The organism is Pontibacter sp. E15-1, assembly GCF_022601975.1.
GTDB lineage: Bacteria > Bacteroidota > Bacteroidia > Cytophagales > Hymenobacteraceae > Pontibacter.
Genome location: NZ_JAKVIR010000017.1, coordinates 1 through 54,403, shown reverse-complemented (window position 1 = coordinate 54,403; position 54,403 = coordinate 1). Strand labels below are relative to the sequence as shown.

At 55.9% G+C, this 54,403-nt stretch carries 43 protein-coding genes and 1 tRNA gene (1 of these 44 cut by a window edge); 18 read left to right on the top strand and 26 right to left on the bottom strand.

The genetic code is table 11. The features are described 5' to 3' along the window. The 5 genes from MKJ04_RS13125 to MKJ04_RS13105 all read left to right on the top strand — a co-directional run. Window positions 1-52 (top strand) — tRNA-Ala (locus tag MKJ04_RS13125); it begins 122 nt to the left of the window's first position. Between the two features lie 37 nt (window positions 53-89). Beyond that, window positions 90-341 (top strand): GIY-YIG nuclease family protein, encoded by a 252-nt coding sequence (locus tag MKJ04_RS13120; RefSeq protein ID WP_241642105.1) that lies wholly within the window; start codon window positions 90-92, stop codon window positions 339-341. An 89-nt stretch (window positions 342-430) separates the two neighbouring features. Further along, window positions 431-682, top strand: a complete 252-nt coding sequence (locus MKJ04_RS13115) for a GIY-YIG nuclease family protein (RefSeq protein ID WP_241642104.1) — start codon at window positions 431-433, stop codon at window positions 680-682. 186 nt (window positions 683-868) lie between these two features. Then, window positions 869-1,870, top strand: coding sequence for a type IV toxin-antitoxin system AbiEi family antitoxin (locus MKJ04_RS13110; protein WP_241642103.1), 1,002 nt, complete (start codon window positions 869-871; stop codon window positions 1,868-1,870). Next, window positions 1,845-2,708 carry a hypothetical protein gene (locus tag MKJ04_RS13105; protein ID WP_241642102.1) on the top strand — a complete coding sequence of 288 codons (864 nt, stop codon included), beginning with the start codon at window positions 1,845-1,847 and terminating at the stop codon, window positions 2,706-2,708. Before MKJ04_RS13110 ends, MKJ04_RS13105 begins: the two co-directional genes overlap by 26 nt. 101 nt (window positions 2,709-2,809) lie before the next feature. Here MKJ04_RS13105 and MKJ04_RS13100 read toward each other — a convergent pair whose 3' ends face one another. From MKJ04_RS13100 to MKJ04_RS13045, 12 genes are all read right to left on the bottom strand, one after another. Further along, window positions 2,810-4,207 (bottom strand): sugar porter family MFS transporter, encoded by a 1,398-nt coding sequence (locus tag MKJ04_RS13100; protein WP_262918083.1) that lies wholly within the window; start codon window positions 4,205-4,207, stop codon window positions 2,810-2,812. 57 nt (window positions 4,208-4,264) lie between these two features. Beyond that, window positions 4,265-5,164 carry an ROK family protein gene (locus MKJ04_RS13095; RefSeq protein ID WP_241642100.1) on the bottom strand — a complete coding sequence of 300 codons (900 nt, stop codon included), beginning with the start codon at window positions 5,162-5,164 and terminating at the stop codon, window positions 4,265-4,267. A 94-nt stretch (window positions 5,165-5,258) separates the two neighbouring features. Further along, the gene (locus tag MKJ04_RS13090) at window positions 5,259-6,422 is read right to left on the bottom strand and encodes a glycoside hydrolase family 130 protein (protein ID WP_241642099.1); all 1,164 of its coding nucleotides are present in this window, start codon (window positions 6,420-6,422) and stop codon (window positions 5,259-5,261) included. Between the two features lie 284 nt (window positions 6,423-6,706). Next, on the bottom strand, window positions 6,707-8,191 hold the full coding sequence (locus tag MKJ04_RS13085) for a RagB/SusD family nutrient uptake outer membrane protein (protein ID WP_241642098.1): 1,485 nt from the start codon (window positions 8,189-8,191) through the stop codon (window positions 6,707-6,709). Between the two features lie 32 nt (window positions 8,192-8,223). Next, window positions 8,224-11,331 carry a SusC/RagA family TonB-linked outer membrane protein gene (locus MKJ04_RS13080; RefSeq protein ID WP_241642097.1) on the bottom strand — a complete coding sequence of 1,036 codons (3,108 nt, stop codon included), beginning with the start codon at window positions 11,329-11,331 and terminating at the stop codon, window positions 8,224-8,226. A gap of 454 nt (window positions 11,332-11,785) precedes the next feature. Further along, on the bottom strand, window positions 11,786-12,817 hold the full coding sequence (locus MKJ04_RS13075) for a LacI family DNA-binding transcriptional regulator (RefSeq protein WP_241642096.1): 1,032 nt from the start codon (window positions 12,815-12,817) through the stop codon (window positions 11,786-11,788). Between the two features lie 285 nt (window positions 12,818-13,102). Further along, entirely contained in the window at window positions 13,103-14,020 is a 918-nt protein-coding gene (gene cysK, locus MKJ04_RS13070) for a cysteine synthase A (protein ID WP_241642095.1), read from the bottom strand. A 152-nt stretch (window positions 14,021-14,172) separates the two neighbouring features. Beyond that, window positions 14,173-15,006 carry a serine O-acetyltransferase EpsC gene (gene epsC, locus MKJ04_RS13065; protein WP_241642094.1) on the bottom strand — a complete coding sequence of 278 codons (834 nt, stop codon included), beginning with the start codon at window positions 15,004-15,006 and terminating at the stop codon, window positions 14,173-14,175. A 166-nt stretch (window positions 15,007-15,172) separates the two neighbouring features. After that, a complete protein-coding gene (locus MKJ04_RS13060; RefSeq protein WP_241642093.1) occupies window positions 15,173-16,351 on the bottom strand; it encodes an MFS transporter in 1,179 nt (392 codons plus the stop codon). A 181-nt stretch (window positions 16,352-16,532) separates the two neighbouring features. Then, complete coding sequence (locus MKJ04_RS13055) at window positions 16,533-16,871, bottom strand: hypothetical protein (RefSeq protein WP_241642092.1); 339 nt, start codon at window positions 16,869-16,871, stop codon at window positions 16,533-16,535. Between the two features lie 319 nt (window positions 16,872-17,190). Next, window positions 17,191-17,682: a hypothetical protein gene (locus MKJ04_RS13050; protein ID WP_241642091.1), complete on the bottom strand. Its 492-nt coding sequence runs from the start codon at window positions 17,680-17,682 to the stop codon at window positions 17,191-17,193. A 15-nt stretch (window positions 17,683-17,697) separates the two neighbouring features. After that, on the bottom strand, window positions 17,698-18,186 hold the full coding sequence (locus MKJ04_RS13045) for a hypothetical protein (protein ID WP_241642090.1): 489 nt from the start codon (window positions 18,184-18,186) through the stop codon (window positions 17,698-17,700). A gap of 116 nt (window positions 18,187-18,302) precedes the next feature. Between MKJ04_RS13045 and MKJ04_RS13040 the strand changes: the two genes are divergently transcribed. Beyond that, a complete protein-coding gene (locus MKJ04_RS13040; RefSeq protein WP_241642089.1) occupies window positions 18,303-20,339 on the top strand; it encodes a peptidylprolyl isomerase in 2,037 nt (678 codons plus the stop codon). A gap of 533 nt (window positions 20,340-20,872) precedes the next feature. On the opposite strand, the gene MKJ04_RS13035 is transcribed toward MKJ04_RS13040, so the two are convergent. After that, window positions 20,873-21,535, bottom strand: coding sequence for a thioredoxin family protein (locus MKJ04_RS13035; RefSeq protein WP_241642088.1), 663 nt, complete (start codon window positions 21,533-21,535; stop codon window positions 20,873-20,875). Between the two features lie 224 nt (window positions 21,536-21,759). Between MKJ04_RS13035 and MKJ04_RS13030 the strand changes: the two genes are divergently transcribed. From MKJ04_RS13030 to MKJ04_RS13020, 3 genes are all read left to right on the top strand, one after another. Next, a complete protein-coding gene (locus MKJ04_RS13030) occupies window positions 21,760-22,713 on the top strand; it encodes an NAD-dependent epimerase/dehydratase family protein (RefSeq protein WP_241642087.1) in 954 nt (317 codons plus the stop codon). A gap of 248 nt (window positions 22,714-22,961) precedes the next feature. Then, on the top strand, window positions 22,962-23,345 hold the full coding sequence (locus tag MKJ04_RS13025; RefSeq protein WP_241642086.1) for a DUF6334 family protein: 384 nt from the start codon (window positions 22,962-22,964) through the stop codon (window positions 23,343-23,345). A gap of 39 nt (window positions 23,346-23,384) precedes the next feature. Beyond that, window positions 23,385-24,797 (top strand): alpha/beta hydrolase family protein, encoded by a 1,413-nt coding sequence (locus tag MKJ04_RS13020; RefSeq protein ID WP_241642085.1) that lies wholly within the window; start codon window positions 23,385-23,387, stop codon window positions 24,795-24,797. A 2-nt stretch (window positions 24,798-24,799) separates the two neighbouring features. On the opposite strand, the gene yidD is transcribed toward MKJ04_RS13020, so the two are convergent. Further along, the gene (yidD, locus tag MKJ04_RS13015) at window positions 24,800-25,021 is read right to left on the bottom strand and encodes a membrane protein insertion efficiency factor YidD (RefSeq protein WP_241642084.1); all 222 of its coding nucleotides are present in this window, start codon (window positions 25,019-25,021) and stop codon (window positions 24,800-24,802) included. A gap of 97 nt (window positions 25,022-25,118) precedes the next feature. Between yidD and MKJ04_RS13010 the strand changes: the two genes are divergently transcribed. Then, complete coding sequence (locus tag MKJ04_RS13010) at window positions 25,119-27,443, top strand: S46 family peptidase (RefSeq protein WP_241642083.1); 2,325 nt, start codon at window positions 25,119-25,121, stop codon at window positions 27,441-27,443. Between the two features lie 73 nt (window positions 27,444-27,516). Here the strand turns inward: MKJ04_RS13010 and MKJ04_RS13005 are convergent, their stop codons facing one another. Both MKJ04_RS13005 and MKJ04_RS13000 read right to left on the bottom strand, forming a co-directional pair. Then, window positions 27,517-28,881, bottom strand: a complete 1,365-nt coding sequence (locus MKJ04_RS13005; protein ID WP_241642082.1) for a SusD/RagB family nutrient-binding outer membrane lipoprotein — start codon at window positions 28,879-28,881, stop codon at window positions 27,517-27,519. 22 nt (window positions 28,882-28,903) lie between these two features. Next, window positions 28,904-32,092 carry a SusC/RagA family TonB-linked outer membrane protein gene (locus MKJ04_RS13000; RefSeq protein ID WP_241642081.1) on the bottom strand — a complete coding sequence of 1,063 codons (3,189 nt, stop codon included), beginning with the start codon at window positions 32,090-32,092 and terminating at the stop codon, window positions 28,904-28,906. A gap of 458 nt (window positions 32,093-32,550) precedes the next feature. Here MKJ04_RS13000 and MKJ04_RS12995 point away from each other — a divergent pair, with 458 nt between their 5' ends. Beyond that, a complete protein-coding gene (locus MKJ04_RS12995; protein ID WP_241642080.1) occupies window positions 32,551-33,387 on the top strand; it encodes a hypothetical protein in 837 nt (278 codons plus the stop codon). A gap of 2 nt (window positions 33,388-33,389) precedes the next feature. On the opposite strand, the gene MKJ04_RS12990 is transcribed toward MKJ04_RS12995, so the two are convergent. Next, window positions 33,390-34,640 carry a cation:proton antiporter gene (locus MKJ04_RS12990; RefSeq protein ID WP_241642079.1) on the bottom strand — a complete coding sequence of 417 codons (1,251 nt, stop codon included), beginning with the start codon at window positions 34,638-34,640 and terminating at the stop codon, window positions 33,390-33,392. 286 nt (window positions 34,641-34,926) lie between these two features. Between MKJ04_RS12990 and MKJ04_RS12985 the strand changes: the two genes are divergently transcribed. Continuing rightward, the gene (locus tag MKJ04_RS12985; protein WP_241642078.1) at window positions 34,927-37,017 is read left to right on the top strand and encodes a ComEA family DNA-binding protein; all 2,091 of its coding nucleotides are present in this window, start codon (window positions 34,927-34,929) and stop codon (window positions 37,015-37,017) included. A 208-nt stretch (window positions 37,018-37,225) separates the two neighbouring features. Here MKJ04_RS12985 and MKJ04_RS12980 read toward each other — a convergent pair whose 3' ends face one another. The 6 genes from MKJ04_RS12980 to MKJ04_RS12955 all read right to left on the bottom strand — a co-directional run bounded on the left by MKJ04_RS12980 (window position 37,226) and on the right by MKJ04_RS12955 (window position 44,841). After that, window positions 37,226-39,127, bottom strand: coding sequence for a DUF3857 domain-containing protein (locus tag MKJ04_RS12980; RefSeq protein ID WP_241642077.1), 1,902 nt, complete (start codon window positions 39,125-39,127; stop codon window positions 37,226-37,228). Between the two features lie 131 nt (window positions 39,128-39,258). Next, the gene (locus tag MKJ04_RS12975; protein WP_241642076.1) at window positions 39,259-41,226 is read right to left on the bottom strand and encodes a DUF3857 domain-containing protein; all 1,968 of its coding nucleotides are present in this window, start codon (window positions 41,224-41,226) and stop codon (window positions 39,259-39,261) included. 694 nt (window positions 41,227-41,920) lie between these two features. Continuing rightward, window positions 41,921-42,232, bottom strand: coding sequence for a hypothetical protein (locus MKJ04_RS12970; protein ID WP_241642075.1), 312 nt, complete (start codon window positions 42,230-42,232; stop codon window positions 41,921-41,923). 242 nt (window positions 42,233-42,474) lie between these two features. Next, window positions 42,475-43,251, bottom strand: a complete 777-nt coding sequence (locus tag MKJ04_RS12965) for a TIGR03915 family putative DNA repair protein (protein ID WP_241642074.1) — start codon at window positions 43,249-43,251, stop codon at window positions 42,475-42,477. 17 nt (window positions 43,252-43,268) lie between these two features. Then, the gene (locus tag MKJ04_RS12960; RefSeq protein ID WP_241642073.1) at window positions 43,269-43,409 is read right to left on the bottom strand and encodes a hypothetical protein; all 141 of its coding nucleotides are present in this window, start codon (window positions 43,407-43,409) and stop codon (window positions 43,269-43,271) included. A gap of 166 nt (window positions 43,410-43,575) precedes the next feature. After that, entirely contained in the window at window positions 43,576-44,841 is a 1,266-nt protein-coding gene (locus tag MKJ04_RS12955; protein ID WP_241642185.1) for a putative DNA modification/repair radical SAM protein, read from the bottom strand. Window positions 44,842-45,109: 268 nt separating this feature from the next. Here MKJ04_RS12955 and MKJ04_RS12950 point away from each other — a divergent pair, with 268 nt between their 5' ends. Together MKJ04_RS12950 and MKJ04_RS12945 are read left to right on the top strand one after the other, a co-directional pair. Beyond that, window positions 45,110-46,996: a hypothetical protein gene (locus MKJ04_RS12950; RefSeq protein WP_241642072.1), complete on the top strand. Its 1,887-nt coding sequence runs from the start codon at window positions 45,110-45,112 to the stop codon at window positions 46,994-46,996. A 71-nt stretch (window positions 46,997-47,067) separates the two neighbouring features. Further along, window positions 47,068-47,688 (top strand): Dps family protein, encoded by a 621-nt coding sequence (locus MKJ04_RS12945; RefSeq protein ID WP_241642071.1) that lies wholly within the window; start codon window positions 47,068-47,070, stop codon window positions 47,686-47,688. Window positions 47,689-48,100: 412 nt separating this feature from the next. On the opposite strand, the gene MKJ04_RS12940 is transcribed toward MKJ04_RS12945, so the two are convergent. Beyond that, the gene (locus MKJ04_RS12940; RefSeq protein WP_241642070.1) at window positions 48,101-49,042 is read right to left on the bottom strand and encodes a YeiH family protein; all 942 of its coding nucleotides are present in this window, start codon (window positions 49,040-49,042) and stop codon (window positions 48,101-48,103) included. A 70-nt stretch (window positions 49,043-49,112) separates the two neighbouring features. Next, window positions 49,113-50,012 (bottom strand): LysR family transcriptional regulator, encoded by a 900-nt coding sequence (locus tag MKJ04_RS12935; RefSeq protein WP_241642069.1) that lies wholly within the window; start codon window positions 50,010-50,012, stop codon window positions 49,113-49,115. Between the two features lie 258 nt (window positions 50,013-50,270). Between MKJ04_RS12935 and MKJ04_RS12930 the strand changes: the two genes are divergently transcribed. The 4 genes from MKJ04_RS12930 (at window position 50,271) to MKJ04_RS12915 (ending at window position 53,737) form a co-directional block, all read left to right on the top strand. Then, window positions 50,271-51,107 carry a S1 RNA-binding domain-containing protein gene (locus MKJ04_RS12930; protein WP_241642068.1) on the top strand — a complete coding sequence of 279 codons (837 nt, stop codon included), beginning with the start codon at window positions 50,271-50,273 and terminating at the stop codon, window positions 51,105-51,107. Window positions 51,108-51,327: 220 nt separating this feature from the next. Then, on the top strand, window positions 51,328-51,999 hold the full coding sequence (locus MKJ04_RS12925; protein WP_241642067.1) for an NAD-dependent epimerase/dehydratase family protein: 672 nt from the start codon (window positions 51,328-51,330) through the stop codon (window positions 51,997-51,999). A 230-nt stretch (window positions 52,000-52,229) separates the two neighbouring features. After that, on the top strand, window positions 52,230-53,018 hold the full coding sequence (locus MKJ04_RS12920) for an SAM-dependent methyltransferase (protein WP_241642066.1): 789 nt from the start codon (window positions 52,230-52,232) through the stop codon (window positions 53,016-53,018). Window positions 53,019-53,245: 227 nt separating this feature from the next. Continuing rightward, complete coding sequence (locus MKJ04_RS12915; protein WP_241642065.1) at window positions 53,246-53,737, top strand: hypothetical protein; 492 nt, start codon at window positions 53,246-53,248, stop codon at window positions 53,735-53,737. Window positions 53,738-53,884: 147 nt separating this feature from the next. On the opposite strand, the gene MKJ04_RS12910 is transcribed toward MKJ04_RS12915, so the two are convergent. Next, a complete protein-coding gene (locus MKJ04_RS12910) occupies window positions 53,885-54,301 on the bottom strand; it encodes a hypothetical protein (RefSeq protein WP_241642064.1) in 417 nt (138 codons plus the stop codon). Between the last annotated feature and the right edge of the window lie 102 nt (window positions 54,302-54,403).

Here is a 54,403-nt window from a genome sequence, read left to right as displayed (position 1 = left end):
GAGCGCTTGCATGGCATGCAAGAGGTCATCGGTTCGACTCCGATATTCTCCACGAAAGGCAAAGCATTTAGCTTTGCCTTTTTTGTTTTATGCCATTCTATACCTATATCCTCTTCTCGGAAAAGCTCAACCGCTATTATATCGGAAGTTGTCAGGATATGACGGTGCGGTTGGAGCAGCATAACACCGGTAGAAACAAATCCACCAAAGGCGGCTCTCCCTGGGCAATTAAACTGACCGAGACTTTTGACACCCGCTCTGCCGCCCAGACCCGCGAAATGGAGATAAAGAAAAAGAAGAGCAGAAAATACATCGAATGGCTGATTCGCTCAGCCAGCTAGGGCGTCCCGAAGGCTTTCGGGAAGGTCATCGGTTCGACTCCGATATTCTCCACGAAAGGCAAAGCATTTAGCTTTGCCTTTTTTGTTTTATGTCGTTCTATACCTACATCCTCTTCTCAGAAAAACTCAACCGCTATTATGTTGGAAGTTGCCAGGATATAGCGGTTCGGCTGGAACAGCATAACACCGGCAGGAATACATCCACCAAAGGCGGCTCTCCCTGGGCAATTAAACTGACCGAGACTTTTGACACCCGCTCTGCCGCCCAGACCCGCGAAATGGAGATAAAGAAAAAGAAGAGCAGAAAATACATCGAATTGCTGGTTCGCTCAGCCAGCTAGCGCGTCCCGTAGGCTTTCAGGAAAGTCATCGGTTCGACTCCGATATGCTTTATTTGATTGACGTAGCCCTTACGGTATAAAAACTGTAAGGGCCACGTCATTTTATACCTTCCTAAAATTGATTACTAATAACATGTTCACTATTTTTGAGTGTTCACTTAAAATGAACAAGATAACATAGTGAACATGGATGAAAACGAAACAGTTGATCTGGCAATAGAGAACCTGGAGAAGAACACGCCTTTTCAAGGTACCTGGACGCAGGATAAAGTTGGCAATGATCTCGATGGGGAGATCACGCTAAAATTTAACACTGCGATTTTGCACCTGCCTGTTACGGTTAAGAAAGTGGTGCGGGCCCCTCACCTACATCATATAGAACGCCTTGCAAAAAAGCATAACGATTTACTGCTTATTGCTTATGTTATAGATGAAAAAGCCAAGGCGCAGCTACGGGCGCTTGACATTGCGTACCTGGAAGGAAATGGAAATTTATACCTGCGCAAAGACAAGCTTTTCTTTTGGCTGGATAACAACAAACCCCTGAAGCCTGAAAAGGAGAAAACGAACAGGGCCTTTACCAGAACAGGTTTGAAGGTGGTCTTCCATTTTCTGCAGTCTGAAGAAGCCCTAAACCTACCCTACCGCATAATAGCTGCGTTAACGGACACTGCCCTGGGAAATGTACCCAATGTACTGAACGGGTTGAAAGCACAAGGCTTCTTGCTGCACCTCAACGACAGGGAACTAAAGCTCCAGAATAAACGCGAACTGCTGGAAAGGTGGATGACAGCCTACCAGCAGGATCTGAAACCAAGTCTGGAAATAGGCACTTTTCGGTTTCTGAAGCAGGAAGACTTCGACAACTGGCAAACCCTGGCTTTAAAGCCTGCCAAAACGTGGTGGGGGAGCGAACCAGCGGCCGACCTCTATACAAACTACCTGAAGCCAGAGATCTTAACCCTTTATACCGTAGAGAGCAGAAGCCAACTGATCAAAAATTACCGCCTCATACCAGACCCAAAAGGCAATGTACGGGTATACCAACGGTTCTGGAAACAGGATGGGGTAAACGGAAAAACAGTACCACCTCTTTTGATATACGCTGACTTAATGAACACCGGAGACAGAAGGTGCATAGCGGCGGCAGAAAAACTGTACAATGAGTTTTTACAAGATAAGCTATAAACAGATACGCCAAAGCCCCGAGCTGGCTGATATGCTTGCGGCTTTGGAGAGAGGCTTCGAGCAGTTCGGCATCGATTTCTATCTGATCGGGGCAGTAGCCAGAGACGTATGGATGCGAGGCATACACGATACACCTCCCAAAAGAACCACAGGAGACATTGACTTTGCTGTGCTGATAAATAAAAAAGGCGAATATGAAGCCTTAAGAGACTATTTAATAGATACAGAGGGGTTTCACCCAAGCAAAGAAAACGCCTTTGTGCTGATTTGGAAAAACGGACAGGAAGTAGATCTGATGCCATTCGGGAGAATTGAGCAAGGGGGCCGGATCAAAGTGCAGGGCACGGGCCTTACGACACTGCATGTATCCGGCTTTACCGAAGTGTATCAAGCCGGTTTGCCAGAGGTAGAGTTAGGAAGCAGGTATAAATTTAAGTTTTGCACCATACCCGGCCTTGTGCTCCTTAAACTTATTGCCTGGAACGACCGGCCAGAAAACCGCAGAAGTGACATACAAGACATCAGCGAAATACTGGTGCACTACTTTGGGATGTTTACCGAGCACATCTTCGAGCATCATAATGATTTGTTCGGCGACGAGGACGAAGACTTAATCAGTATAGCAGCGCAGGCGATAGGCCGGGAAATAGGGCACATAGCAAACCGCGACAATGCGCTCAAAGCCTTGCTGCTACAGATAGTACAGGAAAATACTGCAAGTGCCGCAACAAGCCGGATAGCAGCCATCATGGCAAGTACTTTACAAAATACAGTCGAGGCGAACATCATCCTGCTGCAAAAGATGCTGAAAGGTATAGAAGAAACAACAACAGCATAGCCCAAGCTGGGAAATGCTATACCCCATAAACCAAGCGGGCTTGCCATGATCATCCTCCGATCACAGCAAGCCCGCTTTTTAGACTTTTAAGTTCGCCGTGTCTAGCGGCTCACTTTCTCCAACGGCTTTCTTTTATACCCTCTGGCCATAACGGCTTCCAGTTCTTCGAGTGTTTTGCCCTTGGTTTCGGGCAGGTACTTCCAGACGAAGATGAGGTGCAGCACCATGGCCCCGCCGAAAAAGGAGAAGGCCAGCACACCGCCGTAACTCAACTCTGCTACCACCGGAAAGGTCCAGGTCATGATGGCAGCCCATACCCAGTGCGTGAGGCTGCCCAGCGACTGCCCTTTGCCGCGCACCGAGTTCGGGAATATCTCCGCCAGGAACACCCAGATAACAGCGCCCTGCGAGAAGGCAAAGCTGGCGATAAAGCCGATCAGGTAGATCAGGACGGTGTAGCCGTTGAAGTCCTGTTGGTAGAAGGCCATAGCCGTCAGTCCCAGCGACACGATCATACCCACCGAACCGATCAGCAGCAGGGTCTTTCTTCCGAATTTGTCAATTAACGTCATGGCGAGTACCGTGAAGAGCATGTTGGTGACGCCAATCGCGACAGACTGCAGCAAGGCGGTGTCGGTGCCGAGGCCGGTCATCTCGAAAATGCGCGGGGCATAGTACATGATGGCGTTGATGCCCGAGAACTGGTTGAAAGTAGCCAGCATGATCGCGAGGAAAATCGGGAACGAGAACTTACGGGAGAACAGCGGCTCGTTTGCTCCGCCCCGCTCCTGCGCCAGCGAGGCAATGATCTCGCTGCTTTCCTGCTCCGGGTTTTTGCTGCCCATCGTCCGCAACACTTGTAACCCCTCTGCCTCGCGCTTCATCTTGATCAGCCAACGCGGGCTTTCCGGTATCAGGAAGAGCAAGCCGAAGAACGCCACGGCAGGTATGGCCTCCACGCCCAGCATCCAGCGCCACGCGTCTACCGCGATGAGTTGGTTGATGAGGTAGTTGGACAGGAACGAAAGCAGGATACCAAACACGATGTTAAACTGGAAGATGGCCACCAGACGCCCGCGCAGGTTGGCCGGCGCGATCTCGGAGATATACGACGGCCCGATAACGGAAGAGGCACCGATACCCAGGCCACCGAGGAAGCGGTAGAACAGGAAGCCATACCAGGAATCGGTGAAGGCGCAGCCTAGCGCGGAAACCGCAAAGAAAATCGCCACGAGAATCAGGATATTCCGGCGGCCATACCTGTCTCCGGCGTTACCGGCGATCAAGGCCCCGAAAATTGTCCCGATCAGGGCAATGGCGTTGGTGAACCCGTGCCAGAAACCGTCCAGCCCGAACATGGCTTTAATGGATTGCTCTGCGCCAGAAATTACCGCCGTGTCGAATCCGAAAAGCAGGCCGCCCAAGGCAGACACCACTACGGCCGTTATTAATTTTCCATTCATGCTGTTTGTGTGGTTTGGTTTGGATGGGCACGGCAGTGTCCTGAGGCTTATACCAGGTATAAACCGCGCACACCATACCTTATCATGTAAATTTTATTTTGGGAGATACTCGGGCTGCGGTCGCCAGCAGCCAGTGGCCCCGATCAGCGCGGCCGCTTCTCCGAGGGTGGCTGTTACGAGCTCCGATTTGATTGAATTGCTGTGCAGGATGGCCTTTACATCCGGCAGAAACAGCTTGTGGGCCTTGCTGATGTTGCCGCCGATCACCACCACGTCCGGGTTTTCCTTGCTGATAAAATCCAGCAGGAAAGCCGCCAGGTTCTGCACAAACTCCTGCATCACCAGGTTGGCGTTCGGGTCGGTGTCGATCAGTTTGGCCAGTTCCTTCACGTTCTTCACCTGCGATCTGGATCGTTCGGCATAGGCTTTCAGGAACCAGCGCGTGGAAAGGTAGTCTTCGGCAATGCCCCCCTTAAAAGGCGACGAACCCAGGTTCACGTCGCGCGTGACGCCCTTTTCGCATACCGCCGAGCCCAGACCTGTGCCGAGGGTTATCCCCAGCACTTTTTTATACCCCCTGCCAGCGCCGCTCAACGCCTCGCCGGCAAGGTATGACTCCGCATCGTTCCGGAAGCTGATCGCAGTGCCGCTGATGTTGAGCTTCTCCGCCAAAGCCTCCCGGATGTTCAGCCCATATATGGATTCATACTTGTTCATGTTCCGGATGCGCGAGATGCCGTTTTCGTAGTCAAACGGGCCGGGCATCGCGATGCCCACCTTCACCGGACCTGCCGGCAGGCTGCTGCGCACCTCCCCTATCACCTCCAACCAGCCCTGCAGGATTTCCTCTGCCGAACCAGACGAATTGATGTGCTTTCGGGCCATCGAGCCGGGAACTATGGTTCCGGCCGCCACATCCACGGCCGCAGCCGTAATGTGCGACCCTCCTATATCGACCCCGATCACAGTCCGGTCCATCGCTTCTTGTTTCATCTGATTGTTTTCCGTAAGTTTTCGCAGTTCGCCCATACCTGTCCTTCCCTAGCAGAAGGACAGGCGAGCAAACGAAGTCAAGATCAGGTTGAGCCTATTTCTTCGTGTTGGCGGCAGTTTTGTTGGGATCCCAAACGGTTACGGCCACTCTGGAGTCGGCGGTGCCGTAGTACAGGTACCACTTGCCTTTGAAGTAAGTCAGGCCTTCCATAAAGGTGGTGCCGTCCACATACTGGCCTGTTTTCTCGTAAGGCATTTCCGGCTTGATAAACGGCTCATCAGAGCGCGACAAAAGCTTCATGGGGTTTTTGAGGTCGAACAAGGCCTGCCCACCGGTATAAATCCGGTCGGCCAGGGTAGTGTCGCCCAGGGCTTTGCTGTTTCCGGCGTTGTACAGCACCACAATGCCTTTGTCCGTTACCAGCGCAGGAGGCCCCGCCTCCACCAGCCACGCATCGAAATAACCCACTCTTGGGCTAAGCACTTTCACGATCTCACCGCGGTCATCCAACACCGGATCCCAGTTCACCAGGTCATCCGACGTGGCCATCCAGATATGGGGCACACCGAAATACATCCAGTACTTGCCGTTGATCTTGGTCGGAATCAGTTTGTCGCCCTCCTTGCGCGTCAGGATCGCTCCAGACTTCGAGTCGAGGTCACGGAACTTGCCGTCATGCGCTTTCGCGAAGGCCGGGCCGTGCTTTTCCCAGGTTTTCAGGTCTTTGGAGGTCGCCACAGCCAAGCGCGGGATGTCCTTGTTCCACTGGGTATAGGTCAGCACGTAGGAGCCGTCCTCCTTCTCCACGAGGCGCGGGTCTTCCACGCCGCCGGGCCACTCATACTGCTTCTGGCTGTCGTTGTCGGGGTATAGCACCGGACTGTCGCCGCGCTTGTAGGTTTTGCCGTCCTCAGATGTCGCCATGCCCAGGCGGGAGGTATGGCCACCGATCATCATGTCGCCCAGCTTGTCCTCGGCGCGGTACAGCACATGGATTTTCCCGTCGCGCACCACCGAGGCGGGGTTAAAGGTCGCCATCGCTTCCCAGTTCACCTTTTTGCCGCTCATCGGGTCCTTAAAAGTAGACTTCTCTTTGGGCGTGATAATCGGGTTGATCTCATTCGGCCTTTCAAAAGGGCCCAGCATCCATTCCTTGTACTTGGAGGGCGCTTCCTTCTGAGGTGTCTGCTGCGCCGCCGCCGTTCCGGCTAAGCCCAGTAGCGCGAGGCCTAGTATAATTTTATTGGTTCTGATCATGGTCGGTATCCTATTTTAATAGTTACGGATGGTAAATTTGTCCCCCTTTGAAGGGGGCAGGGGGATGATTACGTTATTGAGAGCGATCGTTTGAAACATTATACTTTAAAGCTATTTTTAGTAGCTAAAGGCGTCTAGCACTTCTAACTGATTTTCATCCCCCTACCCCCTTCAAAGGGGGACTTTTCTGCCTATCTTAATCCTTCTAAGTTAAAGAAGTTTAGCTGAAGTGTGCTGCTGCTTCACTACTATAGGAAGGCAGCAGCACACTAGCTCTTAGTTCTTTAATAACCTGCGTTTTGCATAATCTGGCCACCCGATTTGTCGATCTCGCCCTGCGGGATCGGGTACAGATAGTTGTTAGCCTGGAAGTTCTTGCCCATACCGGTCAGCACCTCGTCGGCCACGTTCCATCTTCTCAGGTCGTTGAAGCGCTGCGACTCAAAGCCAAGCTCTACCCTTCTTTCGTGCATGATCCACTGCTTCACCTGCTCCTTATCTGCTGTGGTGGCGCGGTCAGGCAACGTGCCGGCCGGGGCCATACTGCCGTCGGCGGTGGCGCTGGTTCTGGCGCGCGCTCTCACGCTGTTGATAATCTCGACTGCAGCCTGCTGCTGGCCCAGCTCGTTCAGGGCTTCGGCTTTCCAGAGCAGCACGTCTGCCCAACGAATAAACACCTTGTTGCCAGCCGAGTCGTCGTTGCCTTTGTTGCCAGTGTCTGTTGCGCCGAGCAGTTTATACACCGCTTGGTCAGCCACGTTCACGGTTAGGCCAAGGCGCGGATCGTTTGGCTCAAACTCATTCACAAAATCCTGAGTAGGGGCCACAAATCCCCAGCCCATCAGGGCGGCCAATCCGTTGCCCGTGCGCGGGGTCTGGCCTTCCTCGTGGTTGAAGGCAAAGATAACCTCCTGCTCGTTAAACTCCTTTGCCGTGCTGAAGCTGTCGAAATAGTTTTGATTGAGGGAGTAGTAGCCCAGCCCTTCCATTTCCGTCACGGTGTCCACTACTTTCTGCCAGTTCTGGCTATACAGGGCAACTTTGGCCTGCATGGCAAGCGCCGCACCCTTCGAGGCTCTCCACGGCTCCGAGGCGCTGGCATACCTGCTGTCAGGCAACAGGGTTTTGGCTTTGTCCAGGTCCGCTCTGATCTGCTCCCATACCTTCTCTTTCTCCACGCGGGTGGCTACGCTGTAGGCCTCGCCAAAGCTCTCCAGCGGCTTCAGCAGCAGCGGCACGTCGCCGAAGTTCACCACCAGGTCGAAGTAGTAGAACGAGCGCAGAAAGTACGCCTCGCCCAGCAGCCTGTTCTTCAGTTGGGTGTCGATGTTGATTTTCTGGATCACCGCCTCGTCCTCAAGGTAGCTGATGGCATAGTTGGCGCGGGAGATTCCCTCGTAGTCGTAGCTCCAGATACCGTTGAAGGCACCGTTGGCGGCCGTGAAGTTGAAGTTGCCCACCTGGTCCATCCAGGCCTGGTCACCGTCCGGGTTCCACTTCTTTTGCATGTCGCCCGAGGCGATGTCCTGCAGGATAAAGTCGTTGCGCAGCACCTTGCCGCCGTTCCAGTCCCAATTCCCCAGGATGTTCAGGGTGCTGGAAAGGGGCTGGTACGAAGAGTTTACCGACGAAATCACGCTTGCGAGCGTCGGGTCGGTATTTACCTGCTCCGGCGTCAGCAATCCGATCGGGGCCTGGTCGAGGTGGTCCTCGCAGCCGGTGAGCGACACAACGGCCGCCACTGCCAGCATTTTATATATTCGGTTCATATAGGTACAGTTTAATTAGGATGCTTTCTCAGTTAAAACTTGGCGTTGATGCCCATCAGTAACGACCGAGACTGCGGGTAAGTGCCAAAGTCGATCAGGTCAACGGATTCAGGGTCCAGGCCGGTATAGTCCGTGATCGTGAACAGGTTCTGCGCCGATACATAAAAACGCAGGCTCTCCATCCCGATGTTGAACTTGTTCTTGAGGGTATAGCCCAGCTCCAGGTTCTTGAAGCGCAGGTATGAGGCGTCTTCCACGTAGATGCTCGACACGCGGCTGCTGCCGTTGTCGGAGAAACTCACACGCGGAATGGTGTTGCTCGAGCCCTCCCCGTTCCAGCTGTCCAGCACGCGGGTGGTATAGTTAAACGGCCGCGTATCGTAATCGACGATCTTCTTGCTGTCGTTGTAGCGGTCTACGCCTTCAACGCCCTGGAAGAATACCGACAGGTCAAACCCTTTGTACTCGCCGTGCAGGTTCAGGCCGTAGCTCAGCTTCGGGTTCGGGTTGCCGATGAAGTCTCTGTCCTTGTCGTTGATGATGCCGTTGCCGTCGAGGTCCGCGAAGCGGATATCGCCCGGCAGGGCCGAAGGGTTGGTGGTGCCGTACAGGTGCGTCAGGATCTCCTCGTTGTTCTGGTAGATGCCGTCCATCACGTAGCCGTAGTAGGCGTTCAGGGGCTGGCCTACCTGCGTCTTCGTCACCGATCCGGCGATGTTGGGCAGGTTCGGGTGCAGCTTCTGCACTTCGTTTACCACGGTGGCCATGTTGGCGTTCACGCTGTACTTAAAGGCGTGGTCGCTGTCGCGGAAGTTTATACCCAGCTCAAAGCCTTTGTTGCTTACCTCACCCGCGTTCACAATCGTCGGGGACACCTCACCCACCAAAGCAGGCAGCGAGATCGGCAGCAGGATGTCAGAAGTCAGCTTATCGAAGTAGTCAGCGGATACATAGAGCTTGTTGTTGAACAAGCCCAGGTCTATACCCACGTTGGCCTGCGTGGTGGTTTCCCACTTCAGGTCCGGGTTGCCGTAGCGCGACACCAGGTAGCGGTCGGCATCACGGCGCAGCAAGGTCAGGTAGGCATAGTTGTCGATCTCCTGGTTACCCAACTGGCCCCAGCTGGCGCGCAGCTTCAGGTCCGACAACCAATCCACGCCATCCATAAAGCTTTCCTCGGATACCATCCAGCCGGCAGAAACCGACGGGAAGTAACCCCACTGGTTGTTTTCCGCGAAGCGGGATGAGGCATCGGCACGCAGGTTGGTGGTCACCATGTAGCGGTCGTTGTATACGTAGGTTGCGGAGCCGAAGAGCGAGAACAAGCCCCACTCCGAGCCCGAGCCCCCGTTCCAGAGGTTCTGCGCCGTGCTACCGAAATCAATGTAACGGAAGGCGTCGCTCGTGAAATCATACCGGCTTCTGGACGCGTTGATCGTCGAGCCGTGGTTTTTGATATACTCGCTACCCACCAGCGCGTTGATGGAATGCCTACCGATTTCCTTGGTATAGTTCAGGGTGTTGTTCCAGGTCAGGGTCAGCACCTCGCCACGGCTCTCGGCCAGTGAGTTCGGCCGGTTGTTTCGGCCCTGGCCTTTGTCTATGTCCGAGCCGCCGCCGTTGTCATCCCCGAAGTTCTCGCCGAAGGCTTTGTTGTGGAAGAAATTCAGGTCCACGCCCAGATTCGTCCGGAACTTCAGCGCCTTGTCTTGCAGCAGGGCATACTCCCCGAACATGTTGCCGAAGGTCTTGAACTGCTTCCGCTTGTCGTCGGTATAGAACGCCAGGGCAATCGGGTTGGAGGTATACTCGTACTTGTTGGCCTGATGGTCGTCCGGGCTGTTGTAGAACGGCAGGTCCGTGAAGGGGTTCCGCGGTGTATACGTCGGATCACTCGGGTCTTTAAACACCGACAGGATCGGCGGGCGCAGCATGGCGTGCCGGATGATTCCCGGCGCGTCGCCCTTCGACGAAAGCTTGTCCTGGGAGGTATACGACAGCTGGATGTTCGTTCCCACTTTCAGTCGGTTGGTCAGGTCCGCGGTCACGTTTGCCCGCACGTTGTAGCGCTGAAACTTGTCGTTGCCATATACCACGATACCGTCCTGGGAGTAGTAGTTAGACGACAGGAAATACTGAATCTTGTCGGTTCCGCCGTTTGCGGACAGCTGTATGTTCTGCGTGCGGCCTACCTCAAACAACTCGTCCAGCCAGTCGGTATCGGCGAAGTCGGCGCGGCCTTTGTCGGCTGTGTAAGGATTGGTGCCCGAATAGCCGGCGTTGTTCCAGGCCTCCTCCACTTTGTTCATATACTGGGTGGCGTTCAGCATGTCGGGCAGGTTGGTTGCCATCTGCACCCCGTTAAAGTAATTTACATCGATGCTGGATTTGCCTTTGATGCCGCTTTTGGTCGTGATCACGACCACGCCGCCCGCTGCCCGTGAGCCATACATAGAGGCTGCCGCGGCATCCTTCAGCACTGTCATCGAGGCGATGTCGTTGGGGTTCAGGAAAGACAGCTCGCGCGAAGGCACGCCGTCAATCACAAAAAGCGGGTCGTTGTTCCCGATCGTGCCCGTACCCCGGATGCGGATGTTGATCTCGTCGCCCGGCGCACCGGTGCTTTGCGTCACCTGCACACCTGCCACCTGCCCCTGCAGCGCCTGCGAAACCGAGGGCACGCGGCGGGTTTCCACGTCTTTCATGTTTACCGGGGCCACTGCGCCGGTGATGGTGGCCTCTTTCTGGGCCGAGTACCCGACCACTACCAGTTCCTGCAATGCCCTGGCGTCTTCCAGCAGCGTTACGTTATATGCTCCCGGGCCGCTATAGGGCACCTGCTGGTTGGCATACCCGATATAGGAGAACACCAGCGTGCCCGGCGTTTCAGCCACGCTCAACGAGAAGGAGCCGTCGGCGGCGGTGGCCGTACCGTTGGCGGTGCCTTTCTCCAGCACCGTTACCCCTGGCAGGGGTTCCCCGTTCTTCGCAACCACCTTTCCGGACACCGTCCAGGCAACGGGTTTTATGAAAGCGTTTTTCTCCGCTGGAAGCGCCGCACTGTAGCCGCTTCCGCTCATAGCCATCAGCAAGGCAAGAAGACAGCCCTTTTGCCGCCACGTATGTTTAGAGTTTTTCATATAACAGGTATTATAGTGTATAGATTACTTTCAAAATTTCGCTCTTCCCTTTTTCGTCCGTTCCGGCACGTTGCTTTTGGCGCGGCGCGAACAAGCGCATTTACAACTGTGTGATTAATCACTTTATACAACAGCGACGGTTATACCCCTGGGTGACTCTTTTAAACGGATGCTGCACACAAACTACCCATTACACAGCATAATGTCCGAAGACATAAGAAAAACCGGTTTAGCATAAGGTTAAATAAACATCCGCGCTACCTTCCTGATCCAGAGAAATGCTTTCGAATAACAAATCTCAAATGGCCAAGAAAACCGGTTTAGCAACCGTTTAAATAAAGTTTTCAGCTGAATGCTTCTCGTACTCCACCTAAAACCATGCTGTTGATTGCCTAAAAGTATTGCTAAAAAACCGGTTTAGCAAACTTTATACTACCTTTTTTAACCGCCATACCTAAGTACTCACTTTCCGGGTCGACTCGCGAATGGTAAGCCGGGAAGGTATGATCACCTTTTTCCCTTTGCTGCCCAGCCGCACGGCCTGTAGCTGCTGGAGTAGGATGTTAATCAGGGTGTTGCTGATCTCTTCCATGGGCTGCGCCACAGAGGTGATGGGGGGCGAGTAGAGTTGGAATAGCTCGATGTCGTCGAAAGCCACCACGGCAATGTCTCCGGGGATCTTAAGCCCTAGCCGCTGCATGGCCTGCAGCCCCCGCACCGCGAGGTAGTTGGTGGCAAAGCAAACCGCGTCTATGCCTGGGTGTGCCTCCAGAAACGCCCCGATGCGCTCAATGGCGGAGGTATCGCGCAACTGGTAGGGAATTTCGAGCAGGTAGCTTTCCAGGCCGTGCGCCGCGATAAGTCCCTGGTAGCCCGCCAAACGCTCCTGCATCTGGCTCTGCGCGGAGACCAGGGTCACAAACGCGATGTGCCGGAACCCCTGCCCGTACAGAAAATCGCAGGCCGCATACGTGCTTTCCTGGTTGTCGGTGCCCACATAGTCTGCCGCTACGTTGGGCAGGTGGCGGTCAAACAGCACAACGGGCGTGCCCTCCTCAATCAAAGCCCGTATCTCCTCTTCCACCCCAATCGGCGGACAGATGATATACCCGTCTACCTGCCGCTCCCGGAACATCCTGAGCAGAGACTTGGTCTTGGCCACATCGTCGTTGGTGCTGCTGTAGATAATCTCATACCCGCTGTTGTAGGCCTTCTCCTCGATCAGCGAGGCGATGTTGGAAAAAAAGGAGTCTGAGATGTTCTCCACAATCAGCCCGATGCTGTTGGTTTTTCCAGTGGCCAGGCTCTGCGCCAGATGGTTGGGTTTATACCCCATCTCCTTCACCACCTGCAGCACCTTCTCGGTCAGTTCCTCGCTGATGCGGCGTTCCCTGGCTTTGCCGTTCACGATGAAAGAAACGGTGGACTTAGAGATGTTGAGCTTTTTGGCAATATCCAGAATGGAGACCTTTTTCTTTTTTACCATGATCGTCTCGCCCAAAGGCGAAAAAAGTTTATCAGGGGCAGTGCTGCGGGGAGAGACTCCCCCGGCCCCTGCCGTGTTTAGTGAGAACGCAATGTGCGGTATAAGCGCAAGCAGCCGCAAGGAGACTGTTTGGCGCTACCATATTAGCCATAATTGCGGGAACGGGCAACAATGTTTTCGGCTGTGCCGCGGCAGCACGTTCCCATACCTATCCGGGAGACACTAAAAAACCGCCCCCTGCCATACAGCAAGGGGCGGTTTTCAAGAGAGTGTCTTGCTCTTTGCTTACACAAACAAGCCCTCTACCGACAGGTAGCGCTCGCCGGTATCGTAGCAGAAGGTCAGCACCCTGGCCCCTTCCGGAATCCCTTCCTCGATCTTTTTGGCGACTGCGGCCAGCGAGGCCCCGGAGGAAATGCCGATAAACAGCCCCTCCTCGCGCGCGGCGCGGCGGGTATAGTCAAAGGCCTCGTCGGCGTCTACCTGCACCACACCGTCCAGCAGCGAGGTGTCCATGATGCTGGGGATAAACCCGGCGCCCACGCCCTGTATCGGGTGCGGACCAGCGTGGCCGCCGCTCAGCACCGGCGAGGCGGACGGCTCCACGGCAAGTACCTTCAGGTTCGGGAAGCGGCCTTTCAGCACCTTGGCGATGGCCGTGATGTGCCCGCCGGTGCCCACGCCCGTGATCACGTAGTCCAGCCCGTCGGGGAAGTCTTCCAGTATCTCCTCCACTGTGGTGTTCACGTGCACGGCCACGTTGGCCTCGTTGTCGAACTGCATCGGCATCCAGGCTTTGTGGTTTTCCGTCACCATTTCGCGGGCGCGCTCAATGGCACCTTTCATACCCTTCTCGCGCGGGGTCAGCTCCAGCTTGGCGCCGTAGGCGGCCATCAGGCGGCGGCGCTCAATCGACATCGACTCCGGCATCACCAGCACCACCTGGTAGCCTTTCACGGCCCCCACCATGGCCAGGCCCACGCCAGTGTTGCCAGATGTCGGCTCCACAATCACGCTGTCTTCCTTGAGCAGGCCTCTCTGCTCTGCGTCTTCGATCATCGCCAGCGCGATACGGTCTTTGATGCTGCCGCCGGGGTTGCTGCGCTCCAACTTCATCCATACTTCCACATCTTTGTTAAACAGCCTGTTGATACGCACGTGCGGGGTGTTTCCGATTATTTCAAGTACTGATTTGGCTTTCATGTTTTATCTTGATTAGAGGTTTACGGTTTAAGACAAACTTAAAGGTGCTGGTCGCCCTGGGGCGCGCAGAAGCACCGGTAGTGGTCGTGTGGTAGTGGGTAGAAAAAGCGCGTGGCAGGGTATGGCCTGCTGTTATGTCCGTTTTACTGGGCTCAGATAGAAAAGTTCACGACGTCGGCCGGGTCGGCGGAGCGGCGCACGTCGATCTGCGGCCGATGGTATACCCTGGAATAGGGAGGTACGCTCTCGGTGAGCCACACGTTGCCGCCGATGGTACTGTAGGCCCCCACCGCGGTGTTGCCGCCCAGTATGGTGGCTCCGGCGTAAATCACGACGTGGTGCTCGATGGTGGGGTGACGCTTGATGTTGGCCATACCCTTGTCCACGCTCAGGGCTCCCAGCGTCACGCCTTGGTATACCTTCACGTAGTTCCCGATCACGCTGGTCTCCCCGATCACGATGCCCGTACCGTGGTCGATGCAGAAGTGCGTGCCGATCTGTGCGCCCGGGTGGATGTCGATGCCTGTGCGGGCGTGCGCGTACTCCGACAGCACGCGCGGCAGCAGCGGCACCTGCAGCCGGTAAAGCTCATGGGCCAGCCGGTATACGGCCACGGCCTTGAAGCCGGGGTACGTCCGGATGACCTCCTCGATGCTCTGTGCGGCCGGGTCTCCGGAGGCGATGGCCTCGGCGTCGAGCAGCAGGAGCTGGTGTATCTGGGGCAGGTGCTGCATCATCTGCTGGGCTACCTCCCCGGCGGGCATGGGCAGCTGCTCCTCCATACCCGAGAGCACGCGCATCAGGTTTTGCTGCAGGCTGGCCGCATACGTCTCCAGTTCCCGCACCGTCTCGAAGCGCTCATCGGCCAGCGCCGGGAAAAGCAGTTGGAGCACGCCCTCCACCAGATGGCAGATGGCAGAGGCCGGCACCTGGTGCTTTGCCTGCTGGTGATGGGTAAAGAGTGTATGTATAAACTGGCTGTTCATGATGCTGGGTCAAGGTGTTGCGTTAGGCACGGTGCTGCAAGTAACAAAAAAACTACAGACTTGTTCGGCCCTGCGGCTATTTATGAGACGAGTCCGGCCCCTTCCGCGTTTGCCCGCAGCGCGTATTTGTTTCTGCCTGCCCTTGCTCCTTCCCACAGGAGCACGCCTAGCGGGCAACCAGCCGCTGGTTTTTGACAAGTAGCACAAGATACAAAAACGAGACGAAGGCAAAGGCCGATGCGGTCCAGAAAACCAGCGGGAAGTTGCGCGCTTCGTTGCCGTAGAGCCAACCCGAGGCGAAGGCCCCCACCCCAATGCCGGCCTCCAGGGCAATGTACATGGTGGCCATGGCCCGGCCCCGGTGCGCGTCGTGCGCCAGGTCTATCGTCCAGGCATAGATGGTGGGGGAGTTCATGCCGGTACACACCCCAAAGAGCACCCCCACCAGCAGCAGCTCCGCAGGCGACGACACCAGCCCGAGCAGGCCCATGGCCAACGTGAGCAGCCCCGTGCTCACGCGCAGCACGGCCACCCGGCCATACCTGTCGGAGGCGCGGCCCGCCAGAAACCGGATCGCCAGCGAGGCCAGCGTGAAACTGGTGAAGAAAAGGCCCTTGTTTCGGATACCCAGGTGCTCGCTGAAATCGGGGATAAGGGTGAGGATGGTGCCGTAGGCGAACATAGAGAAGAGCATCACGACCGAGGGCGACAGCACGCGCGGCTCAAACAGCTCGCTGCGCGAGATCTTCAGCAACCCCATCCGGAAGCGGTTTGGGTTGTCGAGGGTTTCCTGCATGCGCCAGATCACGGCCACCGACAGAAACGCGGCCAGCGAGGAGGTATAAAACATGGCATCCACGGAGTATAGGTTGGCAATGGCGCCACCCGCCGCCGGACCTGCCGCCATGCCCAGACTACCCGAGACCCCGAGCAGCCCCATCGCCTCTCCCCGCCGCTCGGTGGGCACCAAGTCGGCCACGAAGGCGGCCTTGCCGGTTGGGGTGAAGCCGGTGGAGAAGCCGTGCATGAAGCGCAGCAGCAAAAAGGCCGAGACCGTGCCGGTGAGGGGGTATAGAAAGCCTGCCACGATGCATACCGACCCGCCGATCACCATCACCGGTATACGCCCGATCTTGTCGGCCAGCTTGCCGCTGAACGGCCTGGAAAGCCCCGCCGTGAGGGTAAACAGCGAGATGATCAGGCCTTTGTATTCGGCACCGCCCAGGCTGCTCAGGTAATCGGGCAGCTCCGGTATGATCATGTTGAAGCTGGAGAAAAAGAGAAAGGAGCTCAGGCAAAGCAAGCCAAATTGCACCCCATATACCCGCGTTGTCTGTTCGGCCATGTCTGCTGTTATGAGAGTGCAAAGGTGGCGAACCTTCCGCTGCCGCGCCAACCGTCGCGCTTTAAATTTTGCTGCCTGTTGCGCCAGCACGGGCAGCACGCCTTCGCCGTGCGCTGGGCCGAAAACAAAAAGGGGCAGCCATCTGCGCGAGATGGCTGCCCCTTTATCGGATTCGTGTTCCTTACTCTTTTTCGGCAGCGTCCTTGCCTTCAGCATCCAGCACCACGGATCCTGTCTGGCCCTGTGCGTTGGTCATAGTCACTTCATACGTTTCCTTTGCATCGGCTACTCCTGCCTCAGGAGCCACTTTGTAGATATCGCCTACTTTCCAGTCGGCGTACACATCACTTGCCAGCGTCGTCTTCACAGCCTCCGGCAGTTGCTCCTGGGTCACTTTCTGCTTGTTGCCCTGCTGCGCGGCCTGCGTCTGCTGCGGCGTTTCAGCGGCTGTCTGGGCGCTGGCTTCAGTGGCGAAAAATCCTGCAAAGGCAATGGCGGCTACAAATGTTATCTTTTTCATAATTCGGTTCTGATGTTAAAGTTTATTTTAAGTTTTGTTGTGATTGGAGGTATGGCAGAACCGTGCCAAAGCCGGAACAAAGCACTTAATACACTTATAATCAACGAATTAAAACCATATAGGCGACATCCAGGAAAAGGGAAACCGGGGGTGCCGATTGGGGAGATTTACCACAAAGCGTAGCGGGCATACTCGGATTGTAGATGCAAACCCATACCCACTAAAGGCCGAAAAAGAACAACGCCCTGGCTTTTGGGCAAGGCGATGGAGAGGAATGGTATACGGTTAGGGTATCTGAAAGGCGTTCTGCGGGACTAGGCTAGGCATGGAGCTCGGGCCTGGCAGCCTTCCCGTTCACCGGAATGCCTTTTTCTATGGCCGCCAGCATCAGGCTTCTGGAGACGTGCAGGGCCATCTCCGGCTGCTGGATCAGGCCAAGCCGCATCCGCCGGGGGGCGCCCTCTTTCTGGTCAAAAATCACGACATGTTCCGTCATCCGCATCGCCTGCACGTTATCCCAGCGGATAAGCCGCTCACGACCCGTCAGGGTCAGGCGGTACATGATCCGCTCGGGCGTGATGGAGAGGTAAGCGTCTTTGAGCCGGATTTTATCCATGGCCACCGCAATAGAGAGGAAACCAACCAGCGTGAGCAGGGCGCTGCTCAGGGCCCATCCCACCCTGAAATCATGGATCCAGAAGAGCTCCCGCATCAGGGCGTAGGCACCGCCCGTGGCGCAGAACAGCCCCAGCCCGAGCACGGTTTTTTTTGTTGACTGAAGCTGCCTGTTAGGGTAAAGGTTTATATACATATACTGTTTTCTTGGCTATGCCACTGTTGAGCGGAGCATAATTTCCCGCTGTGTTACCATTTCCCTGATCTGCTCTTTTACCTGCATCAAAACGTTTTCACTCTGTATGTGCTCCAGGTGGATGTCATGCTCCTCCTCATTTTTCAGGATGAAGGTCACGTTGTGCACCCCGATGAGCACGGCGTCCACCTCGTCCCAGTCAAACTCCTGCTCCCGCTGCAGAAACCGGGCTCTATAGCATACCCCCTGCACCGTCAGGGTCAGGTGGCGGCTGTAGTTGGGTTTCCGGTCGAGCCACAGATTGAAAAAGTAATAGGCGGGCACCAGTAAGTTCACTAAAAAAACAAACAGCAGCCCCGGCGCGAAATGTTTGGTCAGGGCAAGAAAAGTGAGCAGACCAATCTGCAGGGCTACTGCCAGCACGGCCAAAATCGCGGCGCGGCGTTCTGCTCTGGGTTTTAGGGTGTATGCACCTTCAAATAGTCTAACACTTATCTCCTGCATTGGCTACAGAGGCTTGTTTCCCTAAAAATAGAAATAAAAAAGGAATTGTCAAATTTAGCCGCCTTCAATTTTTCTGGTAGGGGGTGTGCCAGTATTTTTTTAACTTGAGGCTGCTTATGAACAGAAGAATCAAGATTCAGTGCGCCCTCGCCCTTGCGTTTAGCGCCCTCACCGCCTGCCAGTACCTTCCGCAGCAATCCAAGACATCCAAGGCACCTGCCAACAAGTTTTCGGATGCGACGCTGCAGCGGCTGTATACCCTGCAGGACGAGCGCAACACGGCGGAGCTGCTGCCATACCTGGCCCACCACAAACCACAGTACCGTACGGAGGCGGCCCTAGCGTTTGCCTCGGTGCAGGACTCGCTGGCCGTGCCTGCCCTGCTTCCCCTGCTCACAGACACCGCGGCAACCGTGCGGCAAGCCGCCGCCTATGCCCTCGGCCAGACCGGGAGCGCCCGGGCAGAGGCCGAGCTGATGCAGCACCTGAAGCTGGAGCACCACCCCCAGGTGCAGGCCGAGCTGCTGGAGGCCCTTGGCAAGGTGGCAACCCCGACCGGGGCCCGCTACCTCAATTCGTTTGCGCCAACTTCCCCCTCCGCGAAAGAAGGGCAGGCCTGGGGCCTGTACCGGGCAGGGTTGCGGCAGCAGGTAACGCAGCAAGGCACCGGCGAGGCAGTGAACCTGTTGAAGGCGGACAACCCGTATGCGGCGCGCCTGGCCGCGGCGCACTATATGGCCCGCACCCCCAAAATCGACCTGACCCCCTACCGGAAGGAACTCCTGACAGCGGCCACCTCCGACCCTGCACCCGAGGTGCGGATGGCCGTGGTGCAGTCGCTGGCAAAGGTCCGGGCAACCGACAAAGCGCGTTTCCTGTCTACCATCGTGCAGAGCGACCCTGATTACCGGGTGCGCCTGAGCGCCGTCAGAGCCATGGCCGGGCTGGAGTTTGCCGCGATAAAGCCGGCTGTGCTGGCTGCCCTGCAGGACCCGAACGTAAACGCGGCGGTGGCCACCTCCGAGTTTCTGGTGGCCAACCCCAGTGGTGTGGAGGTGCCGCCGCTCCTTCAGTTGCTGCCGCAGCTGCAGGACGCCCGCGTGCGTGGCAACGTCATCTGGGTGATTCTGCACAACAGCCAGCCGCAAAGCAGAAGCTACCTGGACACCCGCTATAAACAGCAGTACCAAAATGCGCGCACCCCTTACGATCGGGCGCACCTGCTCAAGGCGCTCTCAGGCGATTACGGCAACTACCAGTATATAGCCGATGAGATGATGGCGGCGCAAGTGCCGGTGGTGGCCACCACCGCTATGGAGGCCCTGATCCTGATGCGCCAGCAACCTGACTTCCCGAAACGGCTGGAAAAGGAGTTTTCCGAGATCTTCAGGCACGCGGTGGGCACCGGCGACGTGGCCCTGGTAGGGATGGCCGCCGCCGCCATACGCGACCCAAAGCTGAACCTCCGGACGCATTACCGCGATTACAGCTTTCTGGCGCAGGCACAGCTGAAGCTCCAGCTGCCCCGCGACATGGAAACCTACATCGAGCTACAGAAAACACTGGACTACCTGAACAACCGGACGGAAAGCGCCGCGCCGCAGAATCCCTTCACCCACCCCATCGACTGGGCCCTGGTGAAAACCATACCGGCAGCCCAGCAGGCGGTGCTGCACACCGCGAAAGGAGACATCACGCTGCAGCTGCTGGTAGAGGACGCGCCCGGCTCTGTGGCTAACTTTGTGGCGCTGGCAAAACAGGATTTTTTTGACAGCCTGTACTTTCACCGCGTCGTGCCCAACTTCGTGGCGCAGGGCGGCGACAAGCGCGGCGACGGCTGGGGCAGCTCTGATTACGCGATCCGCTCTGAGTTTGCCCCGCTGCACTACCTGGAGGGGTATGTGGGGATGGCCTCGGCGGGAAAAGACACCGAGAGCAACCAGTGGTTTATCACACACTCCCCCGCCCCGCACCTCGACGGACGCTATACCATCTTCGCGAAAGTGGTGGCCGGTATGGACGTGGTGCACCAACTGGAGGTGGGCGATATGATTTGGGATGTAGAGCTGAAGAAACCCGCCCCCCAAACCGTGGCAGCAAAGTCAACACGGGGTTTCCACCTGAACCTCGCCAGCTTCCTCAAAAACAAATAGGAGCATGTATAAAGCATCTATACTACCATTATCGAATGGGTTTTGCGTATTGGAATATTTTATAATTTATTAATTATAAACTGCCATACCCCAAGCCGAAATCTCATGGTTTTGGAAGCTACAAACACTGGAGCAAGCGTACCGATCAACTGATATTGTATAAAAACGTGATCTTGGGAATATCACGGATATTTCAAAACTGCAACAGCCTATTCCATAGTTTGCTTTGCGCTCCACGCCCGCTGGGGCGCGTTTTCCCGCTCGGCACTGTGCCGTGTTCCTTTGCTCGCTGCGCTGCGCAATGCCTCACTGCGTTCGGCACCGGAACCCGCCAAGGTGCCTCTCGGAAAAACTGGGAATCATTACGCCCTGATCTAGCTACACTGTACTTCTCCATAGCAGAAAAATTTATTTGAAAGCAGGTGAACCTACAGCTATGCCCGAGTTCGCATGTATATAACTCCTTCCAAAACATGAGTTTTATACATGCCCTAAACTATACCCGGCACTCGCTTTCTATTGTTCCTTGGGTTTTATGAGCAGCGCGCCACCACCTGGTCCTGCGGGGCCGTGAGTGCAGACCAGTGGCTCAGAAGACACATAAACTCCTCCTGAAGGGTATGGCTGCGGTCTTTGGCATACCAGCCGTGCAGCAGCTCCGCAAACTCTTTATAGGGCACGTTATTCGCCTTCGCCTCCAGAAACAGCTTTTGCGCAGGCTCCGGGCGCGGTCCCCAGGTGCCCAGCACTTCCAGCGTGGCCGCGTTCAGCGCGATCAGCTTGGGTATAGCTCGTCCTCCGTTCGTTAGGTATGCGTCCATCAGTTCCGGGTGCTCGTCGCGCAGCAAAAGCCTCACGTCAATCAATGGGGAGGCATCGGCTATTTTCACGATGGCGGGCAGACTCTGCGCCGCGTCGCCGCACCATGCCTCCGTCAGCACTACCCAGGTCATTTGCGTCTCCACGCTCAGGAGCAGTTGCACAAGCTCGTCTTTCAGCACAGTGGTCTTCTCCACGCGCCGCATCCGGTGCATGTTCATGCGGGTATACTCCAGCATGTCGGCGGCGTGGTTGCTGCCGGTGGTCTTTCCCTCGGCTAGCAACCGGTCGATCATGTCGCGGTACTGCCCGTAAGAAATTGCCTTTGCCAGGTGCGCGGGTGTGATGGGCGTGGTTCGGTTTGGCGTCGTGGTCATAAAGAAATCAGGTTTCAGGTTTAAGAGGTTAAATATAATGGGTTAAATATTCTAGTGTCTATATATTACAGCCTACCCTGCAGATAGTTTCGGGCTGCGCGTTTTTTTGTGCGTATGCGTTATTGCTGCCAAATGTGTATATTCCGTGCGCCGGGCAATCCCCCTGGCACTGTTTGCGGTAGCGCCCCGCGCCAACCATGTACCACGAAACCCCAAACGCACAGATGGCACAACAACCTTTCAGATTTCTCATTCTCGGTGGCACAGGCAGCATTGGCTATGCCTTTGCACAGGAGCTGCTACGGCAGCACGAGCCTGTCACGCTACTAGTCCGGAACAGGCAAAAGGCCGAAAAGTTGTTCGGCTCGCACCCAACCCTCCAGCTGGTTACCGGCGATGCCCAGGATGCGGCGCTGCTCCGGAAGCTTGGCGCGACGGCCACGCATATTTTTCACGGCATCAACTACCCCTATGCGCAGTGGAAGGGGCACATGGAAGCTGTGACACAAAACATACTGGAGGCGGCCGAACAAAACAAGGCCACCGTTTTGTTTCCGGGGAACATCTACAACTTTGGCCTGGCCACACCTATTACTGAAGACACACCCGCGGTGCCCACCACCCGAAAGGGCGCCATCCGGGAGCGGCTGGAACAGATGCTGCGGCAGGCGGCAGAGGCTGGCAAATGCCGCGTCATCAACCTGCGCATGCCCGACTTCTGGGGCCCGAACGTGATGAACGAGGGCATTGCCCCCATCTTTACCGGCGCGTTGCGGGGCAAGCCGATGCCGTGGCTGTACCGCAACGACATTCCGCACCAGTTGGTGTATACCCCCGATGCCGCGCGTGTCTTTTATGAGCTCGTGAAGCTGCAACCCGCCGCGCCATATGCCCTGTATAACTTCGCCGGGGAGGTGGTACCCAGTATAAAAGCCTGGCAAACGCAGATTGCAAAAGAGGCCGGCACTGCACCGAAACATAAACTGTTCCCGGGGTGGCTGTTTACCCTGATGGGCCTGTTTTCGCCGAACATGCGCGAGATAACCGAAATGGGCTATCTGTGGGACAACACGCTGCTTCTGAACGACGACAAGCTGCGCCATACCCTCCCGCGCCTTCCCCATACCCCCATGCCGCAAGCCATTCAAGAAACGCTGGCATGGCATAAGCAGCATTAAGCGCTCTGTACCAAAGGCAGCACCGCTCATTTCCCCCTAGGGGAGAGCGCATGGGCCGATTTATACCGACACTCCGCCATGCTGCGAAAGGTATGAAAGCAAGCCGTTGGATACTGGAAGAAGTCTGCCTGAAGGATAGACTCTGTTCTGATGCCACCCCTTTGGGGCACGTTTCTACTTTCGCCTCGCGCCTGCTGAAAAGCAGACTGTATAGCAAAACTTCTGGGCAACCGCTATCTTTGGCTACCATGGATAATACAGTAGATTTAGACGCCCTGACCGGCAAAGAGGTACTCCAGGCCTTTGCCCTGCACGACCTGGAATTGGGTTGGCTGCAGCAGGTCGTGTTTCAGATGGAAGACCGCTTCCTGACCGTAGCCGTAAACACAGAAACAGACGAGCTTATCCTCTCCCTGCTGCCGGAGCTGGATTTTGCCGCCCTGGGGCAGCGGTTCAGCACCACCCGGATCGCGAACCAGCGCAAGCGGCTCAGTTATATATGGCGCATGACCAACCAGCGGGGCTATGAAGATGGCTTTCAGCTGGAGTTTGATGATGTGGAAGGCACGACCGTGCAGTTGCTGGCAGAGGCGTCGCAGCTAAAGCTATACATCTTCCAGCGAAACCGTTAACGAAAGCACCGCCGAACCAGGCACCTAATCCCAATGCCTATGAACCGATACACGCTCCCCCTGTTGCTTATCCTGTTTGTCTGCGCCATGGCGCGTGCCCAGCAGCCAACGCGTATAGCCGGCGACTGGCATGGCGCGCTGCAGGTGATGGGCACCGAGCTGCCCCTCCTTTTCCATATCACCGCCGGGGCCGACGGCACGCTCTCTGCCACCATGGACAGCCCCATGCAAGGCGCCACCGGTATACCGGTGCAGGCGGTGCGGCTCGTGCAGGACAGTGTATACATCGATGTAAAAGCTATAGGAGGAGTGTATGAAGGCAAAATCACTGCGGCTGAAACGATAGATGGCCAGTGGAAACAGGGCGGCCAGTCGATGGCGCTGCAGCTGAAAAGGGGAACCCCCGAAGCAACCCTGAAACGCCCGCAGGAACCCACAAAGCCATACCCCTACCAGAGCACCGAAGTACAGGTGACCAACAAAGCCGCGGGGATCACGCTTGCGGGCACCCTCACCATCCCTCAGGGCGAGGGCCCGCATCCTGCCGTGCTGCTCCTGAACGGTTCCGGCCCCCAGGACCGTGACGAAACCATCCTGGGCCACAAGCCTTTTCTCGTGCTCTCCGATTACCTTACCCGCCAGGGGTTTGCCGTGCTGCGCCTCGATGACCGGGGCGTGGGAGAATCAACGGGGAACTTCGCGCTGTCTACCACCGCGGATTTCGCTGCTGACGCCGAGGCCGCTTTTGATTTTCTGAGAAGCCAGCCGGGTATACAGCCGAAGAAAGTGGGCCTGCTGGGGCACAGCGAAGGGGCGCTGGTGGCGGCAAAGGTGGCGGCCGCGCGCCCGGAGACGGCGTTTGTGGTGGTGCTGGCCGGTAGCGCTGTGCCTGGCACGGAGCTGCTGCTGGCGCAGAACAGGGCTTTGCTCGAAAACGCCGGCGTGCCGCAAAAGCAGCTGGATATATACCTGGGCCTGCGAAAGGCCCAGTTGCAGGTAGCCGCCACCGAGCAGGACATCACAAAGGCAGCCGGGCAAATCAGGAAACTGGAGCAGGACGCCAAAGCCAGCCTGACGGCGCAGGAGCAACAGCAGCTGGGCCTGAACACGGAGAGCGAGCAGGCGGTGGTGGCCCAGCTCAGCTCCCCCTGGATGCGGTATTACCTCGCCTACGATCCCGCCCCTACCCTAAAAAAGCTAAAAATGCCGGTGCTGGCCCTCAACGGCACCAAAGATCTGCAGGTGCCTTACCTGCAAAACCTGCCTGCCACCGAGAAAGCCCTGCAGGCCGGCGGCAACAAGAAGTACACCACTGAGGCCCTGCCCGACCTCAACCACCTCTTCCAGACCGCCAAAACAGGCTCCCCAGCCGAGTATGGGCAGTTGGAGGAAACGTTTGCACCGCTGGCGCTGAAAAAGATTGGCACCTGGCTGAAAACGGTGACCCAGTAGCCCTACTTCACCGGGTCATACCCACTGCCGCCCCACGGGTGGCAGCGCCCGATGCGCCGCAAAGCCATCCAGCCTCCTTTAAAGGGACCGTACTTGTTCACGGCGTGCACGGCGTAGGTAGAGCAGGTGGGCGTGTAGCGGCAGGCAGACGGCGTGAGGGGCGAGATCATCCGCTGGTAAATCCAGATGAGGGCCAGCATTATTTTTTTCAGAATCCAGGTCATGGTAAGGTGTTTGCGCAACCTAAAGCTGCCTAACGGCTGTTAGGAACCATAATATTTTGTTAAATTGCGGTAGTTTATTCCATCTAAACAAATTTCCATGCTTAAAAGAATCCTTTCACTGCTACTTTTAGTCTCGCTCAGCGCGCCGTTTGCCGCCAGGGCCGACGAGGGTATGTGGTTGCCAATGCTCATCAAGCGTCTGAATTACACAGACATGCAAAAGCAGGGCCTGCAACTCACTGCCGAAGAAATTTACTCTGTCAACAACTCCAGCCTGAAAGACGCCATCGTGCAGTTCGGCGGCTTCTGCACCGGCGAGTTTGTGTCTCCGGAGGGCCTGCTGCTGACCAACCACCACTGCGGGTACAGCTCCATCCAGTCGCACTCCACCACGGAGCACGACTACCTGACCGATGGTTTCTGGGCCACGTCCAAAGACCAGGAGTTGCCAAACGAGGGCCTTTTTGTGGACATCCTGCACCATATGGACGATGTGACGGCCAAAGTGCTGGACGGCATCGACAACAACACTCCCGACGAGCAGCGCGCGCAGCTGGTGGGGCAGCGCATGCAGGAACTGGCCAAAGAGGCCAGCAACAACGGCGAGTATATCACCTACGTGCGCGACTTCTACAACGGGAACGAGTTTTACCTGTTCGTGTACAACCGCTATACTGATGTGCGCCTGGTGGGTGCCCCGCCGTCTTCCATCGGCAAGTTCGGTGGCGACACCGACAACTGGATGTGGCCGCGCCATACCGGCGACTTCTCTATGTTCCGGGTATACATGGCCCCGGACGGCAAGCCAGCGACGTATGCAAAAGACAACGTGCCCTACAAGCCAAAGCACCACCTGCCCATCAACATCGGCGACAAGCAGCCCGGCGACTTCTCGATGGTGTTCGGATTTCCGGGCCGCACGAAGCGCTTCATGACCTCTCATGGCCTGAAGCTGGAAGTGAACCAGCTGAACAAGTCGCGCATTAAGCTGCGCGAGCGCAAGCTCGGCCTCTGGAAGCAGGACATGGACAAAGACCCGGCTACCCGCATCAAGTATGCCTCGAAGTATGCCTCCACGTCTAACTACTACAAATACTCCATCGGCCAGAACGAAGGCATCACGCGCATGCGCACCATCGAGGGCAAGCTCGTGGACGAGGACAAGTTCCAGAGCTGGGCCAATGCCGAGCCGACGCGCAAAGCCACGTATGGCTCCGTGCTGACCGACATCTCCGATGCCTATAAGAACATCGAGCAGTATAACCTGGGCACGGTATACCTCAACGAGGCCGTGCTGGGCACAGAGGCGTTGCTGATGGCTTACCGTATGGCCCCGCTGTACAGCGCCCTGAAATCGAACAACCCGGCAGCCGCCAAAGCCGCCGCCGCAGACCTGCAGCCGCGCGTAGAGGCTTACTTTAAAGACTACTACAAGCCCGCAGACCAGAAAGTGTTTGCCGCCATGATGCAGTACTATTATGAGGACATCGCGAAGGACCAGCAACCGGATTACTTCAAGAACCTGGTGAAGAAGCACAACGGCAACTTCGACAAACTGGCAGATTATGTATACAGCAACTCTGTGGTGGCCTCGGAGCAGAAGCTCAACAGCTTCCTGCAAAACCCGACGCAGAAAGCGCTGGACAATGATCCGGCTTTCCAGATCGTAAACGCCATCATCGACAATTACAGAAACAACATCGCGTCGAAGCTGGCTGAAAGCAACGCGAAATTGGATAAGGCCAACCGCCTGTATGTGGCCGGGCTACGCCAGATGAACCCTGACAAAGTGTTTTACCCTGACGCGAACTCTACCATCCGGTTGAGCTACGGCACCGTGAAGGACTACAGCCCGCAGGATGGCGTGATGTATAACTATTATACCACCCTGGATGGCGTGATGGCCAAGGAAGACCCGAACAACGAGGAGTTTGTGGTACCTGCCAAACTAAAGCAGCTGTATCAGGCCAAGGACTTCGGCCGCTATGCCAACTCCAAGGGCGAGCTGGTAACTGACTTCATCACCAACAACGACATCACGGGCGGCAACTCCGGCTCTCCGGTGATCAATGGCAAGGGTGAGTTGATCGGGCTGGCGTTCGACGGCAACTGGGAAGCCATGACCGGCGACCTGGTGTATGACCCCGAGTACAAGCGCTGCATCAACATGGACTCGCGCTACCTGCTGTTCCTGATCGATAAGTTCGCGGGAGCCAGCAACCTGATCAGCGAGATGACCGTGGTGGACAGCGACAGCCCGGGCGCCGGCGACGCCGCGCAGGCGAAAGCCGCCACGCCGCAAGGCGAACTGTTGAAAGAAACCATGCAGGAGGCAAACGAAAAGCTCCGCGCTGGCAAGACAGAGTTTAAGATCAAGAAAGAGAAAGGCGACGCGAAAGTGAAGCTGCAAGTGAAAGACTAAGCTCTTTCGAGTTAAAAGCAAAAGGCGCTGGGGATATCCTCAGCGCCTTTTTTTATGGTATAAAACTCAAATTTTACTCATCCCAGAAAAGCGGGGTGGTTAGTTGCACATCCGGCACGTTAGCCGCGTTAAAGGTCCGCTCGCTCTGTGGGTATGGAAAGCGCACAGGCCGTGGCCCCAGGGCATTGGCGGGAGTTGGAATATCAGGCAGCCCGGTTCTGCGCAAATCCACCCAAGTCTCGAAAGTCGTGAACAGCGAGATATACTTCTGCGTCATGATCTGCTCCAGACTGATGGTAACCGCGGTTGCACTGGCATTTAGTGCCACATAGAGCGGATACGCATCGGTGCCCGTCACGTTTCGCAGCGATGCCTTCACCGCGTTGTTGTAGGCCTCTGCCGCTTCCGCATTCTGCCCGAGCCGCAGGTGCGCCTCTGCTTTTATAAACAGCGCCTCCGGGTACGTGATAAGGGGCACCGGCGAGTTGATGGAGGCGTAAAAAGGCCCCATATCGGCACCCGTTTCGGCAACGCCCGCGTTCGCCCCCTCAAAGCTACCGTCCAGAGGCGACACATACTGTTCTAACCGGGGATCATCTCTGTCCATCAGCAGGTCGGTAAAGAACTTGCCCATCACCACGTCTCCCCGCTGGTCGTTGAACTGGTAGTAAGGGTTGCCCTCTGTCTCGGCACTGCCGAACATAAACGACATGTCTTCGGCGTTGCTCGTGAAGCCGTTATCAAGGGCATCCAGTGCCTGCTGCGCCGACTGCGCGGGGTTTCTGTTGCTCAGGTGGTTATAGTAGCGCGCTTTCAGGGTATAGGCGGCCTTCACCCAATTGGCTAAATTCCCTCTGTAGATCAGGTCCGTGTTGCCCAGGGTGTTGGTGCTCTCCGTTGCCTGTAGTTCCACAATTCCCTCGTCCAGGAGCGTTTGGATGGCGGTATAAATCTGCTCCTGCGAATCGTAGGTGGGGTTAAACTCGGCCAGCCCCTGAAATGCGTTAGAAAAAGGAATCGATCCCCAGGCATCGGTGGTTACCCCCAAAATGGCGGCCAGCATTACCTTGGCGGCCCCCGAGAAATGCGGGGAGTTCGTTTCCTGGGCCTGGTCTATGATGATCCGGAGGTTCTGCATCTGCGGATACAGGTTAAAGCGCCAGGCATTGTCCACGTCGTTCTCCGTCACCTGGTTTCGGCCGATCACCAGGTGCTGGCGGCCAATACCAGCCAGGTGCTGCGTGAGCACATTGGCATACCGGCCCATGTCACCACCCACGGTATAGGCAAAACCGGCCTCAACAGATGAGAGCAGCACCCTGCTCGGCACTTCTTCGGGGTTGTCGGGGTTCACGTTTGTCTTTTCTAAATCACAGGACCCAATCATGCAGACCAACACCCCGGTTAAGACATATTTACTTGTTTTAGATAAGTTCATAACTGTAAAGTTTAAGGTCATACTAGAATGTTACACGCAGGGTCACCCCATAGCCTTCGGTGTTCGGCATCGAGAAATAGTCCAGGCCCAGGGCATTGCCCTGGCCGGTCAGGTTGTTCTCCGGGTCAATGCCGCTGTAGTCGGTGTTCAGCCAGAGGTTGCGGGCGTTGAAGGCGATGCTCGCGGCTTTCACCGGCGACTCCTTCAGCAGGGTGGCTGGCAGGCTATAGGAAAGCGTCAGCTCGCGGAGCCTCACCCAGGAGCCGTCTTCCACAAATTGCTCCTCAATAGCCCCAAAGCCGCCACCGTTGGACTGGTACCAATCCTCGTCCAGCACCACCTCCTGCGTGTTGCGGGTGCCATCCAGGCGCACCCCGTCAAACACCTTGGTTTCGCCCCGGTTCTCGGTGCGCTTCGCGGTGCCGAAGAAGGTCATCACCCCAACGGTGCCATTCCATATATCGCCGCCCTCCCGTATATCGAGCAAAGCCGACAGGCTTAGCCCCTTCCAGGTGAAGGTGTTGGTGATGCCTGCTGTCCAGTCCGGGTTCGGGTCGCCGATAATGCCGTCCTCGTCGGCCGGGAAAGGGAACCCGTCATCCCCAATCAGCATATCGCCCTGGTCGTTTCGGGCAAACCTACCCCCAAACAGCACGCCATAGGGCTCGCCTACCACCGCTCTGGAAGAGGGGCTCGTAAAGCCATTTAGTGTAAGGGTCTCCACGCCCGGGAAAAGCGAGACAACCTCGCTCTGGTTTCGGGTAAAGTTCACGATCACGTCCCAGGAGTAGTCGGTTGTCTGGATGGGCGTACCCCGCAAGATGGCCTCGATGCCTTTGTTCTCGATTTCACCCGCGTTCAGCACGGCAGTTAAATAGCCCGACGCAGAAGACACGGAGACAGGTATGATCTGGTCCTCTGAGTTGTTCTTGTAATACGTGGCGTCCAGGGTAAGCCGGTTACTGAAGAAGCGCAGGTCTATACCCGCCTCGATCGACTTATTCTTCTCTGGTTTGATGCCAGCGTTGCCCAGCTCCGTTAGTTGGTTAAACCCTGCCACCCCCGTGAACGGGAAGAAGATTCCGTTGGTCCAGCCATCTCCCCAGGTCGAGTTTTCAAAAGGCGTGGTGAGGACGTAAGCCAGCGCGTCTTTCCCCACCACCGCGTACGATGCCCTGATTTTACCGAAGTCAAAGGCATTGCTTTCCATCTCGAAGGCCTGCGTAAACACAAACCCTATGTTAATGGAAGGATAGAAGAACGACTGGTTATTTGTGGGCAGCGTGGAGGACCACTCGTTCCGGCCGGTAAGGCCCAGAAACAGATAGTCTTTGTAAGACAGCGACAGGTCCCCGAAAACAGCGGCCCGCTCTATCTTTGTGGTGCTCTCGAAGGTGGTGATACTGGAGGCGTTGCCGAGGTCAAAGAATGTCGGCACGGCCAACCCGTCGCCCTGGGTATAGAGGCGCTGGTAATTGGTGGAGTAGTAGTTATGCCCTACGATGAGGCGCGCGGAAAGGTCTGAGGTAAACTCCCGGTCTGCCGTCACCAGTATGTCGGTGTTCAGATCACGGTTAAACACCTGGTCTTCATATATTCTTCCGGCCGGTGCGGTGCGCGACTGGATGTCGAAGCCACCGGTGCGCCTGTCGGAGTACCAGTCTGTGCCCAATCTTACCGTGGCGCTTACCCAGTCCAGAAAGTCATACTTTCCACCCACATACCCGATCAGTCGGTTCACATCGTCTTTAAACGGGTTTCGGTTTACGGTCCAGAAGGGGTTGTCGTACCCGGCTCCTTCGCGGTAGGTGCGCTGCGTGCCGTCCGGGAACACGTAGGAGCCCGGGTTATCCTCGGCATCCTCGCCAAATCCACCCGAAAGGTCAAACGTAACCGGGGCCCGCAGCAGACCGAGCATCACACCCGAGGTGTTGGAACCCTGCTGGATCCTGTTACCGCCGGATTTGATATAGTTGGCCGACCCGAAGGTGTTGAATTTGGGAGTGATTTGGGTAGAGCCGTTTATCCGCACCGAGGTGCGGGTAAAGTCGCTTTGAGGCACAATGCCCTCCTGGTTTGTTCGCCCCAGCGACACATAGTAATCCGCTTTTTCAGATCCACCCGATACACTGACGTTATGGGACCAGGTGGTGCCCCTGTCAAAGAAATTATCCAGGTTATCGTAGGCAATGGCACGTTGGTCTGTCGCTGTGGCAGACCCTACCGGCACCAGAAAACCATTGTTGTCGTACTTGTAGGGCTGCCCGTCGAAGCGCAGCTGGTCGAGGGGCGCTCCCCAGGAGAGGGTACTATTAAACCCAGAGAATGTGCCGAGAAACTCGCCCCCGCTGCCCTGCGAGTACGTGCTCTGCAATTCAGGCAGTTTGTTCACAACATCCAGGGTGAGGGATGTGCTGTAGTTGACGACAGCCCTGCCTTTCACCCCTTTTTTGGTGGTGATGACGATGGCGCCGCTACCCGCCCGGATGCCATACAGGGCAGTTGCCGCCGGTCCCTTCAGCACCGTCACCGACGCTATATCCTCCGGGTTGATGTCTATCGCCCGGTTTGAGTTCGACACGCCGGAAAGCACCGTATTTTTTCCGTCGTTGGGGTTACCGGCCGAGGTGGTGCTGTTATCAATCGGCACGCCGTCGACCACGAACAGGGGCTGGTTATTTCCGTCCACAGAGGTAGCCCCCCGGATGATGATACGGGAGCCTGCCCCAGGGGAGCCCGAGGCACTCGTGATGTTTACCCCGGCCACCTTGCCGTTCAGCGCGTTGGCAAGGCTTGGCTGGGTGCTCCGCGACAGTTCTTCCGTGCCCACCTCCTGTATCGCGTAGCCCAGGGCCTTTGTCTCGCGCTCAATACCAATCGCCGTCACCACCACTTCGCTCAGTTGGCGGGTGTCCTCCTGCAGCGACACATTCAGTAGGTTGTCTGGGCCAATGGTGCGCTCCTGTACCGTATAGCCGATAAATCTGAAAATAAGGACGTTGTTTCCCTCCGGGACATTTAAGCTGAAGTTGCCATTGACATCGGTAGACGTACCTGTGGTTGTCCCTTTCACAATAACCGAAACTCCAGGCAGTGGCATGGCATCGGCAGCTGTAACCACTTTACCGGTCACGGTCCTGGATGCCTGCGCATAGCCAGACACCGGTATGAGCAAAACCAGTATGAGGCTAAATAGTAGAACCTTTTTCATAAGCACATATATCACTGTTAAACAAATTGTTATCTGATAATGTACGGGCTCTCCACAGGCTCTACCCCATCAAAATAGTGCAATAAAATATTTTAACCCTATAAAATGCTCTTTTCATAGTGTGAACAACATCTAATTTTTAGTAAAAATGTTATAATTTAACATTAATTTTTAGTATTCACTGCATTATACCGTTGTAGGATTCATGCATCTTTACAAAAACATAAACACGTGTAAACTAGACGCTTATATATATAAAACAAGGTAAATATATAGATTCAAAAAACTCCTCTTCGCCTTCAAAGTATACCCTCCCTGCGGGATCAGTGCAATTTTTATCTTTACAGGCATCACTCCCTCCTGACTTTATATGCTTTACACCGTACTACTAAAAATTTGCATTTTAAACGTAGCCGGACAGGGCTGTTCGGTGTCTCTGCTACCTGTATACATACTCTATGAAACTGTTCCTCAGGCTTTTGGTATTGATCGTGTGCGCTTTGTGGCGGCATCAGGCGCTGGCGCAGCAACTGTGCAACTTCGGGGGCCGCGCCGCAGGTATGGGAAATGCGTCTGTCACGCATACAGACGTGTGGGCACTGGGTAACAACACAGCGGGCCTTACCGGTGTGCAGCAGCCGCAGTTAGGGTTGTATGTGGAGAATAGGTTTGGGGAGAGCGCTTTCACAACAGTGGCGCTGCAGGCCGCATACCCCACAAAAAGGCATGGCACCTATGGCCTGAGCCTTAGCCGCTTTGGCGATGCGCTATTCAGCCAGCAGCACGTGGGCGTAGGGGCAGCGCACAAATTGGGGCAGTTTAGCGTGGGCGCAAAGGCCGACGTGTGGCAGGTAGCCGTGGCGGGGTATGGCAACCAGAAAGCGGTCACGCTCTCGGCGGGCGTGCAGGGCGAGGTGGTGCCCAACGTATACTTCGGTGCCTTTGCCTATAACCTAAACCAGGCACAGCTGGCTACTTTTGAGGACGAGCGCCTGCCCACGGTCATGAAAGCGGGACTGGCCTACCGCCCCACCACCCGCTTGCTGCTTGCCGCAGAAACGGAAAAAGACATAGACCACCGCGCCGACGTGAAGGCCGGGGCCGAGTATGCCGTGCTGGAGGGGAAGTTTGTGCTGCGGACCGGCTTCAGCACCCGCACCAACCGCCTCAGCGCAGGGGCGGGCTTTCAGGCCCGGCAACTCCAGATCGACTATGCCTTCGGGGTGGCCGTTCCGCTTGGCAACAGCCACCACCTGGCCCTTTCTTACAGGCTCCCCACTCCCCGGCCAGACTAGCCTTACACGGTTACCTCTTTTCGGGCAAGGCGCCTGATGAGCGGCTCAATGGTGAGGCCCTGCACTACCAGCGACATGAGCACCACGCCGTAGGTGATGGCCACGATCATGTCGCGGTGCATCTCGGGCGAGAGCGAGAGCGCCAGCGCGATGGAGATGCCCCCCCGGAGCCCGCCCCACGTCATGATGGGCAGGGTACCGGGCGTAAAGGTGCGGTGCAGCCGCAGGGCGTAAGATGGCAACGCCAGCGACACATACCGCACCACCAGCACAATGCCCGTCGTGATCAGGCCCACCACCGCATACTCCCATCGGAAGGGAACCAGCATCATCTCCAACCCGATCAGCACAAACAGGATGGCATTGAACACCTCGTCCACCATCTCCCAGAACTTGGTCAGGTAATCGGCGGTTTGCTGGCTCATGGCCAGTTTGGTGCCCTGGTTACCGATCAGGAGGCCCGCCGCCACCATGGCCAGAGGGCCGGAGAAGTGAAGGAAGCTGGCAATGCTATACCCCCCTGTCACGACGGCCAGCGAGATAAGCACTTCTGTCTGGTAGTGGTCGATGCGCCGCATAAAGAAGAACGCGATGTAGCCGATGAGCAGGCCCAGCCCGATGCCCCCGCCTACCTCGGCCAGGAAAAGCTCTGCGATGAACGAGCCCTCAATGTTGGCCATACCACGCTCGGCAATCTGAAAGAGGGAGATGAAAATCACCACGCCCACGCCGTCGTTAAACAGCGACTCGCCGGTGATGCTCACTTCCAGCGTTTTCGGGATGTTGGCTTTTTTCAGGATGCCCAGCACCGCAATCGGGTCGGTGGGCGAGATAAGCGCTCCGAACAGAAGGCTGTGGATGTAGCTGATGGGCTGGCCCACAATCTGCAGCAGGTAATAAAAGAGCGTGCCCGTTACCACTGTGGAGATGAGCACGCCGAAGGTGGCAAACACCATCACGGTCCATTTGGACTTGGCCAGCTTCTCGAGGTCTGTGTGCAGGGCACCGGCAAAAAGCAGGAAACTCAGCATGAACTCCAGCAGCACCTCCGAGAAATTTATCTCCCGGAGGCTGGACTCCACCCAATGCTCGAAGGGAGGCGACACAGCCCCCATCACCTGCACCAGCACCGAAACCAGCAAACCAGCCAGCAACAGCGCGATGGCGGTCGGCAGTTTTATGTATTGCTGATTTATATAAGCGAAGATGGCCGAGATGACCAGTATGGCCGAGAAAATATGAAAGAGCTCCATGTAACTATTTTTAGCTTAAGTATAGTAAGGTAGTAGTTGTGGTTAGTGTCTTCTGATTCTTGCATCACTTGATGCATTGCTGAATAGGATGCTAGCTATATTATTGAATGGCTACATGGTTAGACCAGTGAAGCGATAGGGTATGGCATGAGCGCTATACGTGTATCCAAACAACTATTTAACAAGCAACCCATTCAATCATTTAACCATATAGCCATACATCCATATAGCAGTTCAACAATCATCAAGTAACAACAAACAATCAACAATTAAAAGCGCAATGCCTATGGTACGAGGGTTACTGCTCTGCTGGATGGTTTTTTGTTTTGCCGGTTCGCTGCGTGCGCAGGACTATCCGCGCCCCACCATCGACCTGGATCTGCTGGTGCAGGAGCTGTTCGCCGCCCAGGACGATGCCACCGTGCCCTACGAGGATTTCTATGAGACGCTTTTCCAGTACTACCAGCGCCCCCTCGACCTGAACCGCGCCACGCCCGAGGAACTGGCCTCACTCTACATCCTGTCGCGCCCGCAGATCGCCGCCCTCTTTTCCTATACCGCCGAGAACGGGCCGCTCCTGAGCATCTATGAGCTGCAGGCCATCCCCGGCCTCGACCAACTGACGCTAAACAAGCTGCTGCCTTTTGTGCAGGTGCCCGACGCGGGCCTGCAAGCCGACCAGCGGCCGCTGTGGCAGCGCGTGATCGGGGAAGACAACAACGCGCTGGTGCTGCGGTATGAGCGCACGCTGCAGCAACGCCGCGGCTATACCCCCGCCGACACCGGCAGCCGCTCCACCAGCCGCTACCTCGGCTCCCCCGAAAAGCTATACCTCCGCTACCGCGTTAGCCACGCCCGCGACTACAGCTTTGGGATTACGGCGGAGAAAGACCCCGGCGAGGCTTTTGCCTGGAGCCCTGACACGCGCCGCTACGGTTTCGATTATTACTCGGCACACCTGCAGTTCTACAACAAAGGTAGGTTTAAGAGCATCGCCCTCGGCGATTACCAGCTGCAGTTCGGGCAGGGCCTGCTGCTCTCGTCGGGCTACAACGTGGGCAAAGGCAGCGAAACCATTGCCACCGTGAGCCGGGCAAATGTGGGCGTCAGGCCCTACGGCTCCGTGCTGGAATATGCTTTTCTGCGAGGGGCGGCGGTTACGTATGCCGTGGGCAAGGTGGATGTCACGGGGTTCTACTCCAACAAGCGCGTGGACGCCAACCTCAGGCCCCAGCTGGACACAGTGAGCGGCTTTAACGATTACTTCTCGGGCATCCAGACGACCGGTTTCCACCGCACCGCCTCCGAGCTAGCCAACCGGCACCGGGTGCGCGAGCAGGTATACGGCGCCAACGCCAGCTACCTGTCCGGAGACAAGACCTTGCGCCTTGGCCTCTCCGCCCTCGGCACCCAGTATAGCGCACCCATCCAAAAGGCCGGGGCACCATACCAGCGCTTCGAGTTTGGCGGCACCACCAACTACAACCTCGGCACCAACTACAGCTATACCTGGCAGAACGTGTACCTGTTCGGGGAGACGGCCATGAGCAAAAGCGGCGGCATCGGCACGGTGAACGGGCTTGTCGCCAACCTGGCCAACAACGTAGAGCTGGCCATGCTCTACCGCTATTATGCCCGCAACTTCCACAGCTTTTACGGCAGCGCCTTCGGCGAGGGCACCCGCAACATCAACGAGCAGGGGGTATACACGGGCATCAAGATCAGGCCCTTTGCCAGGTGGGAGCTGACGGCGTATTACGACCGTTTCCGGTTTCCGTGGCTGCGCTACCTCGTGGATGCATCCTCTTACGGCGATGAGTATCTGGTGCGGATTTACTTCAAACCCGACAGGCAGCGCAGCCTGTATGCCCAGATGCGCTACGAGAGCAAGGGCCGCAACGTGCCGGAGAACACCACGCCCATGGACTATGTCGCGCAGGCGGAGCGACGCAGCTATTTGTTGTATTATGAGGCGGCGGCCACCCAAACCGTCACGCTGAAGTCGCGGGTGCAGTTTAGCACGTATAGCCACGAGTCACCCCAAACCACAGGTTATTTGATTGCGCAGGATGTGAATGTCACCTTTGCCAAAGTGCGCCTGAGCACGCGCTATGCCCTCTTCGACACCGACAGTTACGACACCCGCCAGTATGTGTATGAGCGCGACGTGCTCTATGCCTTCTCCATCCCCGCGTTCAGCGGCAAGGGCACCCGCTTTTATACCCTCCTGCAGTTGCGCCCGCACCGCAAGCTGGATGTATGGCTCCGGTATGGCCTCACGCACTACCGCCACCAACGCAGCATCGGCACCGGCCTCGAGACCATTGAAGGCCCCAGAAGATCCGACGTGAAAGCGCAGGTGCGGTATCGGTTTTAGTTTTTCGTTGTTTGTTTTTCGTTTTTCGTTTTTCGTGGGTGAGTTTGTGGTCAAGATATCCTGAAACAAAGACTGTTACTGGCAACAGTCCCATATGTCCTCATCCTATATAGCAGTCATCTATCCTCCGAAAAACGAACACCTACTCTATGATTTTTTCTTTCCTCCGAAAAACGAACAACGAAACACGATCAACGAACAACGACAATCAAGGGATGTTCTTCACAAACACCACCTGCTGGGTATCTGCCTTGATCACGTTGTTGAAGAAGCTGACCAGGGTCGTGAACGACTCGGGGCTGTGGCGGCCTTTGTCTAGCTTGAAACTGCGCAGGTATACCACCCGCTGGCCCTCTACTTTCACTGAGGCCCGGTACTCACCAAACGGGGACGTGTGCACGATATCCTTCGGCACGAACTCCACGGCATACCCCGGCGGCAACTCAAACTCCACCGTGTCTACATCCAGGAAAGCCATGCCGCGCACCACGTCTGTCAGGCGCTTTTCTTTCTGGTTGGGCACATACGTCCACTTGTTCATCAGGTTGGGCGTCACGAACAGGCGCTTGCCGCTCACGGTGGCGCACTGGCGCAGGTTCAGCTCCAGTTGCTCCGTCACGGCAGGCAGTCTGTCTTTCTGCTGCGTAAACGCAAAATTGCTGATCTCAAACGCTGGCATACTCACCTGCTTGTAGAGCCACTTGCGCTGCTCCTCCGGCTGATAGTTATGGATCACGTTGTCCCTGGACTCCTGCTGGATACCGGTATAGCGCGTCGTTACGCTGGCACGGCCGCTCCCCTTCTCATCCAGCTTCACTGTAATGCGCCGGATTTGGGAGTTGTCGGCTGCCATATACTCTTTCGTTTTCACCAGCTTGCCGCCCTCGGGAGTCACCAGCAGGGCGTGGCGGCCGCCAGTAAAGCTGCCCGAATAGCCTGCCGCCTCTGTCTGGCTGGTGCACTCGAGCCAAAGGGTGTCTTTGGCCATCGGCACGCACAGCACCACGTGGTTAAACTGGCTGCTCGGGAAGTCGGTGTTGATGTCCAGGGCATCGTCTCCGGCACGGATCAGGGCGTGGTGCGCATTTATACCCACCGACTTCAGCATCGCCTGGGTATAATTCGTCAGGGCCTTGCAGTCGCCATACCCCTTGCTGTCCACAAAGCTGGCCTCAAACGGCTGCCAGCCGCCGATACCCAACTGAATGGACACGTAGCGGGTTTTGCCTTGCAGGTAATCGTAGACGATGCGCACTTTTTCCTCCTGCGTTTTAGCGTTGGCGGTCAGGGCGATCAGTTTTTGCTTTGTTTCCTCTGGCAGCACGTCGCGCCCTTTGTTGAGCTGGTTTATCCACAGACCGAAGCTTTCCCAGGTTTCCAGGTTGCCTTTATAGCCTTCCACCTCAAAATCAGTGGGGGAAGTGCGCACCAGCGGCACAAGCTCTACCAGCTCCGGGCCATACGGCTCCACATCGATAGGCTGCAGGTGCTGCACCTGCCAGGTATAGGTGTCGTGGGTGGCGTTGGCCCCTTTTTTAACGGCTTGCGGCATGTTGCTCTCGCGGTAGCGGAGTTTCGCGCCTGTCGGCACCTGCACCTCGTAAGTTGCCTTTTCCACCGAGAGGCGCTCTTCGTCCAGGGGCATAAAGCTGGGGTAAAAGAGCATGTTCTGAGTAGAAAGCTCGTAGGAGAACTCCACGGTGTAGGGGTATACGGTGTGCACCAGGTTAGCCACTTTCACGCGGTTATCCTCAAAAAGCGAGAAATTGCTGATGGCGCTCACGTCGATGATATCGCTCTTTTTCAGCGACTTGATCTTCTTGCCAAAACGGTCGTAGGAGGTGCCTTCCAGGCGTTCTACCTTGCTGAGCTTATCATAGAACACCCTCATCTTTGCCCGGTGGTTGCCGTTCTCGTTCAGCACCGTCAGGGTTACTTTATAGGTAGTGGTGCCGTTGCTGATGGAGTTTACCCGAAACACCGTTTCTTCGGAGCGGATGATGACGTTGGCATCCGAAGCGGGCTCGTCGGGCAGCGCCGCCTTGGCCTGGGGCTGCACCAGCAGCAAACCCGCCAGCAGCCATAAGTATGTAAATAGCTTGTTATGCATATGTGTGATTTGTGATCGGTGGAATTTTACAGAAGGCGGCACGCGCCCTTCATTGCCTCAGGGAGAGCATCTGAAAGGCGCTCCTATTCTTGCCAGGGGCGGCTATTGCCGGTGTGATACTTTGCGGATGTTTAGTTGGAGGCAATCTTTTTTAGCACGATCTGCTCAGCATGCTTGGCCACGACGTTGTCGTACAGCTGCTTCAGGTGGCCATACTCAGGCGCGTAGAAGATGGGCTTGTTGATGCTCACCTTGCTCATCACCTGCACCACGTCGCCGTCCTGCTGCACCACATACATAAAACGGCCGCCTTTCTCGGGCAGGTTCACGATCACCCCTTTCGGCACCTCGTCCAGTTCATACCCACTCGGGATGGTGAAGCGGCAGAGGTACGTCTCATCAATCGGGGAGCCGAAGTCAACGGGGTATAGGCGCTCCTCCAGCTTGAAAGGGTTTTCCTTCTCCCCCTGGCCCAGCATGGGGTTCAGGTAGATGATGCTGTTGTCCTGCCCGTTGCCGCTTGCCGTGATCTTGTAGCTGATGTCGAGGGCATTGCCCACCTCGTGCAGGTTCTTGATAACGGGGGCCTCCAGCTTATACTCTCCCACTTCCTTCGAAATGCGCTCGGCATACTTGCTTTCGCCTTCTTCCATGATGGTCTTGCGCAGGTACAGAGCCTTGTGGCCTCCGGCCGACTCTTGCCCGGTGCCCACGATCTCGCCCTTGCCGTTGATGGTAACCGTGGCGCTGAAGAGCTTGGTGTTGGCGGTAGCGGATTCCAGGGCCAGCCAGCGGTGGCCTTCCTTCTTGATCAGGCGCCCACTGCCATTGAGGCAGCGGAACGGCAGCATTCCGGCAGGCAGCAGGGGCTCGGTGGCGTCCAGCAGGTACTCTTTTTCGCCCACCACCACGTGCGCGATCACGTAATTGAACATGCTTTTCATCGGGGAGGCGGTGGTTTGCACGCGCCCATGGTTCCGGGTGCTGATCACAACGGGGTTTGCGTCCAGGCCAGCCTCTTTCAGCATCGAGGTCAGGAGCAGGTTTATCTCGGCCGCGTTTCCCTGGCGCATGTCATAGGCCTTCCGGATCGTGTTGTCGGTATAGAGGGCGTTGTTGCCGTTCCAGGTCATCCGCTTTTTCACCAGCTCGTGTATGGCCTGCATCTGCTGCTCTGGTGTTTTGTGCTTCGCTGTGATGGCCGCCAGGTCGTCTTTAAAGAAGTTGTTGCGGTTCAGCTGCATGCCAAACGAGGAGGACTCCATCAGGTCGGAGACCACTTTGTCCCAGGTGCCGGTCATAATGCGGGTGGGCTCGCCGGGGAAGTTAACCTGCTGCAGCTCGAAGGCTATCTTTGCCTGGTAATCCGATAGCGAGGTGATATACTTTTCCTCCTTCAGGGCGGGCACGTCTTTCATGGCCCACACATAGGCGTTGTTCAGCATCCGGGCACCGCCCGAGGTTTGCTCGTTCGCGTGCTTGTACAGCGGGTGGTAGCCCTGCATCAGAAACTTGTAGTCGAAGTATTCCGGCACGCGCAGGCGGTACTCGCTCCAGGCCGTGGGTATGGATTGCTGGAACTCCCAGTCATCCAGGCTGTATACCCGCTCCGAGATGGTGGTATAGGCTACATCAATCACGGACCCTTCCTTCACGTTGGGCATCGTGAACTTCTTCAGGTACCAGTACTCGTTGCGCTTCTCCTCAAAAACGGTTTTCGACTCCAGCTTGTCCTTCGTGATCTCGTTGCCCTCCAGGTTGTAGGTATACCCTTTGACGCCGGTCACCTTGTCGCGAGTCGACTCATAGGAATAGTATGGGATGGAGACGTTAGCCCAATCATACCCCGATTTTTTCAGGATTTTGATGCGGATGTGGCGCTCGGTCAGCACCTTCAGGCCCGCCTTGAAGTCGAACCGGCTGAAGGCGTAATCCGAGAGGATGACCGCGGCGGCGCTGGTATCGGGGGCGTAGGAGCGCATCTCCAGTTCAGCTTTGTCTATTTTGCCGAATTTGGCGGCCTCGTCCTGCGCCTGCAACGCAGCCCCATGCAGAAGTATAAAGAGAAAGAGTAATGTGGTAAAAGTTCTTGCTTTCATAGAAGAGCTATTAAGGGTTTAATTATATTCGGCCTATCCACAGTGTGGTGCAGGAAGCAGTCAATCGGGTTACAAACATGCGCAAAAGCCTCTGCAGCAACCCCATCAACATGACTTCCCATAAATAAGGCTATATTACTATATTCAATTCAAATAAAAAAGTATTTTTTAAATAATATTTATTCCTCTGGGCCCACTGTCTTTTGCAACCTGCTTCCTGACGAAGACTGGCATGGCCCGCAAAGCGCTACGGAGCACCATGGCTCCCGCAGAAATGCATTGGGAGTTGAGCGCAGCTGGCAGACTTACTGAAGCGCTTGCTTTTGCGAGAGAAATCTTTAGTGGTTGCTTTGGAGAAGAGTTGAGGCCGCAGTGCGCGGATTTGGGTGGTGCGCTGAAGAGATGGGCGGCTGGGTCTTGGGGAAGACTGAATTCATACGGACGCTAATCGAGGCTTAAATTCGTGCAATACCGCGGTGGCAGCGATGTTCCCCCGTTCAGTCCAGCGCGAAACTTAAAAACCGATTGCAGGCAGTTTTATACCATACCTGAAAGTTGCCGTGTGACCAGGAGGGTAAAGAACGCAGAAAAGCACCCCGCTGCCTGCAACGGGGTGCTTTTCTGACTTGTGCGAATAAGCTCTGTTCAGCGACTACCTGATGCGGAAGGATCCGAACGGCAACTCACGAGCCTATTATAGGTAAGAGGAGTAATTTGTTTTGTCCTGCCAGAAATCGCGGCAGGCCTCGCGTTGCTCTTCGATAAACTTGTGATTCCGCTTCAATTCTTTCCAGCTGCCGAAGCCCAGTCGCTCGCAGAGCCGGAAGAAATTATCGCCCTGGTTTTTCTGGCCTTTCACGCGTACCAGAGCGCTCAACAAAGGGCGTCCTGCCGCGTGCTCTTTCTCAGATATTTCATCGATCACATCGATCAGCATCGATTTCTCATATGAGTTTTCCAGATTCAGGCCGAGCTCAGCCTCGTATATCAGATTCTGGAAAGTCATCAGGTGCGCCCTCCCGCGGGCGACTTGAATTAGTTTTTTACGGACCCGTATGTTCATAATGCAATTTGTGTTTTCGGAGGCGTACAGCAAAGCGCGAAAAACACGACCGTATTCTCACGCGCTGTTGTACAATTGAAGTGATATATATCGTTTTAAACGTATTTTAGGGCCATTTAGTTTCATTACTCCTGTAGTTTTTATCTTTCCTAAATCCAAAACATAACTCCCTGTATCAGAAGATGCTACTTGTGCAGGCGGGGCTGCTTTTCGGAGAGGTACTTCCAGTATCGCCTGGGGACGTGGCGCAGGTGGAGCTTGGGGTTCTTACGCTCCGGTATGTTCACGTGATCGAAATACACCTGCCACAGCTGCTTGTATTTATCCTCTTCCGTGTCCATGACTGCCTCCGCCAGGGTGGCGTGGCGCTGCTGCGGCGACAGTTCCAGGTTCACAAGCGTGGCACAGTGCAGATCGTAGTAGGCGCCATACCGCCGCCGGGTATCGTAGATGGCCCAGCGCTGATCGGCATACCGCTTCCGGAAATGGGAAATGATCAGCGGCAATACATTAAAGTCGGGGGAGATGGTGGCGTAAAAAAGGCCATCCTTTGTTTTCTGGAAGCGCACGAAGGCTTCCATACGGTGTTTTTCGCGGTGCACCTGCTTGGCAGCCTGCTGTACGTGCAGCACACAGCTGGCGGCGTAGTTGCCCTCTATGTTATCGGTTGAGCTGTAGGCAAGCCGGATATAAGCGAAGATGAGTTGCTCAAAGCCCGGCTGCTCCCACAGGTAGGTATGGTAGAGTTGCTGCAGTGCCCCGGCCGACAGCTTTTTCTGTAGCCCCTGCCACACGCGCTGCGCTTTTTCCTCGGCCGTATGCACGGCTATGGTTTCCCCAAACATCGTGGGCTGCGCCAGGTGCTCCTGCTCGATGGCGGTGGGCCAGGCCTTGCGCTCATAAGCCTCAAACACCACCGTGAGCAGCCCTTCAAACGACCCGTCGTAGGTATAGAGGTGCATGGCTGAAGGTATGGCGGCTACTGTCCATTGCTAAAGCCGTTGCGGTTTTTGTCTGTCGCTTCAGCGGGCATTCTCGCTGTCAGGCGCTGCAGCTGCGGCACCAGCATGTTGAGTTTGCAGCAAAGCGATACACGGGCAACTTTCTGGTTCTTTCTCATGACGATAACTTTTTTGGTTTGAACAGATACAGAGGTATGATTTGGGCTGATTTTCTTCTTTTTAGCTGTAGCCATGGCTTTTTACAAAACACAAGATGTTAGATATAAGACAATACACTCTCTTTCTCTCCTCTTTCGCGCCGTTATGCAAACACCACCTGTGTGGTTACCCGACTTTTTGAAACAAATCCAGTTGTTGCCTCAGCAGGGCGCTTCGCACCGAGCCGTCGCCGAAGAGGATTCTCCTCCGGATCAGGTCAGAGTCGAACTCCTGCGGCTGCAGGCTGCGGGTCTGGCAGGTGATAAAATATTTGGCCCGCTTCAGCACGACTCCCATCTGGCGCAGGTGCTCAAAACTGAGCTGCGTAAACCGACGGGCCGACACGATTTTCTTCGCTGATTTCACGCCGATGCCCGGTACCCGCAGGATCATCTCGTAATCGGCGGTGTTTATCTCCATCGGAAACGCAAAGCGGTTGCGCAGGGCCCAGGCCAGCTTCGGATCGATATCCAGCTCCAGGTTTGGGTGCAGCTCATCTGCTATTTCCTTTGCGTCGAACCCGTAGAAGCGCATCAGCCAGTCGGCCTGATAGATGCGGTTCTCGCGGATAATCGGTGGCGCTGTGATGATGGGCAGCCGGTTATCGCTGCTCACGGGCACATAGCCGGAGTAATACACGCGCTTCAGACTGAAATTCTTATATAGCTTATCAGACAGCTGTAGGATCTGATGGTCGTTCTCAGCAGAGGCCCCCACGATCAGCTGCGTGCTCTGCCCTGCCGGCGCAAAGGCCGGCGCAGACTTAAACAGCTTCCGCTCTTCTTTGCTTTGCACCAGTTGCCGGCTGATAGCCCCCATCGGGAGCAGGATCTCGGCATAGTTCTTCTCCGGGGCAAGCTGCTGCAGGCTCATCTCCGACGGCAACTCGATGTTCACGCTCAGCCGGTCAGCATACAGGCCTGCCTCTTTAATCAACTCCTCGCTCGCGCCGGGTATGGTTTTCAGGTGGATATAGCCGTTGAACTTGTGCTCCTGCCGCAGCTTCTTGGCCACCCGCACCAGGCGCTCCATGGTATAATCGGAGTCCTTGAAAATGCCGGAGCTGAGAAACAGGCCCTCGATATAGTTGCGGCGGTAAAAGTTGATGGTCAGGTCCACCACCTCCTGCACCGTAAAAGCCGCCCGTTGCACGTCGTTGCTTCTGCGTGTCACGCAGTAAGCACAGTCATATATACAGAAGTTGGTGAGCAGTATCTTCAGTAGGGAGACGCATCGGCCGTCTTCGGTATAGCTGTGGCAGATGCCCATTCCCTCGGCGTTGCCCAGCCCTTTGTTCTCGTTTTTGCGCTTTCCGCCGCTGGAAGAGCAGGAAACATCGTATTTGGCAGCATCTGCTAATATTTTTAGTTTACCTGTTATCTTGTCGTCCATACACCTGAAGTACATCGCTTTAATAGTTTAAAGGTACGCAACCGGGGTATGAATACCTAATTTAATTAGCATGATTTTATACACATTCTTTTCCACAGGTGTGGATAAACTAAAAATATTAGCACATCACTATAAACTACCGCCCCCGCGGCATGCCGCTTAAATAGCCCGAACCTAATTTATGTGCCGCCAGTATCACTAATGCTTTAGAATGCGTTATATTAGTAGGCTGTAGCAACCGACAAACGAGTACCGCCACCCTTCACCTATGCTTTATCCCCACCCGTTCATTCGCCGCCTGCCCTATGCATGCCTCCTGGGCATGCTTTTGCTGTTAGGCAGCGTCTGCAACGCGCAGGTGACCCCTCCCCCGGCAGACTCCACCGTGACCGACACCCTGCGGCAACGCTTCGACGACCGCGTGATGGAGAACCTCAAAAAAATGTCGGAGCGCAAAACCATCATGGGCAAGCTGCTGAAGGCAGTGCTGGTGTTTGACCGCGTGGACGAGGAGGTGTATGGCCTGGACGCCGAGCTGATTGCGCGCGAGTACGAAAAGCATACCTACAAAGTCGTGCGCCGCATCGACATCATGTCGCTGGACGCATTTGGGTATTCCATCCACGACACGGCCCGGGTGCCGCAGAATATCTTCGAGAAACTGGGCAACTCGCTGCACGTGAAAACGGGCCGGGGCCTGATCCGAAACAAATTACTCTTCGAGAAGATGGAGCCGCTGGAACCGCTGGCGCTGGTGGAGTCGGAGCGTCTGCTGCGCCAGACGGATTACCTGCTGGACGCGCGCATCATCGTGAACGAGGAAACCACCACCCAGGACAGCGTGGACGTGTTCGTGATCACGAAGGACATTTTCAGCCTGGGAGGCTCGGGGTCCTACACCCCCTCCTCGGGCAAAGGGCGCGTGACGCTCCGCGAGCTCAACTTCTTGGGCCAGGGCCACCAGGTGGAGGGCTCCTACCGCTTCAACCTCGATGCCCCCCGCTCGTGGGAGGCTTTGGGCTACTATACCATCGAGAACATCGGCCGGACCTACATCACCGCAGACCTCTCCTATGTGAACAAAAACTACTACAAGGAGAAAAGCGCTATCCTGAGCCGCGACTTTTTCTCGACGAACACCCAGTATGCCGGGGCGGTGGGAGCCAGCTGGATAGAGGAGCGCGTGATGCTGCCCCCCACCCCCGAAGACACCATTCCGCGGTATAACAACCTGGCCTTCAACCGGCAGGACGCCTGGCTGGGGCGGTCCTTCCGGTTCAAGTCGTATAACCTGGGGTATGAGCCCCGGGGGCGCCTGATTCTGGGGTTGCGGTTTATCAACACAAACTACTCCATCAAGGCCACCGAGAACTTCCAGGACAACACGCTGGTGATGGCCAGCGTCGGCTACAGCGTCCGGAAATACTACAAAGACCGCTACCTCTTCGGCTTTGGCCGGACAGAGGACATCCCGGCAGGCTCGCTGCTGTCGCTCACGAGCGGCTTTGAGCACGGCGACCTGCGCCACCGGCAGTATGTGGGTGCGGCCCTGTCTATGGCAAAGTATACCCCTACCTTCGGGTACCTGTATGGCAAGGCCTCCTACGACTCCTTTGTGCGGGAGGGGAACTGGGAGCAGGGGGTGTTGCAGCTGGAGAGCCTGTACTTCACCAAGCTATCGGAGTGGGGCAACTGGAAGCTGCGCCACTTTATATGGGGCCGCGGCACCTGGGGCATCAACCGCAACCCCGAGGAGCTCCTTTCCATCAACAACGAGAACGGCATCCGCGGCTTCCGCTCCAGCCTCCTGCGGGGCTCGCGCCGGGTGGCGCTCAACTACGAGGCCAACCTCTATACCCCCTTCTCGCTTTTCGGCTTTAAGCTGGCCACGGTTTTCTTCGCCGATGTGGCGTGGCTCTCCACCGGCAACAAGAGCATCCCGTTTAAGGACGCGCCCTACCGCGGCTACGGCGTGGGGCTGCGTTTCCGCAACGAGTTCCTGTCCTTCAGCACCATACAGTTCCTGATCAGCTACTACCCCAAGCTCCCCCCCAACGAGACGATCAACGAGTTCAAAATATTTGAGGCCTCCCGCCCTTACTATGACTTCCGCGACTTCCAGTTCGCGCGCCCCGGCGTGGCGAATTTTAATTAGAGATGGCCGTATCCTTTTAGCCGCTTTGCCTGTTAAAGAGGTACAAAACCAAAAGAATACGACCGTTTACTATGGAAAAAGTTAGAGAGAAAGCCGAATACGAAGGAAACCCGATTGGACTCACAAAGAGCACGGCCACCAAGATGGCCTCAGAGCTGGACCGCCACCTTTCATCGTTCATTATCCTATATAACCAGTACCACAAGCACCATTGGCTGGTGGAGGGACCGCAGTTCCGTGACCTGCACCTGTTTTTCGAGGACCATTATACCCAGCTGCACGAGCAGTACGACGCCATTGCAGAGCGCCTGACCGTGATGGGCATTGTGCCTACCTGCCACCCGGCCAAGCAGATTGCGCTGTCTTACATCGAGCACGAGGAAGAGGGCGAGTTCCGTATCCGGGAGATGATGCAGAAGGACATGGAGGACGAGAAAACAATCGCGGTAGAACTGCGCAAGTCTATTAAGTTAGCTTTTGAGCTGGATGATTTCGGCACCAAGAATTTGCTGGAGGGCATCCTCTTCAAAACCGAGGACCGCTGCCACCACATCGAGCACTTCCTGGGCCAGGACGGCCTGACCATTGGCATGCTCCACACACCCGATGAACTGATGGACGGGGAGGACAAACCTTCTACCGGCAAGAAAGGCGCTTCGGCAACAGCCAAAAAGGCAAAAGCGAAGGCCTAATCCTAGCACCAACACGACACAAAAAAAGGCGGCCCTGTAAGGTCGCCTTTTTTTGTGCCTGTCCGCCCTTATAATACCATTATTAGTTAGAATTTGCACAGTCAAATTTGACGTAACGCAAGAGCGACTCGCAGTTCGTAAAAGTCCCCCTTTGAAGGGGGTAGCTGGATGAGAAGCGGCTGGAAGAACCTTTCCTGCTCTTGCTTAATGAGATACAGCTTCTAAAATATCTCACCAATTATTGCCCGCAGGGAGTGACATCCCCCTAACCCCCTTCTTCGTCGAGGGCCCCTACCCCCAAGGGGGACAAAAGTAGGAATGCGTAACAGCAGGTAATAAACGCTGTACGAAAAAACTTAAATACGCTAAATCCATTCGATAATGGTATAAAACACGCGGACGTTGCGCCTCTTTACAGGTGCAGGATAACCAGCAGCGAGGCAACCGACACGAAGGCCCATAGGATTACTCCCAAGGCTAGTGGCCGCCAGCCCACCGCTTTCAGGTTCTCCACCGAGAGATCGGCGCCAACCAGGAAAAGCGTAACCACCAGGCCCGACTTGGCCCATGCAGCCACTTGCACCCCCAGCTGCCCGACGAAAGAGAAATAGCTGTTGGCCAGCAGCGCGATCACAAACAAGCCAATAAACCACGGGAAGGTCATTTTGCGGGCATCGCTCTTAAACACCAGCGTAGACACCAGCGCCACAGGCACGATCCAGAGGGCGCGAGCCAGTTTCACGGTAGTGGCTACCTGCAACGCCTCCTGCCCGTAGGTGGCCGCCGCCCCGATCACAGAGCTGGTGTCGTGGATGGCGATGGCGCTCCAAAGGCCGAACTGGTGCTGTGTGAGATCCAGCAGGTGGCCTGCAGCCGGAAAAACAAACAGCGCCACGGCATTGAGCAGAAACACGGTGCCCAGGGCCACAGAGATCTCTTTCTCGGAGGCATTGACCACGGGGGCCACGGCCGCAATGGCGCTGCCGCCGCAAATTGCCGTGCCCGACGCCACCAGGTGGGCCGTGCGCCGGCTGACATGGAGGACACCGCTCACCAGAAAGCCCAGCGCAAACACAGCCACGATGGAGGCCAGGGCCAGTTCTACTCCCTCCTGCCCAACCCGAAGAGCCTGCTGCAGGTCCATACCAAAGCCCAGCCCCACCACCGACGCCTTCAGCAGCCAGTTGGTGGCCTTGCGCCCCAACCCCGGAAACGGGTGCCCCCAGGCATGCGAAAACAGAAAGCCGCCCAGCAGCGCGACCGGCGCACTCACGTAAGGTGTGGCGCACGCCAGCAGCGCTGCTATAAAGAGCACTTTCTGTACCTGCTGTTTCTGAATCCCCTGTGTTTGCATAAGCTGTAGTTCTTTATGCAAACTTACGCTGCCCAGGCAGGCATCGCCAATCATAAAAAGTACTGCGGTATTACACTTGGTTATACTGCCGGATGCAAAACTTCCGGAACAGGTCGGTGAGGCGGGAGCTTTGCCCGTGCAAGTTGATAAACTGGAACGTGCGGGTTATCTCCAGGCCGCGCACCTCGATCACGCGCAGCTTGTTGGCTGCCAGTTCCTCGGACACGGTATGGATCGAGAGAAACGCGCAGGCGCTGGCGTGCTGGAGGTACTGTTTGATGCTCTCGGTGCTGCCCAACTGCATCTCCACCTGCAGCGCCTTGCGGCTGACGTGGTGCTGGCGCAGGGCGTTCTCGATCACATCCAGGGTGCCGGAGCCTGACTCCCGGATGACCAGCGGCAGTTGGGTCAGCTGCGCCACGTCAATCTCGTCGGGGTAGCTTTTCTTGTTGCCTGTGCCGGTCACCAGCACCAGTTCGTCGTGCACAAAGGACGCGTAGTGCAGCTGCGGCTGCGTGGCGTTGCCCTCTATCAGACCGATGTCGATCTTGCCCTCAGCCAGCAACTGCTCTATCCGCTCGGAGTTGTGGTTTACCAGCGTAAGGTCAATGTCGGGATAGCTGCGCTTGAAGGCAGCCAGGATGCGGGGAAGGATATACTGGGAGATGGTGGTGCTGGAGCCGATGCGCAGCTGCCCCGCATGCTGCTGTTGCAGGTCGTGGAGTTCCTCCTCCAGGCTACGGTACAAGGCGAAGATCCGGGTGGCGTACCGCTGCAACAGCTCACCCGCCGGGGTCAGGCTGATGGAGTTGCCGTGCCTGTTGAAGAGGGCCGACCCCATCTGGCTCTCCAGCTCGTTGATGTGGCGCGACACCGCTGGCTGCGTCACGAACAGCACCTTGGCCGCTTTCGAGAAACTGAGGTTTTCGGCCACAGCCTGAAAAACCCGAAGCCTGAAATCAAACACCATGCTTTTTTACTTTATACCGCATTAAAGGTACGCAATACAACCTTTCTTCTGCCCCTGTGCCCATACATTCTGAAGCAGGGGGTATAACCTGTATGGGGCGCAGGTCAAGGCAGTATGAGCAGAGGCAGCACTCCAGGGCAATTATGAACTTCAGGTAAACCAGAAAACGCAGCGCGATGGCGGTAACGGAATCCTCTTTCAACCAACCGCGCTTTTTAGTAGCTTTGTAAGGCACCGTTAAACAAGCACCGACACACCATGGTAGAAATTGGCAATTACAACGTACTGGAGATAGCGCGCGAGGTAGATTTTGGGGTATACCTCACGTCCGATGACGGGGATATTCTGCTTCCGGCCAAATACATCCCCAAGGGGGCGCAGGTCGGCGACTTCGTGCGCGTGTTTGTGTACCGCGACTCCGAAGACCGCATCATTGCCACAGACCTGGTGCCGTTTGCCACGGTGGGCGAGTTTGCCTGCCTCACCTGCACCGACACGGCCCCCTTCGGCGCGTTTCTTGAGTGGGGCCTGGAGAAAGACCTGCTGGTGCCCCTGCATAACCAGAAGGACAAAATGCAGGTGGGCCGCAAGTACTGCGTCTACCTGTACCTGGATGAAACCTCGGATCGCGTGGTGGCTACCTCCAAACTGGGCAAATACCTGCACAACGAGGACATACAGCTGGCTGAAGGCGACGAGGTGCAGCTGCTTGTGGCAAACCAGACGGATATCGGCATCAAAGTGATCATCAACAACGCCTATATGGGCATCCTCTACAAAAACGAGGTGTTTCAGGACCTGCACCCCGGCGACAAAACTACCGGCTACATCAAAACCATACGCCCCGACAACAAGATAGACGTGACGCTGCGCAAGCCAGACGCCACCGTGCTGAGCGAGTCGGAAGACGCCTCGGAGAAGATACTGCGGTTGCTGCAGCAGGGCAACGGCTGGCTCCCCATCTCCGACAGCAGCTCTCCCGAGGACATTTACAAAACGCTGGCCATGAGCAAAAAAACGTTCAAACGCGCCATCGGTGGGTTGTACAAGGCCGGCAAGATCACGCTGGAGGAAGACAGCATCCGACTGAAGTAGGCCTGCCAGCCACAACGCACCGCAACCAGCGACTGCCCCGCGCGCCGGGAGTTGCCGCTATGCTTCTGTGTCGGCTTGTCGGGAAAATTCCCTGACGGCCAGGCGGTTGCAGCGGCATAATTTCTGGGGCAAACTTTTATCGTTTTTCTTGGGTAAACTATTATACTTTTTAGACTATATAAGCCTAAAGAACGTACTGACTGCGTAAGCAAGATAACTTATGCAAAAAGTGAGGAATGCCCTTATCGTAGGCGCCAGCGGTTTAGTTGGCGGACACCTGTTACACCTGCTCCTGAAAAGCCAGCGCTACAGCGAGGTGATCTCGGTGGGCCGTCGTGAGCTGCCCCTTCTCTTCCCAAACCTGGAGCAGCGCGTCATCGACTTCGATAACATGAAGGGGTTTGCCTCCGACCTTGTGGCCGACGACATTTTCTGCTGCCTCGGCACCACCATCAAAAAAGCGGGCTCCAAAGAGGCTTTCTACAAAGTGGACCATACCTACGTGACGCAGTTGGCTGACATCACGGCGCAAAAAGGGGCCTCGCAATTTCTGGTGGTTTCGGCGATGGGGGCCGATGCCAGTTCGCTGTTTTACTATAACAAAGTGAAAGGCGAGATGGAAGAACATGTAAGGGCGCAGCCTTTTGGCTCGGTGCACCTCTTCCGGCCAGCCCTGCTGCTGGGCGAGCGCGAAGAGCACCGCACCGGCGAGGAACTGGCGTCCAAAATCATAAAGCCGCTGAGTGGGCTGATGATCGGGCCGCTGGAGAAGTACAAACCCATCGAGGCCGAGACCGTGGCCAGGGCCATGCTCTACGCCGCCTCGCAGGACCAGCGCGGCATCCATATCCACCCCTCCGACGACATCGCCGAGCTGGGTGCTAAGCTTTGAGGTGCTGAATTGTTGATTGCTGATAGCTAATTGTTGATTGCTAAATGGCTTAATTGTTAGATGGTTTAATTGCTAAATGGTTGAGTGGTTAAGCAGGGTATAACTGTTCTGACACATACATAACAATTCAACATATAACAATTTAACAATCAACAATTAACAACCCTCAACAGCAGTTGGTTTGCAAAAAACCTATCTGTCAAAAATTTTATACCGCGCTAATTTCATATATGCCTTCCGATACATCTTTGAGAAGGGCTTTCCCGAAAGCCTCGCAGTACGACACGGCATGGGTGCGGCAGCACTCGATGGGCGAGAATGTGCTCTATAACCTCGAAAGCCTGACTAAGTCGTTGGAGCTGAAGCCGGGGATGCGGGTGCTGGACCTGGGCTGCGGCAAAGCCATCAGCTCCATTTTTCTGGCGAAGGAGTTCGGCGTGACGGTGTGGGCCGTGGACGAGGCCATACCCGCCAGCGACAATTACCAGCGTATTCTGGATGCCGGCTGCACCGAAAAAGTCATCCCGCTGGAGGCCGACGCCCGCCAGTTGCCCTTCGCCGAGGAGTACTTTGATGCCGTGATTGTGGTGGATTCCTATACCTACTTCGGCACCGACGAGAAGTACCTGCCCTACATCGCCCGCTTCCTGAAACCCGGCGGTCACCTGGCCATCGTGGATGTCTGCTTTACCTCAGAAATAGAAACGCTGGAGCAGGTGCCCGACTTCCTGCGCCCGGACTATCAGGACTACTGGTATTTTATACATAGCATAGGCTGGTGGCGGAAGCTTTGGGAAAAGACGGGGCTGGTGCAGATAACGGCTGCTCAGGAGTTGGAGGAAGCGCAGCAGGTGCGCGAGCAGTATATAGAAGACTACAAATCCGGTGACGAGCCAGACCCGTTTGCAAAGGCCCTGCAACTCGACCAGCAGAAGCTCATTTCCTTTTTCAAGCTGATCGGGCGACGCACCGGCAAATCAGCATACCTCCAGAACTATAAGGACATCGCTAAAAAGTGACGCCTTTCGCACAATAATCGCTTGCTACTGCGTTTAGATGTTTAATTTCGCGGCTGCAGACTGCTTTCGCTCCGTGTTTCGATTTGATGTGAAAGTCCTGGAGGTATAAAAACTGTTTCTATTCATACAGAAAACAAACGCTAATTCTGGTCATTAAATTGGTCTAGTACGAGTGTCTCACATCCTGATCCTTGTGTCTTTTTATTTATACCCTTACATACATTTTCATGAAGTTTATTTACCGCATTTCTTTCGCACTGGCCCTTATGCTGTGCACAGCCCTTGGCGCACAGGCCCAAAGTGGCTATTCTACAGGCATTGGTTTGAGGGGGGGAGCCGCGTCCGGTCTCACCATCAAGCATTTTATCAGCAGCGATGCCGCCATTGAGGGCATCCTGAGCACCAGCTTCAAGTACCGCGGCACTGTCGTGACGGTGCTCTACGAGAAGCACGCGCAGGCCTTTAACACCAGCGGACTGCTCTGGTACTACGGCCTGGGCGGCCACGTGGGCTTTTACAACGGCCACGACTACTACGACCGCGGCCACAAGCGCTACAACGACAATGTGTATGGCCTGGGCGTGGACGGCGTCCTGGGTCTGGAATATTTCATCAAGGACATCCCGTTCACCATTGGTGCAGACGTGAAACCGTATTTCAACATCCCGGTGGGCGGCGGCTTCTGGGACACAGCCCTGCATGTGCGGTATGTGTTTTAGGGGTTTATCAATCTAGGCATATATAAAGAGAGGCTCCGCTATGGGTATAGCGGAGCCTCTTTCATTATTCGGCACATGCCTTCAGCGCAGCGGTGGCTTGCACCAGTGGGATACGCTCCGGGTATGTACTTTTCTCCCAACCTATGTTTATTCATCAACCTGAATGATGAACTCCTCTTTCGCGTCCATCTTCTCTGTGCCCAGCCCGCCCCTTGAGATCTTCGGGATCGACAAAAACACATCCTTGTTGCTGTCTTTAACATCGAACTTGTAAAAGATCTGTGCGAATGAATTCGGGGTATACGTGATGCAATTGGAGAATCTGCGTTCGTGTACAGTTAAGGAATAGATTCCAGGGACTAAGAGGACAAGCCCTATTTTGAAGTTGTAGTCGGGTTGGTTGCAGCCATAGGAGAAGTCCAGTAACTCGCCTGTTCTCGCTACCTGGTCTGAATGGATGATGTCGACAAAACCCGCCACCTGAGGCGACATGCCTTTGTAGAGCCTCATGAAGCCCAATTGCAGCGGCAACGAAACAGAATCCACGAACACTCTTTTGTACACTTTGGCGTCGTAGAGATATTTGCCCGGGAGTGTAATTTAAACTGTGTCATTTCATTATTTCAATTTACTGGCCCTGTTGGTGTACTGGTGTGAATCCTTACA

Bases quoted from the DNA above. Each gene is read 5' to 3' on its own strand.
- MKJ04_RS13120 (WP_241642105.1), top strand. From the start codon at position 90: ATGCCATTCTATACCTATATCCTCTTCTCGGAAAAGCTCAACCGCTAT.
- MKJ04_RS13060 (WP_241642093.1), bottom strand. From the start codon at position 16,351: ATGGCCGAACAGACAACGCGGGTATATGGGGTGCAATTTGGCTTGCTT.
- MKJ04_RS13085 (WP_241642098.1), bottom strand. From the start codon at position 8,191: ATGAACCGAATATATAAAATGCTGGCAGTGGCGGCCGTTGTGTCGCTC.
- MKJ04_RS13045 (WP_241642090.1), bottom strand. From the start codon at position 18,186: ATGCAGGAGATAAGTGTTAGACTATTTGAAGGTGCATACACCCTAAAA.
- MKJ04_RS13105 (WP_241642102.1), top strand. From the start codon at position 1,845: ATGAGTTTTTACAAGATAAGCTATAAACAGATACGCCAAAGCCCCGAG.
- MKJ04_RS12915 (WP_241642065.1), top strand. From the start codon at position 53,246: ATGAAGTTTATTTACCGCATTTCTTTCGCACTGGCCCTTATGCTGTGC.
- MKJ04_RS12930 (WP_241642068.1), top strand. From the start codon at position 50,271: ATGGTAGAAATTGGCAATTACAACGTACTGGAGATAGCGCGCGAGGTA.
- MKJ04_RS13005 (WP_241642082.1), bottom strand. From the start codon at position 28,881: ATGAACTTATCTAAAACAAGTAAATATGTCTTAACCGGGGTGTTGGTC.
- epsC (WP_241642094.1), bottom strand. From the start codon at position 15,006: ATGAACAGCCAGTTTATACATACACTCTTTACCCATCACCAGCAGGCA.
- MKJ04_RS12980 (WP_241642077.1), bottom strand. From the start codon at position 39,127: ATGCATAACAAGCTATTTACATACTTATGGCTGCTGGCGGGTTTGCTG.
- MKJ04_RS13090 (WP_241642099.1), bottom strand. From the start codon at position 6,422: ATGATCAGAACCAATAAAATTATACTAGGCCTCGCGCTACTGGGCTTA.
- MKJ04_RS12970 (WP_241642075.1), bottom strand. From the start codon at position 42,232: ATGACTTTCCAGAATCTGATATACGAGGCTGAGCTCGGCCTGAATCTG.
- MKJ04_RS13080 (WP_241642097.1), bottom strand. From the start codon at position 11,331: ATGAAAAACTCTAAACATACGTGGCGGCAAAAGGGCTGTCTTCTTGCC.
- MKJ04_RS13055 (WP_241642092.1), bottom strand. From the start codon at position 16,871: ATGAAAAAGATAACATTTGTAGCCGCCATTGCCTTTGCAGGATTTTTC.
- MKJ04_RS12920 (WP_241642066.1), top strand. From the start codon at position 52,230: ATGCCTTCCGATACATCTTTGAGAAGGGCTTTCCCGAAAGCCTCGCAG.
- MKJ04_RS13035 (WP_241642088.1), bottom strand. From the start codon at position 21,535: ATGACCACGACGCCAAACCGAACCACGCCCATCACACCCGCGCACCTG.
- MKJ04_RS12965 (WP_241642074.1), bottom strand. From the start codon at position 43,251: ATGCACCTCTATACCTACGACGGGTCGTTTGAAGGGCTGCTCACGGTG.
- MKJ04_RS12990 (WP_241642079.1), bottom strand. From the start codon at position 34,640: ATGGAGCTCTTTCATATTTTCTCGGCCATACTGGTCATCTCGGCCATC.
- MKJ04_RS12985 (WP_241642078.1), top strand. From the start codon at position 34,927: ATGGTACGAGGGTTACTGCTCTGCTGGATGGTTTTTTGTTTTGCCGGT.
- MKJ04_RS13030 (WP_241642087.1), top strand. From the start codon at position 21,760: ATGGCACAACAACCTTTCAGATTTCTCATTCTCGGTGGCACAGGCAGC.
- MKJ04_RS12960 (WP_241642073.1), bottom strand. From the start codon at position 43,409: ATGAGAAAGAACCAGAAAGTTGCCCGTGTATCGCTTTGCTGCAAACTC.
- MKJ04_RS13020 (WP_241642085.1), top strand. From the start codon at position 23,385: ATGAACCGATACACGCTCCCCCTGTTGCTTATCCTGTTTGTCTGCGCC.
- MKJ04_RS13110 (WP_241642103.1), top strand. From the start codon at position 869: ATGGATGAAAACGAAACAGTTGATCTGGCAATAGAGAACCTGGAGAAG.
- MKJ04_RS13010 (WP_241642083.1), top strand. From the start codon at position 25,119: ATGCTTAAAAGAATCCTTTCACTGCTACTTTTAGTCTCGCTCAGCGCG.
- MKJ04_RS13000 (WP_241642081.1), bottom strand. From the start codon at position 32,092: ATGAAAAAGGTTCTACTATTTAGCCTCATACTGGTTTTGCTCATACCG.
- MKJ04_RS13040 (WP_241642089.1), top strand. From the start codon at position 18,303: ATGAACAGAAGAATCAAGATTCAGTGCGCCCTCGCCCTTGCGTTTAGC.
- MKJ04_RS13115 (WP_241642104.1), top strand. From the start codon at position 431: ATGTCGTTCTATACCTACATCCTCTTCTCAGAAAAACTCAACCGCTAT.
- MKJ04_RS12950 (WP_241642072.1), top strand. From the start codon at position 45,110: ATGCTTTATCCCCACCCGTTCATTCGCCGCCTGCCCTATGCATGCCTC.
- MKJ04_RS12955 (WP_241642185.1), bottom strand. From the start codon at position 44,841: ATGGACGACAAGATAACAGGTAAACTAAAAATATTAGCAGATGCTGCC.
- MKJ04_RS13050 (WP_241642091.1), bottom strand. From the start codon at position 17,682: ATGTATATAAACCTTTACCCTAACAGGCAGCTTCAGTCAACAAAAAAA.
- MKJ04_RS12925 (WP_241642067.1), top strand. From the start codon at position 51,328: ATGCAAAAAGTGAGGAATGCCCTTATCGTAGGCGCCAGCGGTTTAGTT.
- yidD (WP_241642084.1), bottom strand. From the start codon at position 25,021: ATGACCTGGATTCTGAAAAAAATAATGCTGGCCCTCATCTGGATTTAC.
- MKJ04_RS13075 (WP_241642096.1), bottom strand. From the start codon at position 12,817: ATGGTAAAAAAGAAAAAGGTCTCCATTCTGGATATTGCCAAAAAGCTC.
- MKJ04_RS12995 (WP_241642080.1), top strand. From the start codon at position 32,551: ATGAAACTGTTCCTCAGGCTTTTGGTATTGATCGTGTGCGCTTTGTGG.
- MKJ04_RS13025 (WP_241642086.1), top strand. From the start codon at position 22,962: ATGGATAATACAGTAGATTTAGACGCCCTGACCGGCAAAGAGGTACTC.
- MKJ04_RS12940 (WP_241642070.1), bottom strand. From the start codon at position 49,042: ATGCAAACACAGGGGATTCAGAAACAGCAGGTACAGAAAGTGCTCTTT.
- MKJ04_RS12975 (WP_241642076.1), bottom strand. From the start codon at position 41,226: ATGAAAGCAAGAACTTTTACCACATTACTCTTTCTCTTTATACTTCTG.
- MKJ04_RS12945 (WP_241642071.1), top strand. From the start codon at position 47,068: ATGGAAAAAGTTAGAGAGAAAGCCGAATACGAAGGAAACCCGATTGGA.
- MKJ04_RS13095 (WP_241642100.1), bottom strand. From the start codon at position 5,164: ATGAAACAAGAAGCGATGGACCGGACTGTGATCGGGGTCGATATAGGA.
- MKJ04_RS12935 (WP_241642069.1), bottom strand. From the start codon at position 50,012: ATGGTGTTTGATTTCAGGCTTCGGGTTTTTCAGGCTGTGGCCGAAAAC.
- cysK (WP_241642095.1), bottom strand. From the start codon at position 14,020: ATGAAAGCCAAATCAGTACTTGAAATAATCGGAAACACCCCGCACGTG.